The organism is Streptomyces sp. NPDC059002, from assembly GCF_042740435.1.
Lineage (GTDB): Bacteria > Actinomycetota > Actinomycetes > Streptomycetales > Streptomycetaceae > Streptomyces.
Map to the genome: position 1 here is coordinate 1 of NZ_JBHYJI010000028.1, position 56,779 is coordinate 56,779.

Annotated in this window: 49 protein-coding genes (1 of these 49 cut by a window edge); 25 read left to right on the forward strand and 24 right to left on the reverse strand. The window is 72.5% G+C overall.

Annotated elements, in window-relative coordinates:
- The first annotated feature begins 391 nt into the window (after positions 1-391).
- A complete protein-coding gene (locus ACFWZ2_RS24205; protein ID WP_384548908.1) occupies positions 392-1,183 on the forward strand; it encodes an acetoacetate decarboxylase family protein in 792 nt (263 codons plus the stop codon).
- A gap of 31 nt (positions 1,184-1,214) precedes the next feature.
- Here ACFWZ2_RS24205 and ACFWZ2_RS24210 read toward each other — a convergent pair whose 3' ends face one another.
- Complete coding sequence (locus ACFWZ2_RS24210; RefSeq protein WP_384548910.1) at positions 1,215-2,684, reverse strand: APC family permease; 1,470 nt, start codon at positions 2,682-2,684, stop codon at positions 1,215-1,217.
- 208 nt (positions 2,685-2,892) lie between these two features.
- Between ACFWZ2_RS24210 and ACFWZ2_RS24215 the strand changes: the two genes are divergently transcribed.
- Positions 2,893-3,477: a MarR family winged helix-turn-helix transcriptional regulator gene (locus tag ACFWZ2_RS24215; protein ID WP_384548912.1), complete on the forward strand. Its 585-nt coding sequence runs from the start codon at positions 2,893-2,895 to the stop codon at positions 3,475-3,477.
- Between the two features lie 181 nt (positions 3,478-3,658).
- Here the strand turns inward: ACFWZ2_RS24215 and ACFWZ2_RS24220 are convergent, their stop codons facing one another.
- Both ACFWZ2_RS24220 and ACFWZ2_RS24225 read right to left on the reverse strand, forming a co-directional pair.
- Positions 3,659-4,420 (reverse strand): gamma-glutamyl-gamma-aminobutyrate hydrolase family protein, encoded by a 762-nt coding sequence (locus tag ACFWZ2_RS24220; protein ID WP_384548914.1) that lies wholly within the window; start codon positions 4,418-4,420, stop codon positions 3,659-3,661.
- Entirely contained in the window at positions 4,405-5,919 is a 1,515-nt protein-coding gene (locus ACFWZ2_RS24225; protein ID WP_384548916.1) for an aldehyde dehydrogenase, read from the reverse strand. The genes ACFWZ2_RS24220 and ACFWZ2_RS24225 overlap by 16 nt, the downstream gene beginning before the upstream one ends.
- A gap of 132 nt (positions 5,920-6,051) precedes the next feature.
- Between ACFWZ2_RS24225 and ACFWZ2_RS24230 the strand changes: the two genes are divergently transcribed.
- The 6 genes from ACFWZ2_RS24230 (at position 6,052) to ACFWZ2_RS24255 (ending at position 11,506) form a co-directional block, all read left to right on the forward strand.
- Positions 6,052-7,602 (forward strand): aldehyde dehydrogenase, encoded by a 1,551-nt coding sequence (locus ACFWZ2_RS24230; protein ID WP_384548918.1) that lies wholly within the window; start codon positions 6,052-6,054, stop codon positions 7,600-7,602.
- Positions 7,595-8,515, forward strand: coding sequence for a 3,4-dihydroxyphenylacetate 2,3-dioxygenase (locus ACFWZ2_RS24235; RefSeq protein ID WP_384548920.1), 921 nt, complete (start codon positions 7,595-7,597; stop codon positions 8,513-8,515). The genes ACFWZ2_RS24230 and ACFWZ2_RS24235 overlap by 8 nt, the downstream gene beginning before the upstream one ends.
- Positions 8,512-9,363, forward strand: a complete 852-nt coding sequence (locus ACFWZ2_RS24240) for a fumarylacetoacetate hydrolase family protein (protein WP_384548922.1) — start codon at positions 8,512-8,514, stop codon at positions 9,361-9,363. Before ACFWZ2_RS24235 ends, ACFWZ2_RS24240 begins: the two co-directional genes overlap by 4 nt.
- Before the next feature lie 37 nt (positions 9,364-9,400).
- Positions 9,401-9,592 carry a ferredoxin gene (locus ACFWZ2_RS24245; protein WP_384548924.1) on the forward strand — a complete coding sequence of 64 codons (192 nt, stop codon included), beginning with the start codon at positions 9,401-9,403 and terminating at the stop codon, positions 9,590-9,592.
- A gap of 3 nt (positions 9,593-9,595) precedes the next feature.
- Positions 9,596-10,795, forward strand: a complete 1,200-nt coding sequence (locus ACFWZ2_RS24250; RefSeq protein WP_384548926.1) for an NAD(P)/FAD-dependent oxidoreductase — start codon at positions 9,596-9,598, stop codon at positions 10,793-10,795.
- A 312-nt stretch (positions 10,796-11,107) separates the two neighbouring features.
- Positions 11,108-11,506: a hypothetical protein gene (locus tag ACFWZ2_RS24255; RefSeq protein WP_384548928.1), complete on the forward strand. Its 399-nt coding sequence runs from the start codon at positions 11,108-11,110 to the stop codon at positions 11,504-11,506.
- A 111-nt stretch (positions 11,507-11,617) separates the two neighbouring features.
- On the opposite strand, the gene ppdK is transcribed toward ACFWZ2_RS24255, so the two are convergent.
- Positions 11,618-14,353 (reverse strand): pyruvate, phosphate dikinase, encoded by a 2,736-nt coding sequence (gene ppdK / locus ACFWZ2_RS24260; RefSeq protein WP_384548930.1) that lies wholly within the window; start codon positions 14,351-14,353, stop codon positions 11,618-11,620.
- 417 nt (positions 14,354-14,770) lie between these two features.
- Positions 14,771-16,039, reverse strand: coding sequence for an ROK family protein (locus tag ACFWZ2_RS24265; RefSeq protein WP_384548932.1), 1,269 nt, complete (start codon positions 16,037-16,039; stop codon positions 14,771-14,773).
- Positions 16,040-16,160: 121 nt separating this feature from the next.
- Here ACFWZ2_RS24265 and ACFWZ2_RS24270 point away from each other — a divergent pair, with 121 nt between their 5' ends.
- The 3 genes from ACFWZ2_RS24270 to ACFWZ2_RS24280 all read left to right on the forward strand — a co-directional run bounded on the left by ACFWZ2_RS24270 (position 16,161) and on the right by ACFWZ2_RS24280 (position 21,924).
- On the forward strand, positions 16,161-17,588 hold the full coding sequence (locus tag ACFWZ2_RS24270) for a hypothetical protein (RefSeq protein ID WP_384548934.1): 1,428 nt from the start codon (positions 16,161-16,163) through the stop codon (positions 17,586-17,588).
- Positions 17,585-19,549 (forward strand): glycogen debranching N-terminal domain-containing protein, encoded by a 1,965-nt coding sequence (locus ACFWZ2_RS24275; protein ID WP_384548936.1) that lies wholly within the window; start codon positions 17,585-17,587, stop codon positions 19,547-19,549. Before ACFWZ2_RS24270 ends, ACFWZ2_RS24275 begins: the two co-directional genes overlap by 4 nt.
- Positions 19,550-19,758: 209 nt before the next feature.
- On the forward strand, positions 19,759-21,924 hold the full coding sequence (locus tag ACFWZ2_RS24280) for a hypothetical protein (RefSeq protein WP_384548938.1): 2,166 nt from the start codon (positions 19,759-19,761) through the stop codon (positions 21,922-21,924).
- Between the two features lie 70 nt (positions 21,925-21,994).
- Here ACFWZ2_RS24280 and ACFWZ2_RS24285 read toward each other — a convergent pair whose 3' ends face one another.
- The 3 genes from ACFWZ2_RS24285 to ACFWZ2_RS24295 are packed head-to-tail and all read right to left on the reverse strand — an operon-like array spanning position 21,995 to position 25,058.
- The gene (locus ACFWZ2_RS24285) at positions 21,995-22,831 is read right to left on the reverse strand and encodes a carbohydrate ABC transporter permease (protein ID WP_384549066.1); all 837 of its coding nucleotides are present in this window, start codon (positions 22,829-22,831) and stop codon (positions 21,995-21,997) included.
- A gap of 29 nt (positions 22,832-22,860) precedes the next feature.
- On the reverse strand, positions 22,861-23,793 hold the full coding sequence (locus tag ACFWZ2_RS24290; protein WP_384549068.1) for a carbohydrate ABC transporter permease: 933 nt from the start codon (positions 23,791-23,793) through the stop codon (positions 22,861-22,863).
- Between the two features lie 8 nt (positions 23,794-23,801).
- Positions 23,802-25,058, reverse strand: a complete 1,257-nt coding sequence (locus tag ACFWZ2_RS24295) for an ABC transporter substrate-binding protein (protein ID WP_384548940.1) — start codon at positions 25,056-25,058, stop codon at positions 23,802-23,804.
- 221 nt (positions 25,059-25,279) lie between these two features.
- Here ACFWZ2_RS24295 and ACFWZ2_RS24300 point away from each other — a divergent pair, with 221 nt between their 5' ends.
- Together ACFWZ2_RS24300 and ACFWZ2_RS24305 are read left to right on the forward strand one after the other, a co-directional pair.
- On the forward strand, positions 25,280-25,897 hold the full coding sequence (locus ACFWZ2_RS24300) for a hypothetical protein (protein WP_384548942.1): 618 nt from the start codon (positions 25,280-25,282) through the stop codon (positions 25,895-25,897).
- A gap of 51 nt (positions 25,898-25,948) precedes the next feature.
- Positions 25,949-26,386, forward strand: a complete 438-nt coding sequence (locus ACFWZ2_RS24305) for a group III truncated hemoglobin (protein WP_384548944.1) — start codon at positions 25,949-25,951, stop codon at positions 26,384-26,386.
- Positions 26,387-26,405: 19 nt separating this feature from the next.
- Here ACFWZ2_RS24305 and ACFWZ2_RS24310 read toward each other — a convergent pair whose 3' ends face one another.
- From ACFWZ2_RS24310 to ACFWZ2_RS24335, 6 genes are all read right to left on the reverse strand, one after another.
- Positions 26,406-27,329, reverse strand: a complete 924-nt coding sequence (locus tag ACFWZ2_RS24310; protein ID WP_384548945.1) for an oxidoreductase — start codon at positions 27,327-27,329, stop codon at positions 26,406-26,408.
- Between the two features lie 128 nt (positions 27,330-27,457).
- On the reverse strand, positions 27,458-28,234 hold the full coding sequence (locus tag ACFWZ2_RS24315) for an SDR family NAD(P)-dependent oxidoreductase (RefSeq protein WP_384548947.1): 777 nt from the start codon (positions 28,232-28,234) through the stop codon (positions 27,458-27,460).
- Positions 28,235-28,346: 112 nt separating this feature from the next.
- On the reverse strand, positions 28,347-28,931 hold the full coding sequence (locus tag ACFWZ2_RS24320) for a TetR/AcrR family transcriptional regulator (RefSeq protein ID WP_384548949.1): 585 nt from the start codon (positions 28,929-28,931) through the stop codon (positions 28,347-28,349).
- Between the two features lie 52 nt (positions 28,932-28,983).
- Positions 28,984-29,334, reverse strand: coding sequence for a nitrite reductase small subunit NirD (gene nirD, locus ACFWZ2_RS24325; RefSeq protein WP_384548951.1), 351 nt, complete (start codon positions 29,332-29,334; stop codon positions 28,984-28,986).
- A complete protein-coding gene (gene nirB / locus ACFWZ2_RS24330; RefSeq protein ID WP_384548952.1) occupies positions 29,331-31,901 on the reverse strand; it encodes a nitrite reductase large subunit NirB in 2,571 nt (856 codons plus the stop codon). The genes nirD and nirB overlap by 4 nt, the downstream gene beginning before the upstream one ends.
- Position 31,902: 1 nt before the next feature.
- Positions 31,903-33,123 (reverse strand): NAD(P)/FAD-dependent oxidoreductase, encoded by a 1,221-nt coding sequence (locus ACFWZ2_RS24335; RefSeq protein ID WP_384548954.1) that lies wholly within the window; start codon positions 33,121-33,123, stop codon positions 31,903-31,905.
- Between the two features lie 405 nt (positions 33,124-33,528).
- Between ACFWZ2_RS24335 and ACFWZ2_RS24340 the strand changes: the two genes are divergently transcribed.
- From ACFWZ2_RS24340 to ACFWZ2_RS24350, 3 genes are all read left to right on the forward strand, one after another.
- Positions 33,529-34,833 (forward strand): ferric reductase-like transmembrane domain-containing protein, encoded by a 1,305-nt coding sequence (locus ACFWZ2_RS24340; RefSeq protein ID WP_384549070.1) that lies wholly within the window; start codon positions 33,529-33,531, stop codon positions 34,831-34,833.
- A gap of 67 nt (positions 34,834-34,900) precedes the next feature.
- Positions 34,901-35,092: a hypothetical protein gene (locus ACFWZ2_RS24345; RefSeq protein WP_384548956.1), complete on the forward strand. Its 192-nt coding sequence runs from the start codon at positions 34,901-34,903 to the stop codon at positions 35,090-35,092.
- 114 nt (positions 35,093-35,206) lie between these two features.
- On the forward strand, positions 35,207-35,989 hold the full coding sequence (locus tag ACFWZ2_RS24350) for a sulfite exporter TauE/SafE family protein (protein ID WP_384548958.1): 783 nt from the start codon (positions 35,207-35,209) through the stop codon (positions 35,987-35,989).
- A 9-nt stretch (positions 35,990-35,998) separates the two neighbouring features.
- Here the strand turns inward: ACFWZ2_RS24350 and ACFWZ2_RS24355 are convergent, their stop codons facing one another.
- The 4 genes from ACFWZ2_RS24355 to soxR all read right to left on the reverse strand — a co-directional run bounded on the left by ACFWZ2_RS24355 (position 35,999) and on the right by soxR (position 38,897).
- Entirely contained in the window at positions 35,999-36,649 is a 651-nt protein-coding gene (locus tag ACFWZ2_RS24355) for a class F sortase (RefSeq protein WP_384548960.1), read from the reverse strand.
- A 117-nt stretch (positions 36,650-36,766) separates the two neighbouring features.
- The gene (locus ACFWZ2_RS24360) at positions 36,767-37,318 is read right to left on the reverse strand and encodes a hypothetical protein (protein WP_384548962.1); all 552 of its coding nucleotides are present in this window, start codon (positions 37,316-37,318) and stop codon (positions 36,767-36,769) included.
- A gap of 259 nt (positions 37,319-37,577) precedes the next feature.
- Complete coding sequence (locus tag ACFWZ2_RS24365) at positions 37,578-38,375, reverse strand: aminotransferase class IV (RefSeq protein ID WP_384548964.1); 798 nt, start codon at positions 38,373-38,375, stop codon at positions 37,578-37,580.
- Positions 38,376-38,384: 9 nt separating this feature from the next.
- Positions 38,385-38,897: a redox-sensitive transcriptional activator SoxR gene (soxR, locus tag ACFWZ2_RS24370; RefSeq protein ID WP_384548966.1), complete on the reverse strand. Its 513-nt coding sequence runs from the start codon at positions 38,895-38,897 to the stop codon at positions 38,385-38,387.
- Positions 38,898-38,960: 63 nt separating this feature from the next.
- Between soxR and ACFWZ2_RS24375 the strand changes: the two genes are divergently transcribed.
- The gene (locus ACFWZ2_RS24375) at positions 38,961-39,593 is read left to right on the forward strand and encodes an NADPH-dependent FMN reductase (protein ID WP_384548968.1); all 633 of its coding nucleotides are present in this window, start codon (positions 38,961-38,963) and stop codon (positions 39,591-39,593) included.
- A 38-nt stretch (positions 39,594-39,631) separates the two neighbouring features.
- On the opposite strand, the gene ACFWZ2_RS24380 is transcribed toward ACFWZ2_RS24375, so the two are convergent.
- Positions 39,632-40,909, reverse strand: a complete 1,278-nt coding sequence (locus ACFWZ2_RS24380) for an ATP-binding protein (RefSeq protein ID WP_384548970.1) — start codon at positions 40,907-40,909, stop codon at positions 39,632-39,634.
- Positions 40,909-41,625, reverse strand: a complete 717-nt coding sequence (locus ACFWZ2_RS24385) for a hypothetical protein (RefSeq protein ID WP_384548971.1) — start codon at positions 41,623-41,625, stop codon at positions 40,909-40,911. The genes ACFWZ2_RS24380 and ACFWZ2_RS24385 overlap by 1 nt, the downstream gene beginning before the upstream one ends.
- Before the next feature lie 359 nt (positions 41,626-41,984).
- On the opposite strand from ACFWZ2_RS24385, the gene cutA reads away from it, so the two are divergent.
- The 3 genes from cutA to ACFWZ2_RS24400 all read left to right on the forward strand — a co-directional run bounded on the left by cutA (position 41,985) and on the right by ACFWZ2_RS24400 (position 43,268).
- On the forward strand, positions 41,985-42,311 hold the full coding sequence (gene cutA, locus ACFWZ2_RS24390; RefSeq protein WP_384548973.1) for a divalent-cation tolerance protein CutA: 327 nt from the start codon (positions 41,985-41,987) through the stop codon (positions 42,309-42,311).
- Entirely contained in the window at positions 42,308-42,751 is a 444-nt protein-coding gene (locus ACFWZ2_RS24395) for a gamma-glutamylcyclotransferase family protein (protein WP_384548975.1), read from the forward strand. Before cutA ends, ACFWZ2_RS24395 begins: the two co-directional genes overlap by 4 nt.
- A gap of 220 nt (positions 42,752-42,971) precedes the next feature.
- On the forward strand, positions 42,972-43,268 hold the full coding sequence (locus tag ACFWZ2_RS24400; protein ID WP_384548977.1) for a DUF6355 family natural product biosynthesis protein: 297 nt from the start codon (positions 42,972-42,974) through the stop codon (positions 43,266-43,268).
- A gap of 60 nt (positions 43,269-43,328) precedes the next feature.
- Here the strand turns inward: ACFWZ2_RS24400 and ACFWZ2_RS24405 are convergent, their stop codons facing one another.
- Together ACFWZ2_RS24405 and ACFWZ2_RS24410 are read right to left on the reverse strand one after the other, a co-directional pair.
- Positions 43,329-45,620 carry a molybdopterin oxidoreductase family protein gene (locus tag ACFWZ2_RS24405; protein WP_384548979.1) on the reverse strand — a complete coding sequence of 764 codons (2,292 nt, stop codon included), beginning with the start codon at positions 45,618-45,620 and terminating at the stop codon, positions 43,329-43,331.
- Positions 45,621-45,889: 269 nt separating this feature from the next.
- Complete coding sequence (locus ACFWZ2_RS24410; RefSeq protein ID WP_384548981.1) at positions 45,890-46,570, reverse strand: vancomycin high temperature exclusion protein; 681 nt, start codon at positions 46,568-46,570, stop codon at positions 45,890-45,892.
- A gap of 319 nt (positions 46,571-46,889) precedes the next feature.
- Here ACFWZ2_RS24410 and ACFWZ2_RS24415 point away from each other — a divergent pair, with 319 nt between their 5' ends.
- The 5 genes from ACFWZ2_RS24415 to ACFWZ2_RS24435 all read left to right on the forward strand — a co-directional run bounded on the left by ACFWZ2_RS24415 (position 46,890) and on the right by ACFWZ2_RS24435 (position 54,040).
- Positions 46,890-47,783: a sirohydrochlorin chelatase gene (locus ACFWZ2_RS24415; RefSeq protein ID WP_384548983.1), complete on the forward strand. Its 894-nt coding sequence runs from the start codon at positions 46,890-46,892 to the stop codon at positions 47,781-47,783.
- 47 nt (positions 47,784-47,830) lie between these two features.
- Positions 47,831-49,150 carry a deoxyguanosinetriphosphate triphosphohydrolase gene (locus ACFWZ2_RS24420; protein ID WP_384548985.1) on the forward strand — a complete coding sequence of 440 codons (1,320 nt, stop codon included), beginning with the start codon at positions 47,831-47,833 and terminating at the stop codon, positions 49,148-49,150.
- 135 nt (positions 49,151-49,285) lie between these two features.
- Positions 49,286-50,548 (forward strand): NAD(P)/FAD-dependent oxidoreductase, encoded by a 1,263-nt coding sequence (locus ACFWZ2_RS24425; RefSeq protein ID WP_384548987.1) that lies wholly within the window; start codon positions 49,286-49,288, stop codon positions 50,546-50,548.
- A gap of 43 nt (positions 50,549-50,591) precedes the next feature.
- A complete protein-coding gene (gene dnaG, locus ACFWZ2_RS24430) occupies positions 50,592-52,493 on the forward strand; it encodes a DNA primase (protein WP_384548988.1) in 1,902 nt (633 codons plus the stop codon).
- Positions 52,494-52,738: 245 nt separating this feature from the next.
- Positions 52,739-54,040 carry an RNA polymerase sigma factor gene (locus ACFWZ2_RS24435; protein ID WP_384548990.1) on the forward strand — a complete coding sequence of 434 codons (1,302 nt, stop codon included), beginning with the start codon at positions 52,739-52,741 and terminating at the stop codon, positions 54,038-54,040.
- A gap of 87 nt (positions 54,041-54,127) precedes the next feature.
- On the opposite strand, the gene ACFWZ2_RS24440 is transcribed toward ACFWZ2_RS24435, so the two are convergent.
- A complete protein-coding gene (locus ACFWZ2_RS24440; RefSeq protein WP_384548993.1) occupies positions 54,128-56,044 on the reverse strand; it encodes an ABC transporter ATP-binding protein in 1,917 nt (638 codons plus the stop codon).
- Positions 56,044-56,779: the 3' portion of an ABC transporter ATP-binding protein gene (locus ACFWZ2_RS24445; protein WP_384548995.1), read on the reverse strand. 998 nt of this gene lie beyond the right edge of the window; the window shows 736 of its 1,734 coding nt (coding positions 999-1,734); its start codon lies beyond the right edge, outside the window; the stop codon is at positions 56,044-56,046. Before ACFWZ2_RS24445 ends, ACFWZ2_RS24440 begins: the two co-directional genes overlap by 1 nt.

The window sequence follows — 56,779 nt, forward strand, 5'->3', positions numbered from 1 at the left end:
ATACCGCCGCGGCCCCGCCCCACGGAAAACGGAGCGAACCCACGAGGACGGAATCGCCGCCACGCCAGCCCCCGCCCCACGGCGAAACGGGGCGACCCCGCGAGGACGGAAACGCGGCCACGTCAGCCCCCGCCCCACGGCGAAACGGGGCGACCCCACGAGGACGGAATCGCCGCCACGCCGGCCCCCGCCCCACGGCGAAACGGGGCGACCCCACGAGGACGGAAACGCCGCCACGCCAGCCCCCGCCTCGCGACGAAACGGGGCGAACTCACGAAGGCAAGCGAGGCGCAGGCCCGCGGCACCCCCACGCCCCCGTGACAACCCACCCCCGCCGCAATATCGTACGGGTTCAAACGACCCGGCGGACGGATGCCGAAGGAGCCAGCCGATGACCGGAGTTCAAGGATTCTTTCCGCCCAAGACCGCCACCGGCAGGTCCGCCCTCGTACCCGCACCCCCCTGGCACTACTCGGGAGACCTCCTCACCATCGAGTACCGGACCGACCCGGACAGGGTCCGCGACCTGCTCCCCGAGCCCCTGGAACCAGCAGGCACCGACCCCGGAGCCGTCGCACTCATCTGGGCCGACTGGCAGTCCTGCGGACCGTCCAAGGGCGAGCTGCTCGACCCGGTGCGGGCGCAGTACAAGGAGTGCTTCGCCGTCGTACGGTGCGGATACCGAGGCCGGACGTACTCACGGTGCGTGTACATCTGGGTCGACAAGGACTTCGCCATCGCCCGCGGCATCCACCAGGGCTACCCGAAGAAGCTCGGCTCGATCCACATGACCCGCCCCCACCCCTACGGCCCCGCCCCCCGCATGGAGCCCGGCGCGGCCTTCGGCGCCACGCTCGCCGCCGCCGACCGCAGGATCGCGCAGGCCGTGGTGACCCTGCGCGAACCCTCCGAGACGAACGGCTTCGTCAACGCCCACCCCATGGCCCATCATCGCCAACTCCCCGCCATCGACGGCAAGGGCCTCGCCCTCGACGAGCTGATCGCGTCGGGCGCGGCCGCCTTCGAGGGGGGCCAGGCCTGGTCGGGCGACGCCGAACTCGACCTCTTCGACGCGCCCACGGAGGAGCTGGCCGCGCTGACGGTGGAGGAGCCGATCGGGGCGTACTACCGCCAGGTGGGGGTGACTTGGGACGGCGGGACGCTGCTGGAACGGGGTTTGTGACTACGGAGGCGCCGGAGAGTCCGGCACCCCCCTACCCCCCAGCCGCACCCCCGATCCCCGCATAAGCCGCAGGCCGCACCCTCCGCATCCAAAGCCCCCACACCACCCCCGCCGCACCGGCGATCAGAATGAGGCACGGCAGGATCCACCGCAGCGGATTGTCCGAGGAAACCCCCAGCTGGACGCTGAAGTTGGTGAGCGCGAGCCAGAAGACGACGGCGAGTGCCGCGCCCGAGAGGAGCGGTGCGACGAGCCGGTGCCAGAGCGGCTCGCGCAGCTCGGGCCGCCGGGCGAAGTAGGCGATGACCGAGGCCGACGTGGCGAACAGGAGCAGGATCACGCCGAGCGCGCCGAGGTTGGTGAGCCAGGTGAAGACGTCCGCCACCGGGTCACGGCCCGCCAGCGCGAACACCCCGATGACGACGGCGGTGACGGCGGTCTGCAGCAGCGAGCCGCGGTGCGGCGAGGTGTGCCGGGGGTGCAGCGCGCCGAGCCCGCGCGGCAGCACCCCTTCCCGGCCGAGTGAACGGACGTACCGCGCAACGGCGTTGTGGAAGGAGAGCAGCGCCGCGAGCAGGCTGGTGATGAGGAAGAACTGGGCGAAGTCGGCGAAGACGGTGCCGAGGGTCGACGAGCTGAGGGTGAACATCATCTGCGGGCCTTCCTCGGCGGCGACCCGCGTCGCCTGTGTCGTACCGGCGCCGCTCACCATGGCCCAGGCGGTGGCGGCGTAGAAGACCCCGATGAGCCCGACGGCGATGTAGGTGGCGCGCGCCACGGTCCGGCGCGGATCGCGGCATTCCTCGCTGTAGAGCGCGGCGGACTCGAACCCCATGTACGCGGCGAACACGCAGCACAGTGCGACGCCGAGGGAGCCGTCGGTGGCCGCGCCCCAGGTGAGCGGGGTGGTCGAGACGCCCTCGGGCGCGGAGGCGAACTGGCCGATGTCGAAGATGAGTACGGTGCCGAATTCCAGGACGAGCAGTACGGCGAGGACCCGCACGCCCACGTCCACCCGGCGGTAGCCGAGCGCCCCGACGACCGCGGTGCAGGCGAGCACCAGGACCCACCAGGGAATCTCCACCCCGGTGCGGGCGTCGATGAACTCCGCGGTGGTGGCGCCGAAGAGCCCCGCGATGCCGATCTGCATGGCGTTGTACGCGAGCAGCGCGACGAAGGCCGCGCCCACGCCCGGGGTGCGGCCGAGGCCCTGCGCGGTGTACGCGTAGAACGCCCCGGCGCCGGTGATGTGCCGGCTCATCGCCGCGTATCCGGCGCTGAAGAGGCCGAGGACGACGGCTATCAGGAGGTAGAGCAGGGGTATCCCGAGGATGCCCGTGACGCCGAGGGACTGGGGGACGCCACCTGCGGCGACGGTGAGCGGCGCGGACGCGGCCACGACGACGAAGACGATGCCCGCGACGCCGATGCGGCGCTCCGGGACGGTGGCGGCGGTCAGGGGTGGGGCGGGCGAGGCTGAGCCTTGACGGTCGAGAGCCATGCCGGTCTCCGGGGAGTGGAGGGGCGCATCCGCAGGGACGCATTCGCAGGGAACGCGTTATCGTTTGAGCCCGTACGAATTCGAATGGCGCTGATGGTACGGACGCCCCTGTGCCCGGGCAAGAGGTCTCAAGAGGTCTTGGGAGACTGGAAAACCACCGGAGCCACTCGGCACCACCGGAAGACCACTGGAACGAGGAGACACGGACGTGACGGGCTACCGCTCCATCCGCGAGACCGAGAAGGCGGTCAAGGCCAAGCTCGGCGGCACGCCCGTCAAGCACGAGCAGATGGCCGCCGTCTCCAACATCTACCGCGCGGCCTCCGCCGTCCGGCAGCACTTCGAGAACTCCGTGCTGCGCGGCGCCGAACTGACGTGGACGTCGTTCGTCGTGCTCTATGTCGTCTGGATCTGGGGCGAGATGGAGACCCGGTACGTCGCGGAGGAGGCCGGCATCTCCAAGGGCACGCTCACCGGCGTCGCCCGCACCCTCGCGGGCCGCGGCCTCCTGGAACGCCGCGGCCACCCCGACGACGGCAGGCTCGCCCTGCTCCGGCTCACCGACGAGGGCGAGCGGCTGATGGGCGAGGTCTTCCCCGCCTTCAACGCCGAGGAGGTCTTCGTCACGGAGGGCCTCACGGACGCGGAGTGCGAGGTGCTCGCGGATCTGCTCCGGAAGATCGTCGTCCGCACCGAGGACAAGGGGGAGGAGCGGAGGCTCCATCTCCTGGACGGGGCGGAGCCTGTGCGGCGGCGCAGCGGGCGCCGCGCCAAGCCCGCGGGGGCGCCCTAAGGGGCGCGCCCCTTGGGGGCGCGGGGAACTGCGCGAGCAAGCACAGCGCTTCCGCACCCGCGAGGAGACCGCCGGAGGCAGACGCGTCTGCGGGGTTCGCGCCGTGGGCCGCCGCGGGCCGTCGCCGACTGGTCGCGCAGTTCCCCGCGCCCCTGACGGGGCCCGCCCGCACCAGCTCCCCTTAAGAGGCAGCCCGCACCAGTTCCCGGAAGAGCCCCTGCTGCCCCGCATCCGTCGCGGCGGTGTCCTCCGGATGCCACTGGACCGCGGCGAACCACCCTGCGGCGCCCACGAGTTCAAGGGCCTCGACGGTCCCGTCGGCCGCCCACGCGGTGGGGACAAGCCCCCGACCGGCACGGTCCACGCACTGGTGGTGATAGCAGGACACGTCGACCTTCTCGGCGCGGAGGGCCAGCGCCACGGTCGAGCCGGAGGCCACCCGCACCGGATGCACCTTGTGGCGGTGCTCGGAATCGGGGCCGCCCATGTCCTGCCGCAGCGTGCCGCCGAGGGCGACGTTCACCACCTGCATGCCGCGGCAGACGGCGAGCGTCGGCAGGCCGCGGGCCAGCGCGCACCGGGCGAGCGCGAGGTCGAAGGCGTCCTGCGCGTCGTCGACGTCGTACACGGAACCGTGCACGTGGGACCCGGCCGCGTACCGCCAGGGCGCGAGGTCACCGCCGCCGGGGAGCAGCAGTCCGGCGCACCGGGACAGCCGCTCGGCGGCCTCCTCGGGCGGCCCGGGGTGCATCATGAACGGCTCGCCGCCCGCGCGGAACACGGCGTCGGCGAGGGCACGCGCGGTGACGACGGCGGTGTAGCGCAGGGCGGAGGTGGACGCGGCGTAGCGCTGGGGGAGGGCGATCAGGGGGCGGGCGCGGCGCACGGGACGGGTGCGGAAGTCCCGTCGGCCCGCGGGCCCCTGGCTCACAGCTGGATCCATGTGGTCTTGAGCTCCGTGTACTTCTCCAGGGCGTGGAGCGACTTGTCCCGCCCGTTCCCGGACTGCTTGTAGCCGCCGAACGGCACCGTCAGGTCCCCCTCCTCGTAGCAGTTGACCCACACCGTGCCCGCCCGCAGCCGCCGCGACACCGTGTGCGCGGTCGACAGGTCCGCGGTCCACAGACCGGCCGCGAGCCCGTACTCGGTGTCGTTGGCGAGCGCGACGGCCTCGTCGAGGGTGTCGAAGGTGAGCACGGAGAGGACGGGGCCGAAGATCTCCTCGCGGGCCAGTGGCATGTCGGGGGTGACCCGGTCGAGGACGGTGGGGTCGAAGTAGGCGCCGCCGGGGACGACGTGACGGGGCGAGCCGCCCGTCCGCAGCCGCGCCCCCGACTCCGCGCCCCGGCGCACGTGCTCCTGGACGGCCGCGACCCGGGCGGCCCCCGCGAGCGCCCCCATCTCGGTGGCGGGGTCGAGGGGGTCGCCGACCCGCAGCGTCCCGGCCCGTTCGACGACGGCCTGTGTCACCTCGTCGGCCACGGCGGAGTGCACGAGGAGCCGTGAGGGCGCCGTGCACATCTCGCCCTGGTTGAAGAAGATGCCCCAGGCGGCGGTGGCCGCCGCGGTGGCGAGGTCGGGGGCGTCGGGCAGCACGATGTTCGGGGACTTGCCGCCGAGTTCGAGCCAGACGCGCTTGAGGTTGGAGTCGGCGGCGTACCGCAGGAAGTGGCGGCCGACGGCCGTGGATCCGGTGAACGCGAGCACGTCCACGTCGGGGTGCAGGCCGAGCGCGCGGCCCGCCGTGGGGCCGCCGCCCGCGACGACGTTCAGGACACCGGGCGGCAGCTCCGCCTCGTCGGCGACGCGGGCGAGCAACAGCGCGGACAGGGGGGTGAGTTCGGCGGGTTTGAGGACGACGGTGCAGCCCGCGGCGAGTGCGGGCGCGATCTTCCACGCGGCGAGGGTGAGCGGGAAGTTCCACGGCACCACCGCGCCCACCACGCCGGACGGTTCCCGTGTGACGAGGGCGAGCGCGCCGGGCCCGGTGTGCGGGGACTCGTCGGTGAGCTTGTCGGCGAGCTGGCCGTACCAGCGGAACGTGGCGGCCAGGGCGCGCAGTTCGACGGCGTACGACTCCGTGATCGGCTTGCCGTTCTCCAGGGTGACGGTGAGGGCGAGTTCGGGGCGGTGCTCCTCGACGAGGTCCGCGATCCGCTGCAGGACGCGGCCGCGGTCGGCGGGGGACATGCGCGGCCAGGGCCCGTCGTCGAAGGCGCGGCGTGCGGCGGCGACCGCGAGGTCCACCTCCTTCCCGCCGCCGTCGGCGACGAGCGCGAGGACGCGGCCGTCGCGCGGCGAGACCACGGGGAACGTGCTGCCCGAGCCGTCCTCGTCGGCGCCCGCGATGCGGTGTCCGGCGGGCAGGCGGGGGAGGAGGGCGTCGGCCTCGCGGAGCCAGTCCTGGTGGCCGCGGGCGGCCGGTTGTGCGTCGTGCGGCATGGCTGCCTCCCGGGAGTTCCGGCATTTCGTTTGAATTCAAACGGTATCCCAACGGGCCGTGCCCCACGAGGGGTTGACCGTCCGTCCCGCCGCTCCTAATGTTGTTTGGGTTCAAACGATGTGGAGGTCTCGATGGCTCCCCCAGAGCTCCCGGACACGGCACTCCCGCACACCGGACTCCCGCACACCGCGACCGTCGCCGGCGTGCCCGTCGACACCCGGCACTGGATCGGCGGCGCCCGCGTCGCCTCCGCACCGGCCGCCGACGCCGTCACCCCCGCCACCTTCACCGACCACTCGCCCATCGACGGCACTCCGCTCGCCGACATCGCACGCGGCGGCCCCGGCGAGGCACGCGCCGCCGTGGCCGCCGCCCTCGACGCGTTCCCCGGCTGGGCCGCGACGCCCCCCGCCGAACGCGCCCGCCTCCTGCACGCCGTCGCCGACGGCGTCGAGGCCCGCACCGAAGAGCTCGCGCGCGTCGAGACCGCCGACAACGGAGCCCTGCTCCGCTCGCACCGCCGCGGAGTGATGCCCCGCGTCGCCCACAACCTCCGCTACTTCGCCGACCGTCTTCTCGCCCTCTCCCACGACGACTTCGTGACCCGCGGGCACACGAACCACGTCAGCTGGGACCCGGCGGGCCCCGCCGTCCTCATCACGCCGTGGAACGCCCCGCTGATGCTGGCGAGCTGGAAGATCGCCCCGGCCCTCGCCGCGGGCGACACCGTGGTGCTCAAGCCCGCCGAGTGGACACCGCTGACCGCCTCGCTCTTCGCGGACATCGCGCACGAGGCGGGACTGCCGCCCGGCGTCCTCAACGTCGTGCAGGGGTACGGCCCGGAGGCGGGGGCGCCCCTGGTCGCCGACCCGCGCGTACGCCGCATCAGCTTCACCGGATCCGTGCCCACCGCGCGCCGCATCGCCGAGGCCGCCGCCGCGCGCCTCGTGCCCTGCAGCTTCGAACTCGGCGGAAAGTCACCGCTGTTGGTCTTCGCCGACGCCGACCTGGAACGGGCGGCGGACCTCGCCGTCGAGCAGTACGACAATGCGGGACAGGTCTGCCTCGCGGCCACCCGCATCCTCGTCGAGGAGTCCGTGCGCGACGCCTTCCTCGGACATTTTCTCGACCGCGTACGGGAGTTGAGGCAGGGGGACCCGCGCGACGAGGCCACCGGCATCGGGCCCAGCATCCACCCCCGGCACATCGACCGCGTCGACGGATTCGTGCGCCGCGCCCTCGAAGCGGGCGCCAAGGCCCTCACCGGCGGCGGCCGCAACACCGAACTCGGCGGCACCTACTACCTGCCCACCCTCCTCACCGACGTCGACCAGGAATCCGAGATCGTCCAGGAAGAGGTCTTCGGCCCCGTCCTCACCCTCCAGACCTTCCCCGACGGCGACGAGGACGAGGCCGTCCGCCTCGCCAACGGCACCCGCTTCGGCCTGGCCGCCACCCTCGCCACCGGCGACCACGACCGCGCCGACCGCATCGCGGCGCGGCTCGTCGCGGGCACCGTCTGGGTCAACTGCTTCTTCGTACGCGACCTCTCCGCACCCTTCGGCGGCTCGCGCCAGTCCGGCGTCGGGCGCGAGGGCGGCGACTGGTCCTTCGACTTCTACTGCGACCTGAAGAACACCGTGACCGCTCCGGGAGGATGGGTGGAGGCCCGCCATGGGTGAGATCGTCGGGGCCGGGCTCCTCGCCCACGTGCCCACCATCGTGCTGCCCGAGGCGGACCGCAAAGAGCTCAACGAAGGCCGCGAGATCAGCCTCGTCCCCGGTCTGCGCAAGCTGCGCGCCGAGGTCTTCGAGGAACTCGACTACGACACCGTGGTCGTCCTCGACTCGCACTGGGCGACCACCGTCGAGTTCGTCGTCACCGCACAGCCCCGCCGCGCCGGGCTCTTCACCTCCGAGGAACTGCCGCGCGGCATGTGCCGCATGCCGTACGACTACCCGGGCGATCCCGAACTCGCCCACAGCATCGCCGACTTCGCCGACCGGCACGGCACCTGGATCACCCCGATCGACGATCCCTTCCTGCCCGTGTACTACGCCACCATCAACCTGTGGAAGTACCTGGGCGACGGCCTCCCCGACAAGAAGTGGATCTCGATCGGGGTATGTCAGACCGGCGACGTGGAGGACCACCTGCGGCTCGGCCGCGCGCTCGCCGACGGTGTCGCGGCCCTGCCCGGACGCAGGGTCCTCCTCGTCGCGTCCGGTGCCCTCTCGCACACGTTCTGGCCGCTGCGCGAGCTGCGCGCCCACGAGTCCAGCGACCCCTCCCACATCCGCACCCCCGAGGCCCGCGCCGCCGACGAACGCCGCATCGCGTGGTTCGAGCGCGGCGACCACGCCCAAGTCCTGCGCACCATGCCGGAGTTCCTCACATATCGGCCCGAAGCACGCTTCGGCCACTACCTGATGATGATCGGCGCGCTCGGCGAGGAGCGGTGCACCGCCCCCGGGCGCCCCTACAGCGCGTACGAGAACTCCGTCGGCACCGGACAGATGCACCTGTGGTTCGACCGCCCCGCCGACGGCTGGACCGGCACCGCCCCCGACGACCGGAGCGAGGACGCCGCATGACCACCACCGAGTACCGCCGCATCCTGCTCGACGGGGCAGCGGTCCGCGTCGTGCGCGAGGGCGACGAGCTCGCGGCCCCCGACGGCCGCCGCGTCAAGGCGGCCGAGGCGCACCACCTGCCGCCCGTCACCCCCTCCAAGGTGATCGCCGTCCACCTCAACCACCGCAGCAGGGTCGCGGAGTTCGGCGCCACGCTGCCGCCCGCACCCACCTACTTCCACAAGCCGGTCTCCGCCCTGAACAGCCACGGCGGCGCGGTCGTACGCCCCGAGGGCTGCAAGTACCTCAACTACGAGGGCGAGATCGGCATCGTCATCGGCCGCACCTGCCGCAACGTCGCACCCGCCGACGCGGGCGCGTACATCGCGGGCTACACCGTCGCCAACGACTACGGCCTGCACGACTTCCGCGACACCGACGCCGGATCGATGCTCCGCGTCAAGGGCTCCGACACGCTCTGCCCGCTCGGCCCCGGCCTCGTCACCGGCTGGGACTTCCGCGGCAAGTACCTGCGCACCTACGTCAACGGCGAGCTCGTGCAGGACGGTTCGACCGACGAGATGGAGTGGAACATGCACTACCTCGTCGCCGACATCGCCCGCACCATCACCCTGGAACCGGGCGACGTCCTGCTCTCCGGAACCCCCGCGGGCTCACGCCCGGTCCGCCCCGGCGACGTCGTCGAGGTGGCCGCCGAGGGCCTCGGCCGCCTCACCAACCACATCGTCACCGGGCCGACCGCGATCCGCACCGACGTCGGCGCCCAGCCCACCGAGTCCGAGGAGGTCCGCTCCACGGCCCTCGGCGGGGACTGGGAACTCCGCGGCGTACGCGCACCACGCCGCTAGCACCCGCACACATCCCGTACGCCTCAAGGGAGTTCAGATGGTCAAGGTCACCGTCGACATGGACGTCTGCCAGAACCACGGGCAGTGCGTCTTCGCCGCGCCGGACGTCTTCCGGCTCGACGAGGACGGCCACCTCGCGTATGTCGCGGCCCCCGACGACGCGCTGCGCGACGACGTCGAGGACGCCGCCGACGTGTGCCCGCTGCAGGCCATCCGGGTCGAGGGCTGAGACATGGAGGGGGCCGGCATCGCCGTCGTCGGGGCCTCGCTCGGCGGCCTGCGCGCGGCCGAACAGCTGCGGGCCGCGGGCTGGCACGGCACCATCACGCTCTTCGGTGACGAGCCCCATCTCCCGTACAACAGGCCCCCGCTGTCGAAAGAGGTGCTCGCGGGCGACGCGCCCGCCTCCGGCACCCGGCTGCGCCGCCGCCCCAGCGTCGAGGACGCCGAATGGCGCCTCGGCACGGCCGTCGCCGCGGCCGACCTCACGGCGCGCACGCTCACACTGACCGACGGCTCTGTCCACCAGTACGAGGGTCTGGTGGCCGCGACGGGGGTGCGGCCACGCAGACTCCCCTTGCCCGGGGGCCCGCCCCGGCACGTCGTCCGCACCCTGGAGGACTCGGCGGCCCTGGCCGCCGGTCTGGTGGCGGGCGCCCGGGTACTGGTGATCGGCTCCGGCTTCATCGGCTGCGAGGTGGCGGCCACCGCGCGCACCACGGGCTGCGCGGTCACCGTCGTCGCCCCCGAGGCCGAACCGATGATCCTCGCGATCGGCGAGGACCTCGCACGCGCACTGCGCAGACGCCACGAGGCACGGGGCGTGCGCTTCCTGATGGGCCGCCTCGCCACCGAACTCACCCCGGACGGCGCCGTCCTCGACGACGGCACCGAGCTGACGGCCGACCTGATCGTGGAGGCCGTCGGCTCGCTCCCCAACACCGAATGGCTCGCGGCGACCGCGGGACTCGACCTCACCGACGGCATCCTCTGCGACGCCCACCTGCGCATCGGCGGCCTCCCGCACGCGGTCGCCGTCGGCGACGTCGCCCGCTTCCCGAACCCGCGCTACGGCCCCGTGCCGCGCCGCGTCGAACACTGGTCGGTCCCCGGCGACACCGCACGCCACGCGGCCCGCACCCTGATCGCGGGCCTCACGGGCACCCCCCGCGACCCGGCCCCCTGCGCCCCCCTCCCCTCCTTCTGGAGCGACCAGTTCACCCTGCGCCTCCAGTCCTTCGGCCAGCCCGCACTCGCCGACCGCACCCAACTCCTCGAAGGAGACCCGGAGTCGGCGGACGGCGACCTCCTCTACGGCTACTACCAGGGCCCCCGCCTCATCGGCGTCGCCGCCCTCGGCGGCCCCTCGGCAGCAGCGTCGGCGGCCCGCCACCGGACGGAGCTCATGGCGCTGCCGGAGCCGGTGGTCTGACCCGGACCTTCATCAACTCGCCCACGGGCGACAGCGGGCGCCGTCGGCTCCGCCGTGCTCGGCACGGCTCGGCTCCGGTGACTGCCGCCAGGCCCGTCCCCGCCTGGTTCGACGAGGTCAAGCCGGGAGTTACCGCACCGGAACACCTTGGATGGAATGAGGGCCTGCGTCCCATCCCCGCATTCGAGGGATCACACGTTCCCCCTGGTCAGAGGCCGTTCCCGTGTTCCAGCGTCCCTGATCCCCTGTCTGGCATGGCGGTTGGGATGGATCACCCCGCACGCTTCAGCCAGCCAAGACAAGGAGTTGCTCATGCTCAAGAACACCATCAAGCGAGCTCTGGCCACCACGGCCACTGCCGTCACCCTTGCCGGTGGCCTGGGACTCGCCACCGCGGGCACGGCCTCGGCCGACGACCCCGGGTGCTACAGCAGCGGTGGCAAGACCGCGTGCATCGGGGAGAGCGGCGGCAACACCGTTGCCAGCGCGTACACCGACTTCGCGTCCAACGCCTGCACGGTCGACGTCGTCCTGTGGAACGAGCGGACCGGTGAGAACTGGCACCAGTGGTCCAGGTGCGGATCGGGCCACACGTACTACGGCGGTCCCAGTGTGCCCAGGGACGGTGGCGTGTACCGCCCCGAACTGCGGGTGTACTGGGACGGTGGCAGCGGCTACGAGAGCCAGACCGGCCCCGCCACCGCGGGCTGACGCACGATGGGGCAGCACCTCCGCACAAGGTGCTGCCCCTTCGTCGCGGACCGGGACCGCCGCCGCATCGGTACTGAGGGTCGGGGACACGGCGGCGGTCCCGGGGTCTGGTTACCGGTGGTCGCTGCCCACCGAGTGGGAGGCCGCGCGGCCGGCCTCCAGGCGGGCCACCGGGATCCGGAACGGCGAGCAGGAGACGTAGTCCAGGCCCACCTCGTGGAAGAAGTGCACGGACTCCGGGTCGCCGCCGTGCTCGCCGCAGACGCCGAGCTTGAGGTCGGGACGGGTCGCGCGGCCCGCCTTGACCGCGTCGCGGACCAGCTTGCCGACGCCGTCCTTGTCGATGGTCTCGAAGGGCGAGACCCCGAAGATGCCCTTCTCCAGATAGGCCGTGAAGAACGAGGCCTCCACGTCGTCGCGGGAGAAGCCCCAGACGGTCTGCGTGAGGTCGTTCGTGCCGAAGGAGAAGAACTCGGCGGCCTCCGCGATCTGGTCGGCCGTCAGCGCGGCGCGCGGCAGCTCGATCATCGTGCCGAGCGCCAGCTTCAGGTCGACGCCGGTGGCCTCGACGACCTCGGCGATGACCTGCTCGGCCTCCTCGCGGACGATCTCCAGCTCCTGGACCGTGCCGACGAGCGGAATCATGATCTCGGCGCGCGGGTCGCCCTTGGCGTTCTTGCGCTCGGCCGCGGCCTCGGCGATCGCGCGGACCTGCATGGTGAACAGGCCGGGGATGACCAGGCCGAGGCGTACGCCGCGCAGGCCCAGCATCGGGTTCTGCTCGTGCAGGCGGTGCACGGCCTGGAGCAGGCGCAGGTCGTTCTCGTTCGCGTCCTTGCGGGACTCGGCGAGGGCGACACGGACGGAGAGCTCCGTGATGTCGGGGAGGAACTCGTGCAGCGGCGGGTCCAGCAGGCGGACGGTGACGGGCAGGCCGTCCATCGCCTCGAAGAGCTCCACGAAGTCGCGCTTCTGGAGCGGCAGGAGCTCCTTGAGGGCCTCCTCGCGCTCGTCGTCCGCGTCGGCGAGGATCAGGCGCTCGACCATCTCGCGGCGCTCACCGAGGAACATGTGCTCGGTGCGGCACAGGCCGATGCCCTGCGCGCCGAAGCGGCGGGCGCGGAGAGCGTCCTCGGCGTTGTCCGCGTTGGCGCGGACCCGCAGGCGCCGCACCCGGTCCGCGTACGCCATGATCCGGTGCACGGCGGCGACCAGCTCGTCGGCGTCGTCGGCGCCCGCGTGCATGCGGCCCTCGAAGTACTCGACGACGGGGGAGGGGACCACGGGCACCTCGCCCAGGTACACCTTGCCGGTCGAGCCGTCGATGGAGACGACGTCGCCCTCCTCGATGACGGTGTCGCCCACCGTCATCCGGCGCCGCTTGGTGTCGACCTCCAGGTCCTCGGCGCCGCACACACAGGTCTTGCCCATGCCGCGCGCCACGACGGCCGCGTGCGAGGTCTTGCCGCCGCGCGAGGTCAGGATGCCCTCGGCCGCGATCATGCCGTCGAGGTCGTCGGGGTTCGTCTCGCGGCGGATCAGGATGACCTTCTCGCCCGAGCGCGACCACTTGATCGCGGTGTACGAGTCGAAGACCGCCTTGCCGACCGCGGCACCGGGTGACGCGGCGATGCCACGGCCCAGCTGCTCGACCTTGGCGCCCTCGTCGAAGCGGGGGAACATCAGCTGCGCGAGCTGGGCGCCGTTGACGCGCTGCAGCGCCTCGGCCTCGTCGATGAGCCCCTGGTCCACCAGCTGGGTCGCGATCCGGAAGGCCGCGCCCGCCGTCCGCTTGCCGACGCGGGTCTGCAGCATCCACAGCTGGCCGCGCTCGATGGTGAACTCGATGTCACAGAGGTCCTTGTAGTGCGTCTCAAGGGTCTCCATGATCTGCATGAGCTGGTCGTACGACTTCTTGTCGATCTGCTCCAGATCGGCGAGCGGCACGGTGTTGCGGATGCCCGCCACCACGTCCTCGCCCTGCGCGTTCTGCAGGTAGTCGCCGTACACGCCCTGGTGGCCCGAGGCCGGGTCGCGGGTGAACGCGACGCCGGTGCCGGAGTCGGGGCCGAGGTTGCCGAAGACCATCGAGCAGACGTTGACCGCGGTGCCGAGGTCGCCGGGGATGCGCTCCTGGCGGCGGTAGAGCTTGGCACGGTCGGTGTTCCACGACTCGAAGACCGAACGGATCGCGAGGTCCATCTGCTCGCGCGGGTCCTGCGGGAAGTCCCGCCCGGCCTCCGTCTTGACGATCTTCTTGAACTTGGTGACGAGCTTCTTGAGGTCGGCCGCCTCCAGGTCGGTGTCGACCGTGACCTTCTTGGCCTCCTTGGCCTTGTCGAGCGCGTCCTCGAAGAGGTCGCCGTCGACGCCGAGGACGGTCTTGCCGAACATCTGGATGAGCCGGCGGTAGGAGTCCCACGCGAAGCGGTCGTCGCCGGACTGCTTGGCGAGGCCCGTCACGGACTTGTCGGAGAGCCCGATGTTCAGGACGGTGTCCATCATGCCGGGCATGGAGAACTTGGCGCCCGAGCGCACGGAGACCAGCAGCGGGTCGTCGGCCTGGCCGAGCTTCTTGCCCATGGTCTTCTCGAGGGCGTCGAGGTGCGCACTCACCTCGGCACGCAGCTCGACGGGCTCCTCGCCGCTGTCGAGGTACGTCTTGCAGGCCTCGGTGGTGATGGTGAAGCCCGGAGGGACGGGCAGCCCGAGATTGGTCATCTCGGCGAGGTTCGCGCCCTTCCCGCCGAGGAGGTCCTTGAGGTCCTTGTTGCCCTCGGTGAAGTCGTAGACGAACTTCACGCCCTCGCTCGTGTGAGCTACGTGGGGATCTTTGTTTTCCGACACGGGTCTCGGCTCCTCGAGAGCTCGGTGGCTGCCCTGACGGCGAGGAACATACCCAGATCGAAGGCGTCTGGGTACGTCCACTTGTGCGTCATGGGGACGTAACCACTCGTCCGCCACTAGATCGAAAGTGACGGAGCGGTAACCCCACGAGCCGCGATGTCTTCATTTCTTGAACAATCAATCCCCGTAGACCTGCGGATTTGCTCAAATGAGCGATCCAAACTCAGATGTGAGTTCACCTCATGAATGATCGAGCAGTGGCACTCAGTGCCACCCCTTGGAGAAGTGCAGTCGCCCGCGATCCGCTCATCTGAGCGCAAGAGCTATCAGGGGTGGCGAGAATCACGCTGTTTGAAGCGGCTCGATGTCAGTATCCGGACCGCTCGCGACCACTCCGGGAGACCGCCCGCGGCGCCGCTACACACCCAGCGCGACCAGCCGCTCCTCCACCCGCTCCGGCGCGTACAGGTGCTCGACCACGAGCGTTCCCGCACCGATGAGGGCCGCGTGCTCGCCGAGGCGCGAGGTGACCACGTCCAGGTGGGCCGTGGACCGGGGCAGCGCCCGCTGGTAGAGCAGCTCGCGCACGCCGGTCAGGAAGGGAGTTCCGGCCAGATCTCCGGCGATCATCAGAACCCCGGGGTTGAGGAGCGTCACCACGGTGGCGAGGACCTCGCCGACATGCCGCCCCGCCTCGCGCGCGAACCCCACGGCGGTCGGGTGCCCCGCCTCCAGGAGCTCGCGCACATCCGACCCCGACGCCGCGGGCACGCCCGCCGCGGTCAGTCTGCGGGCCACCGCGCGCCCGCCCGCCACCGCGGCCAGGCAGCCGTAGGAGCCGCACCCGCAGAGCGCGTCCGCCCCCTCGGGCACCCGCACATGGCCGATGTCGCCCGCGCCGCCGTCGACGCCCCGGTAGACCTCGCCGCCGACGACGACCCCGGCCCCGATCCCCGTCGAGACCTTGACCAGGGCGAACGCCGAGCAGTCCGGGTAGTGGGTGCGCTGTTCCGCGTACGCCATGAGGTTGGCGTCGTTGTCGACGAGGACCGGCAGGTCGGCGGGCGCCCCCGTCTGCTCGGCGAACGCGTGCCGCAGGCGGCCCCGTATGTCGTAGCCGTCCCAGCCCGGCATGATCGGCGGCTGCACGACGCGCCCCGTCGCGCTGTCGACGGGGCCCGGCACGGCGAGGCCGATGCCGCACACCGACCCGGCCTGCCGCCCCGTGTCGCGCAGCAGCCTGCCGAAGCGCACGCCCAGTTCGCCGAGGACCGCGTCCGGCCCGTCCTCGACGGCCAGCGGGCCCGCGTGCTCGGCGATGATCCCGCCGCCGAGGGTGAGCAGGCCGGTGCGGGCGTGCCGGGTCTCCAGGGCGGCGGCGAGCACCACGGCGTGCGCCTCGTCGAACTCCAGGCGGAGCGCGGGCCGCCCGCCGAGCGGCGACCCGGCGGGGCCGCCCGAGCCCTCCCGCAGCCACCCCGCCCTGAACAGCCGGTCGAGCCGCTGCCCGACGGTGGCCCGGGACAGGCCCGTGGCCTGCTGCAGGGCGCCACGCGTGGTGGCGCGGCCGCTGCGCACCAGCTGGAGGAGGTCGCCCGCACCCTCCGCCCGCAGCTGGCCCCGCGCGTCCCGGTGCGCCTGCGTCAGGCCCGGGCCGCCCGTGCCCCTGCGCCCTGCCGTGCCCATGTGCCCCTCCTTGTGCTCCCCAACTCCGCGTCACATAGTGGGTTTTGCGTGCCGAGTAGGCGTAACTCTATGGTGGAGGGTACCGAACTGACAGGGCGTCGAGTCTTGTGGGGAGAACCGCGTGGACCGCAGCACGACCACCCGGCAGGCCGCCCACCGTGCCGCCGCGCCGGGACGGGTGCTGCGGGAGCGCGGCGCCCAGGTCCTCTGGGCCAACTGGACGGGGACGTCGACCGTGCCGTCCCGTGCGCTGTATCCGCACCAGTGGTCCTGGGACTCGGCGTTCATCGCGATCGGCCTGCGCCATCTCTCGCCGCTGCGCGCCCAGTTGGAGCTGGAGACGCTGCTGTCCGCGCAGTGGGGCGACGGCCGCGTACCGCACATCGTGTTCAACGACGCCGTGCCGCTCGACGCGTACTTCCCGAGCCCCGACTTCTGGCGCTCCACGACGGCGGGCCGTGCCGCGGGCGCGCCCGGCGCGGTCCAGACGTCCGGCATCGTGCAGCCGCCGGTGCACGCGCTCGCCGCCTGGCTGGTGCACCGCGCCGACCCCGGCCTGTCCAGGGCCCGTTCGTTCCTGGCCCGGCTGCGGCCGCGGCTCGCCGCCTGGCACCGCTATCTCCTGCACGCCAGGGACGCGGGCGGCGCCGGACTCGCCGCCGTCGTGCACCCCTGGGAGCAGGGCATGGACAACAGCCCCTGCTGGGACGGCCCGTTGAGCCGCGTCGAGCCCGCCGACCCCGCCGCCTTCCGCAGGGCCGACCTCGATCACGGGGCGCCGGAGGACCGGCCGACGGACCTGGACTACGGCAGGTATGTGCGGCTCGCAGCGGAGTACCGGGACCGGCGGTACGCGGACGACGCGGGCGCCGGGGCCTTCACGGTCGAGGACCCCGCGTTCAACGCGCTGCTGATCGCGTCGGAGTACGCGCTGGCTCTGATAGAGGAGGAACTCGCCGTCGGGGGCCGGGAGTTGACCGGCGTCCCGGACGCGCGGCGGATGCGGGCCGAGGCGCTGACCAGGACCCTGGTGGCCCGACTCTGGGACCCGGACCGCGGGCTCTTCCTCTGCCGCGACCTGCGCGCCCCGGGCCCGGACGGCGGGCTCGTCGCCGAGCGCGGGGTCGCGGGACTCGTCCCCCTCGTGCTGCCCGCGCTGCCGCCCGGCATCGCCGCGGCCCTGGTGCGCACCGCGTGCGGCCCGCACTTCGGGCTCGGAGGCCCGGCCCGGCTCGTGCCGAGCTACGACCTGACGGGACCCGCCTTCGACCCGCAGCGGTACTGGCGCGGACCCGCCTGGTTCAACACCAACTGGCTGATGGAGAAGGGCCTGCGGCTGCACGGCGACCACGCACGGGCGGACGGACTGCGCGACGCGCTGCTCGACGCGGCCGTCACCTCCGGCTTCGCCGAGTACGTGGACCCGTACACCGCCCGGGGGAGCGGCGCGCGCGGCTTCGGCTGGACCGCGGCGCTCGCGCTGGATCTGCTGCTCGACGACGGCCGGAGTGAGCGGGGCCGGCTCGTGGGAGAAGAGGTGTGGGCATGAGCGATCGGCATCGACTGCTGGTGCGCGGAAGGACCTTCGTGGCCGTCGGCACGGGCGGCGACATCAGCGGGGTCGGCCAGACGCGCGGTGCGGCGGCGGGCCCTGACGGCCTGTTCGTACGGGACGCGCGGCACCTGAGCCGCTGGCAGCTCACCGTCGACGGGGCCGTGCCGGAGATCCTCACGCCCGTGGAGACATCGGCCGCCGCGGCCGACGCGGCGCGCTGCGTCCTGGTGCCGCGCGGCGGCCGCCAGGAACCGCCCGCGTACACGCTCTTCCGTGAACAGGCCGTCGCCGACGGGGTGTTCGTGGAAACCCTGCGGGTCCTGAGCAACCGTCCGGTGCCGACGCGGGTGGTCGTCGCGCTGACTGTCGACGCCGACTTCACCGACCAGTTCGAGCTGCGCGCCGACCACCGCACCTACGCGAAGTCCGGCGCCGTCAGGTCCCGGCTGCCGCTCGACGGGGGCGAGGGCGTCGAGTTCACCTACCGGCGGGGCGAATGGTGCTCCCGCACGACGGTGACCGCCGACCCGGCGCCGGACGGCATCGAGGAGACCGGTACCGGCGCACGACGCCTCGTATGGACGCTGGAACCCGACGCGCACGGCTCGGTGGAGGTGGCACTGCGTGCCGCCGCGCAGCCGCACGGGGAGCCCGAGCCGCGGGCGCCGGAGTCCCCCGCGCAGGCCGCGCGCCAACTCGCCGCCATCGAGGAGGAGTACGCGTCCGGCGTCGCGCTGCCCGCCACCTGGCCCGAGCTCGCCGCGGCCTGCGCGCGCGGCCTCGCGGACCTCGCGGCGCTCCAGGTCCCGGCGAAGGGCCCGGACGGCGAGGAGCTGCGGGTGCCCGGCGCCGGAGTGCCGTGGTTCCTCACGCTGCTCGGCCGCGACGCCCTGCTGACCTCGCTCTTCGCGCTGCCCTACCTGCCCGGCCTGGCCGCCGCGACGCTGCCCGCCCTCGCCGCGACCCAGGCCACCGAGGCCGTCGAGGGCGCGGTCGCCCAGCCCGGCAAGATCGTGCACGAGGTGCGCCACGGCGAGCTCGCGCACTTCGGGCAGGTGCCGTTCGGGCGGTACTACGGCTCGGTCGACGCGACCCCCCTCTTCCTCGTCCTGCTCGGCGCGTACACGGAACAGACCGGGGACCCCGCTCTCGCCCGCCGCCTCCAGCCGCACGCCCGGGCCGCCGTCGGCTGGATGCTCGACCACGGCGGCCTCACCTCCCGCGGCTACCTCGTCTACCGCGCGGACGAGGGCGGCCTCGCCAACCAGAACTGGAAGGACTCGCCCGGCGCGATCTGCTCCGCCGACGGCGGCAGGGCCACCGGGCCCGTCATGGCCGCGGGCGCCCAGGGATACGCGTACGACGCGCTGCGGCGCACCGCGTGGCTGGCGCGGACCGTCTGGGACGACGAGGTGTACGCGGACCTCCTCGCGCAGACCGCCGCCGATCTGCGGGACCGCTTCCAGCGGGACTTCTGGATGCCCCGGCACGGCTTCCCCGCGCTCGCCCTCGACGGCGAGGGCCACCAGGTCGACGCGCTCGCCTCCGACGCCGGGCATCTGCTCTGGTCCGGGCTCCTCGACAAGGAGTACGGGGAGGCGGTCGGCCGGCGGCTCCTGGAACGGGACTTCTTCTCCGGCTGGGGCGTACGGACGGTCGCGGCCGGGCAGGCCGCGTTCCATCCGCTCTCCTACCACCGCGGCTCGGTGTGGCCCCACGACAACGCGCTCATCGCCCTCGGCCTCGCCCGCTACGGCCTCCACGACGAGGCCCGCGCGGTCGCCCGCGCCCTCGTCGCGGCCGCCACCACGGCCGGCGGCCGCCTCCCCGAGGTCCTCGCGGGATACGACAAGGGGGCGTATCCGGTGCCGGTGCCGTATCCGCACTCGTGCGTATGGGAATCGCGGTCGGCGGCGGCGCCGTTGGCTTTGTTGACGGCGGTGGGCGGGGCCTGAACCCTTCGTAATCCTTGGTCAACTCGCCTATTCCGTACGCCAGTTCGTAGAATTCGCACAAGAGGTCGTGACATCCCCGAGCGGGAGACGTCGCGGCCTCTTTTCTTTTTAAGCCGGTCGAAGTCATGTGCGTATCGCGAACCTGTCGTGGTGTATCCGCCATGTATTGCAGGCTGAAGTCGGAAAATCCGATGGATGCGAGGTGCCGCATGGGTGACCGTCAGGACGAGGGGCCCTTCCCGCTCCCGGTGTCCCCGGAACGCCAAGAGATCTGGATCGAGGCGGTGTTGGCGACCGAAGGGGTCAACCTGCCCCGCGGAGCGCTGGAGAACATCGCCCCCTTCATCGTGAACCCCGAGGCCACACTCGGCGAGGCCGACGCCAACGGAGTGCGCACCCTGCGCGGCGACTCCGTCCGGCGCCTGCGCACCGACGCCGGAGACATGGTCGTCGCCGTGGTCCGCATGCACGGCGTCGGCGGCGTGCAGTGGGGACACAACGAAAGGATCAGCTCGATCTGGCGCTCCATGGCCGATCCGACGGTCGGGGAGCGCACCGAGCGGACACTGGCTCCGGCGCGCCCCTGGAAGGGGATCGTCGGCGACGGCAGCGAGACCTATCTCGCCGCGCTCGAAAGCGTGGTGCCCGACCGGCAGGCGCTCATGATGAACGCGGAGGACGCGGCGAACGCCCTGACGCGGCGCGACCGGGTCCGGCCCTACGACCTGGAGGAGGACCTCGTCCTCAACGGGCAGCAGGATCCCGGCCTTTATGTGCCGCAACAGGTGCGCCTGGAGAAGGAACCCGAGCTGGACTCCGACGGCATTCCCTGCTATCCCGCCGCGTACTGGGGATGGATGGCGGTCCGCGGAAACAATCGAACCCAGAAGCGCCAATCGATTTTCCGTCTCAGTTCCGGTGAGGTCCTCGGAGGTGTCCCCGCGGAGAAGCTGGGCCGGGAGGGCGACGCCGTCATTCATGACCCCCGCGTCTGGCTCGGCGAATTCTCCGCGCTGCTCAACCGCGAATACGCCGCCACCACCGACGACTTGGACCCGACGAGCGGCTCGCGGGCCCGCAGGGCCGTCGCCATCGCGGTGGTCGACGCGCACCTCGTGATCGGCACGCCGACCCCGCAGCGGCTCTACCGCATCGTGCAGATGAACAACCGCCGCGACCATGTGCACCCGCCGCTCGAATTCGACTCCGTCAACCGCTCCAGGGCGCTCGGACGGAGCGTGCTCGGCATGTACGTGGCCCAACGGGTCATGGACGAGAAGACGGCGGAAGTGCTCTCCGGCCTCGCGCCCATCCGTGAACTCCCGGCAGCACTGCCCGACATGGGGGTGTCCGAACTCCGCGACCTGCGCTCCATGGCGCTGCTGCAGGAACTGTTCCCGACAGACCCCCGCAAACGGCATCTGCTGCGCCGTGCACTGAGCGAGAATCCGCCGTCCCTGCTCAACGCGACCGAGATCCATCAGCGCGCCCGGACCTGGTCGGCGCTCACCTCCGAAAGCTATCCGCAGCCATGGAACCCGCGCGTCGGGCAGGTCTTCGGCACCAAGGCCAGGGAAGGCGTCGTCCTCTCGGGGCGCAGGCTGCCCGACCTGCTGGCGACCGCGGAGACCGACGACGTGGCCTTCGAAGAACTGGTCGCCTACCGCGCGGTGCACTGGCTGGCCTCCTTCGGCATCATCGAGGCCGACCGCGGCTCGCTCGACGGCCAGGAAGTGATCGGCGACACGGGACAGCGGATGCGCAGGGAGCGGCGATCCGTCACGAACGCCCTCCAGGCCCTGCGTTACGAGAGGAGCCGCGTGATGGCGGTGGGCGTCCTCAAGGAGCTGGTCGCCGCCATGGACGACGGGGACCGGAAGCCGTGGCAGGTCGGTGTGTCGGGGCGGGTCATGCCCGGCCGCGAGATGACGGCCATCTGGTTCGACATGGAATTCCCGAAGGAAACCGGCAAGCGCACCAGGAAGACCACCGCGCCCCGACCCGATCCCGCCCCGGCCGCCCCCGCTCTCTGGCTGCCCACCCCCGAGGACACGGCGGCGCCCGACGGCGCGCCGACCCCCGCCGTCCCACCGGTGGACGTCCTCGTGAAGCAGGTGGAGGACCGGGTGCGCAGCCTCCATGAGGCCTCCGCGGAAGCCGGAGACCTCCTCCTCGAACTGAAAAAACAGGCCGACACAGCACCCGTCGCCCGCCCGATCGCCCGCCAGCGCGCCGACGCGACGGTACGACTCCTGAACCAGACGGTCTCCCGACTGCGCTCCCTGCCGGAAATCATGGAAGAGCTGGCCGAGGACGGGGGAAGGGGCGGCGGCGATACGGACGGGGACGAGGGGGAAGGGGCGGGCGCGGCCTGAACGGACCAGGCCCGCGCCCTGCGCGCGTGCGCGGCGGCACCCTGCCTCGTGCCCGGGCCGCGTCTCCGGCTCAGTCGTCGATGCCCGACCGCTCCACCCCCGCCACGATCCACCGCTGGAAGAGCAGGAACACCACGAGCAGCGGCACGATCGACACGGCCGCCGCGATGAACAGCACGTGCAGCCGGATGACTTGGGACGTGGTGAAGGTGGCGAGTGCCACCTGAACCGTCCATGCCTCGCGGTCCTGCCCGATGACCAGGGGCCACAGGAAGGAGTTCCAGGCGCCGATGAAGACGATCGTGCCGACGGCCGCGAAGACGGGGCGGGAGTTCGGGACGACCACCCGCCAGTACGTACGCCAGTACCCGAGCCCGTCCACGCGCGCCGCGTCCTCCAACTCCCGTGGAAATCCCAGGAAGTACTGCCGGAAGATGAAGCACGCGAAGGCCGAGAAGAGGGTGGGGACGATCAGGCCCCGCAGGGTCGACACCCAGCCGAGCGAGGAGACGAGGACGAAGCTCGGCACGAAGGTGACGGCGGCCGGGACCATCATCGTGCCGAGGATCGCGTAGAAGACCTGGTTGGCGTGGCGGTAGGGGATGCGGGCCAGGCCGTAGCCCGCGAGCGAGGCGAGGAGCAGGGTGCCGAGCGTCGTCGCGACCGCGATCAGCGACGAGTTGAGCAGGGCGCGCGCCATCGGCACCGTCGGGTCGTCGAAGAGCTCCGACAGGTTCGACCAGTGCAGGGTCGAGGGGAAGAACGTCCAGTCGGGGGACGTGATGTCGTCCTCGGACGCGAGTCCGTTGCGTACGAGGAGGTAGAAGGGGATGAGGAAGAGCAGCGCGAGGGCGACGAGCAGGACGACGCGCAGCGCGCGGCCCGCCCGGACCACGGCGTCGTCCAGGGATCTGTTCGGGGGTCCTTGCACGGTCGTCAGTCCTCCTTCCTGCCGAGGCCGAACCAGCGCGCCTGGCCGATCGTCACCACCGCGATGATCAGGGCGAGGATCACCGCGCCCGCGCTGCCGAGGCCGAGGTTCTGCTCCCGGCCGAGCGCCGTGTAGTAGAGGTAGACGAGCGGCGGGCGGGCGTGGGGCGGGTAACCGGCGGATGTCGAGAGCAGGTTGTAGAACTCGTCGAAGGCCTGGAAGGCGTTGATGACGAGCAGCAGCGTCACGGCGACCGACGTCGCGCGCAGCTGGGGGAGCGTGATGTGGCGCAGGACCTGCCAGCCGGGCCGGGCGCCGTCCACCGCGGCCGCCTCGTAGAGGGTGGGCGAGATCCGCTGCAGTCCCGCCAGGAACAGGATCATGTAGAAGCCCGCCTGCAGCCAGAGCCGGACGGTGACGATGACCAGCCAGTACCAGGGCGGGTCGGTGGTGGAGAGCCAGGCGGTCTGGTCGGCGCCGAACCAGCCGAGGACGGTGTTGGCGAGCCCGAACCGCACCCCGTTGAAGATCGACAGCTTCCAGACCAGGGCCGCCACGACGTAACTGCACGCGGCGGGCAGGAAGAAGACGGAGCGGAAGAAGGCCTGCGCGCGCCGCAGGCGGTTCACCATCAGGGCGAGCGCGAGCGAGAGCACGAAGGTCGTCGGGACGATGAACGCCGAGAAGACCGCGAAGGTGACGAGGCTGTCGGTGAACGCGTCGTTGTTCAGCATCGACGTGTAGTTGTCGAAGCCGATGAAGTCGTCGGGCGAGACCGTGTTGTGGGCGTCGAAGAAGCTGAGGTAGACGCTCCAGCCGAGCGGCACATAGGTGAAGAGGACCAGGCCGAGGAAGAAGGGGCCGACGAAGACCCAGAACCAGAGCGTGCGGTTCTGGGCGCCGAGCAGCCGGGCGCGGACCGGTCCTTCCTTCGTCAACTCCCGCTTCACGACTTCTTCTTGGCCCGGTCGAGCTCCGCACGGACCGTGCGCACGACGGACTTCAGTTCGCTCTCCGGGTTCGCGCCCGACTTGATGATCCGGCTCAGCGCGTCCTGGTAGGCGGTGCGGCTCGCGGGCGTCCACAGCAGGGGTTCCGCGTAGCCGTACTCGGTGGAGTAGCGCACGGCGTCCGCCGCCGGGCCCTCCTTCAGCTTGTCGGCCTTCTTCGCGAGGGAGGTCCGTGCCGGGATGTGGAAGCCGTAGGAGAGCGCGAAGTCCTCCTGGTACTCCGTCTTGTCGATCCACAGCCACTTCAGGAAGTCCTTCGCCTCCTTCTGGTGGTCGCTGCGGGCGCTCACCGCCGCGCCGTAGGCGCCCACGGGCAGCGACGGCTTGCCGTCCGCGCCGTCCGCGGGGAGCGCGAGGACGCCGAAGTCGTCGCCGAGCGCCTTCTTCACGGCGGGCAGCGCCCACAGGCCGCACCACTGCATGGCGGTCAGCTCCTGCGTGAACGCCGACGGGTCCGACCAGTCGGAGGGCGCGCCGAGGAGCAGCGACTTGTCGGTGTACAGCTGGCGCAGCTTGCCGAGCGTCCGGGCGGCCGCCGGGTCGTCGAAGCCGACCTTGCCGTCCGGGGTGACGGAGGACAGGCCCGCCGCGTACAGCGGGGTGATGGCGAGGGCGCCCGCGCCGCCGTCGTTGCCGAGGAAGAGGCCCTTCACCTTCTTCGTGGTGAGCGCCTTCGCCGCGTCGACCAGCTCGTCCAGGCTCTTCGGCGGCCGCACCCCCGCGTCGGCGAGCAGGCTCTTGCGGTAGTAGAGCAGGTGCATGTCGACGACCTGCGGGATCGCCCAGATCTTTCCGTCGTACGTCTTGGGGGCGAGCACCACCGGATTGAAGTCGTCCTTCACCCCCTCGAAGAGGTCGGTGAGGTCGACGACCTGGCCGCGCCTGATCTGGTCCAGGGAGGGGCCGTTGACCTCGAAGACGTCGGGTCCGGACTTGGTGAGCAGGGCGGCGGCGGTCTGCTCGTCGTAGTTGCCGGGGCGCCACTGGACGCCGACGTCCGCCTTCTTGTACGCGGCGGCATAGCGCTTCACGGCCTGCTCGGTGCCCGCCTCGCCGTACTGGTGGTACCACTGCGAGAGCGCCGGTCCTTTCCCGCCCGAACCGCCGCCGTCGCGCCCGGTGTTGGAACCGCACGCGGTGAGCAGTCCGAGTGCCGCACCCGTCCCGAGCAGTGTCCTGCGGCTGATGGTCATGCTGGTCGTCCCCCTGCGTGAGGTCGGAGCTTCGGTACGTGTCGGGCCCAACGATCAACCATGAACGGGGATTACGACAGGGGTGTTGCGGACGAGTGTCGGCCCGTCCGCGCCACCGGCGCCGGTCGCGGCGTCAGCGGCCCGTCAAGGAGTGCGTCCTGTGTGTATGCAGCACGTCAACGCCGCTGACGCGGCCGCGCGGCCGTCCTACGGTGCCGCACATGGGACACAACAGGACGACACGGAGCGCCGCCCGGCCGGGCAGGGCGCGGGGGCGGGCACGCGACGACGGCCTTCGGGGCATCCGCCCGCACATCGGCACGTACGACGACGAGAGCGACGTCGTCACCGCCGACCGGCAGTGGATCGCCGACATGCGGGCCGCCGGTCTCTGCTCGCTCGCCCTCTTCGTCCTCGTCGTCCTCGTCGACTGCGCCAACGGCACACTCGGCGCGGCCAGGCTCGGCCTGTGGGCCGGGCTCTCCGCCCTCCTCTACGCCGTCCTGCACCCCGTGCGCGTGACGGCCGGACCCGGCTGGCTCGCCGTACGGGGCCTCGGCCGCCGCCGGCACGTCTGCACCGGCCTGCTCACCGCCGTACGGCACAGCGACGGCGTCGCGGCCCGCCTGGTCCTGTGCGACTCGCTCGGCAACCGCGTCGAACTCGACCCCAAGGTCCTCGTCGACAACCCCCTGCTGCTGCACCGCCTCGACACCGGGGCCCGCGCCGCACGCGACGCGGGGCTGCTCAGGACCGGCTGCGTCGAGCTGCAGCGCCTCACCGAACGCGTCGACGGCGCCGCGGCCCGCGCCGTGTTCGAGGCCTCCGACCTGCACTGACGGGGACCTTCGGCCCTGGGAGGCGCGCGGTGCGGGGCGGACCGTTGAAGCATGGACATCGCCTCCCGCGCCGACCTCGACGTACTGCTCCGCCGCTTCTACACGGCCGCCTTCGCCGACCCGCTGATCGGCCCCTTCTTCACGGAGATCGCCGGGACCGACCTCGACGTCCATCTGCCGCGCATCACCGACTTCTGGGAGCGCGCGCTGTTCCGCAGCGCCGACTACCGGCGCAACGCCTTCGCCCCGCACGCCGCGCTGCACGCCGCGCGCCCGCTGACCGCCGAGCACTTCGGCCGCTGGGTGCAGCTGTGGCACGCCACGGTCGACGGGCTGCACCGCGGCCCCCGCGCGGACCGCGCGAAGGCGCAGGGGGAGCGGATCGCGCTCGCCATGCTGCGGCGCCTGGGCGGCAAGGACGCGTCCACGGCCGGCGAGGGCCCCGGGTTCGTCCCGCTCGCGGCGCTGGAGCTGCGGGCGGCGGCCTAGGGACCGTCCCGCCCGGGCCTCAGGACTTGAGTGCCTCGTACGTCACGCCCGTCAGGTCCTCCGACGCGGCCCAGAGCCGTTCGCCCGCCACATCGTTCAGGGTCCACTTCGCCCGCCAGGACTTCGTGGGCGCCCCGCGCACGCCCAAGGCGGGGCCGGTGAACCAGTCGGGCCGCACGCGCGGTGCCGTCGCCACGTACAGGGTGGGCAGCGCGCCGCCCTCCGCGGGCTGCGCGACGATCCGGTTGCCGAGTTCCATGACGCGTTCGACGGCCTTGCGGCCCTCCATCCTGGGGCCCGCGCCCTGCAGATTGGTCGAGGCGTACCCGGGGTGGGCGGCGGCCGCGACGACCTCGGAGCCGATGGCGGCGAGGCGGCGGGCCAGTTCGTGGATGAAGAGGAGGTTCGCCGTCTTGGAGCGGCCGTACGCGATCCAGCGGCGGTAGCGGCGCTCGCTGTTGAGGTCGCCGATGTCGATGTTGGCGAGCGCGTGCGCGAAGCTGGACACGCTGACGACCCGGGCGCCCGGCGTCTCCAGGAGGCGGGGCATGAGCAGCCCGGTGAGCGCGAAGTGTCCGAGGTGGTTGACGCCGAACTGCGTCTCGAAGCCGTCCGCCGTGCGCCGGTAGGGCAGCGCCATCACGCCCGCGTTGTTGATGAGCAGATCGAGGCGGTCGTCCGCGTACGCGTCGGCGAACTGCCGTACGGACGCCAGGTCCGCGAGGTCGAGCCGCCCGAACTCGACGTCGGCGTCCGGCACGTCGGCCCGCAGCCGGTCCACCGCGCGCACGCCCCGGTCCTCGCTGCGACAGGCGAGGACGACATGGGCCCCGCGGCGGGCGAGCTCGCGGGCCGTGACGTAGCCGATGCCGCTGTTGGCACCGGTGACGACGGCCCTGCGGCCGCTCTGGTCGGGGATGTCTCTCGCGGTCCAGGCGGGCATGACAGGGCTCCCTCGGTATCGGATTCTCGCCGCAGGGTAAGGCAGGGCGAGTCCGGGAGGGAGCCCGGGCCAGGACTGGGGGCAGTGCGGGTGGTCGGGCGGTACGGACGGTCGGGCGGTACGGGGGGTCAGGCCGCCGCGCCGCCGTCGATCACCAGGTCGGCGCCGACCACGGAGCCCGACTCGTCCGCCGCCAGGTACAGCACGGCCGCGGCGACCTCCTCGGTCGTCGAGACCCGGCCCAGCGGGTTCGTCTCCTTGATCCGGGCCGCCCGGTCGGCCTCGGTCTCGCCGGGGCGGAACGACATGGTGGTGTCGGAGGAGCCGGGGCTGACCGTGTTGATGCGGACGCCCTCCCGGATGTGCTCGGCGGCGGCCGCGCGGCTCAGCGCGGAGACGGCGGCCTTGGTCGCCCCGTAGGCGGCGGTGCCGGGCACGCTGGTGTGGGCGCCGAGCGTCGAGCCGATGTTCACGATCGAGCCGCCGCCGGACTGCGTGCGCATCTGCTTGACCTCGGCCTGCAGGGCGAGCAGTACGCCGGTGACGTTGATGTCGAGCATCGTGCGCCAGTCCTCCTCGGGCAGCTCGGTGACCGGCGTTCCGGCGCGCAGGACGCCCGCGTTGTTCACGGCGACGTCCAGGGAGCCGAAGCGCTCGACGGTGGCGGCGACGAGCGCGGCGAGGTCGGCGGAGCGGGAGACGTCGGCGGTGACGGCGACGGCGGTGCCGCCCGCGCTCTCCACGAGCCCGACGGTCTCCTTCAGCGGACCTTCGGAGCGCCCGGCGACGACGACGTTCGCGCCCTCGGCGGCGAAGGCGAGCGCGATGGCCCGGCCGAGTCCGGAGCCGCCGCCGGTGACGAGGGCGGTGCGGCCGGTGAAGCGGGAGCGGGTTGCTGCAGTCATGACGGAACTCTTTTCTTGACCGATCGGTTCAATATAAAGGCATGAAAAAGAAGAAGCGTGAGAAGGGGAGGGGGAGGGGTGTGCCCGTGCGGCGGCTCGCCCGCCCGCCCGCTCAGTCCAGCAGTGCCAGGGCCTGTTCCGCCGCGTCCCGCACCCGCGCCGGATCCTTGGACGCCTTGCCGACCACGCGCAGCCCCTGCATCAGGACGAGGAGCATCCGGGCGAGCGTCAGCGGATCGCGGTCCGCGGGCAGCTCGCCCTGCGCCTGGGCGCGGACGAGTGCGGAGTGCAGCAGGGTCTCGATCCGCTCCCAGCTCTGCTCGACGGTGCGGGCCGCCGCCTCGTCGTGCGGGGCCAGCTCGGCCGCCGTGTTGGTGATGAAACACCCGGTCAGGCGGGCTTCGCCGACCGAGGCCTCGGTGCCGAAGCGGCGCACCACCGCGCGCACGGCGGGCAGTGCGGGCCCCGCCGCGGACAGCTCGGCGAGCAGGATCGGCTTCTGGTTCTCGCCGTAGCGCTCCAGGGCCTTCAGGTACAGGTCGTGCTTGTTGCCGAAGGTCGCGTAGATGCTGGCGCGTCCGATGCCGAGCTCCTCGACGAGGTCGGCCATCGACGTCGCCTCGTAGCCGCGCCGCCAGAACAGTTCGAGGGCTGACTGGAGCGCGGCGTCGGGATCGAATTCCTTGGTCCTTGCCACGAGGAGGACGCTACGCCTTACTGGAACGGTCGGTCAAGTAAAAAGGAGGCGCTCAGGCGATCCGTGCGGGATGGGCCGCGACCGACACCTCGTCGTCGTCCAGGCACCGCCCCGTCTCCAGGTCGAACCGCTGCTTCAGGAGCGGCGACGCCACGAACGGCCGCCCCCGCTCGGAGCCGACCAGGCCCCGCGAGAGGACCGCCGCGCCCGTGAAGGGGTCGCGGTTGTCGATGGCGTACGCGCGGCCGTCGCGGTCGAGGAACAGCGCGGCCTGGCGGCCGTCGGGGAGCAGTGCGGCGACGCCGCGGCCCGGGGTCAGGCGGTCCAGGCCGCAGACCGTGAACCAGTCCTGGTCCAGGAGGAGTTGCACCTTCAGGCCGGTGGTCTCGGGGGCGAGGGTCACGGGGCGACACTTCCTTCCAGGGGGCGGTGGTCGATGGACAGCAGGGGCAGGTCCGGCTTGATCTGCCGGCGTTCGGGGACGAAGCGGACCGTCGGGTCCGGGGTGCCGGGCGCGTTCACGAAGGAGACGAAGCGCGCGAGCCGCTCCGGGTCGTCCAGGGTGTCGGCCCACTCGTCGCGGTAGTGCGTGACGTGGTCGGCCATCAGGACCTCCAACTCGGCGCCGATGCCCAGCGAGTCGTGGACGACGACGTCGCGCACGTGGTCGAGGCCCCCGTCGATCCGCTCCAGCCAGGCCGATGTGCGCTCCAGGCGGTCGGCGGTGCGGATGTAGAACATCAGGAACCGGTCGATCAGGCGCACCAGTTCGGTGTCGTCCAGGTCCTGCGCGAGCAGGTCGGCGTGGCGCGGGGCCGCGCCGCCGTTGCCGCCCACGTAGAGGTTCCAGCCGCTCGCCGTGGCGATCACGCCGAAGTCCTTGGACTGGGCCTCCGCGCACTCGCGGGCGCACCCGGAGACCGCCGACTTCAGCTTGTGGGGGGCCCGCAGGCCCCGGTAGCGCAGCTCCAGGTCGATGGCCATGCGCACCGAGTCCTGCACGCCGTACCGGCACCAGGTCTGTCCGACGCAGGACTTCACGGTGCGCAGCGCCTTGCCGTACGCGTGCCCGGACTCGAAACCCGCGTCGACCAACCGCGCCCAGATCATGGGCAGTTGCTCGACGCGCGCGCCGAGGAGGTCGATGCGCTGACCGCCGGTGATCTTCGTGTAGAGCCCGAAGTCCCGTGCCACCTCGCCGATGACGATGAGCTTCTCCGGGGTGATCTCGCCGCCGGGGATACGGGGCACCACCGAATAGGAGCCGTTCTTCTGCAGGTTGGCGAGGAAGTGGTCGTTGGTGTCCTGCAGCGCGGCCTGCTCGCCGTCCAGGACGTGGCTCTCCGCGCCGATCGTCGGGGCCAGTGAGGCGATGATCGAGCCGACCGCGGGCTTGCACACCTCGCAGCCCTCGCCGCCGCGCGCCGCGTCCCGGCCGTGTGCGTCGAGCAGGGCGCGGTAGGAGGTGATCCGCAGCGCCCGCACGATCTCGTACAGCTCCTGCCGGGTCTGCCCGAAGCAGCCGCACAGGCCCCGGTCGCCGGATGCCGGCAGGAGCCGGTTGATCACCTTCACACAACTGCCGCAGCCCGTACCGGCCTTGGTGCACTTCTTCACCTCGGGCAGGGTGGCGCAGGCCTGGACGGCGTCCTTGGTGACGTTGTGGCAGTTGCAGATCACCGCCGAGCCCGGCAGCGCCTCGGGGCCGAGCGCCGCGGGGGCGCCCGCGCCCGCGGGCAGCACCAACTGCTCGGCGGGCAGCGGCGGTACGGTCCCGGTCAGCGGCCGGAGCAGGCCGTACGCCTCCGCGTCGCCGACCAGGATGCCGCCGAGCAGCTCGCCGCCCGCGCCCATCACCAGCTTCTTGTACGTGCCCGAGCGCGAGTCGGCGTAGACCACGTCGAGGCAGCCGTCCGCCGTGCCGTGCGCGTCGCCGAAGGACGCCACGTCCACGCCGAGCAGCTTCAGCTTGGTGGACAGGTCGGCGCCGGTGAAGCCCGCGCACTCCGCGTCGGCGATGGCCGCGGCCGCCGTCTGCGCCATCTCGTAGCCGGGCGCGACGAGTCCGTAGACGCGCCCGTCCGACGCCTGGGCGCACTCGCCGATCGCGTACACGTCGGGGTCGCTGGTGCGGCACCGTTCGTCGACGGTGATGCCGCCGCGCTCGCCGACCACCAGGCCGTGCTCGCGGGCGAGTCGGTCGCGCGGGCGGACCCCGGCCGAGAACACCACCAGATCGGTGGCGAGTTCACTGCCGTCGGACAGCTTCATGGCCCGCACGGCGCCGTCGTCGTCCGTCACGATCTCCTGCGTGCCGGTGCCCGTGTGCACGGTCAGGCCCATGCCGGTGATGGTGCGCAGGAGCGCGGCGCCACCGCCCTCGTCGACCTGGACCGGCATCAGGCGGGGCGCGAACTCCACGATGTGCGTGGCGAGTCCGAGCCCGCGCAGGGCGCCCGCCGCCTCCAGGCCGAGCAGCCCGCCGCCGACCACCGCGCCGGTCGTCGCGCGCGCCTTCGCGTACTCCTCGATGGCGAGCAGGTCCTCGATGGTGCGGTAGACGAAGCAGCCCGTCGCGTCCTTGCCGGGCACGGGCGGCACGAAGGGGTACGAGCCGGTGGCGAGGACGAGCGTGTCGTAGGCGAAGACGCGGCCCGAGCGGGCGGTCACGGTCCGCGCGGCCCTGTCGAACCCCTCGGCGGCGTCGCCGACGTACAGCTCGATGCCGTGCCGTTCGATGAACTCCCGGTCGGTGAGGGAGAGTTCGTCGGGGGTGCGGCCCGCGAAGTACGAGGTGAGCCGGACCCGGTCGTAGGCGGGCCGCGGCTCCTCGCACAGCACCACGATCCGGTGCGAGGCGGTCAGACCGCGCTCGGCGGCCGCCTCCAGGAAGTGCTGGCCGACCATGCCGTGGCCCACGAGGACGAGCGTGGGGCGGTGCGGGCGCGCGGTCTGTTCGGGCTTCGGCATGTCAGCGGCCTCCGTCGTGGGTGAGCAGGTGCAGCAAAGGGGTGTCGTCGTCGGGCAGCGGCTCCTCGGCCTCCCAGGCGCGGGCCAGCGCGCCGACCGCGTCGAGATCGCCGAGCAGCACCCCGCCGACGAGCCGGTCGCCGCGGACCACGACCTTGCGGTACGTGCCGCGGGTGGCGTCGGCGAGCTGGACCACGTCGACCGTCTCGTCGGCGGGGTGCGGCTCCAGATCGCCGAAGACCGCGAGGTCCAGGGGGCCGGGGCCCGCGAGGGTGAGGCGGGTGAGGGTGCGGGTGCCGGAGTAGGGGCGGGGTGCCCGCGTCGTCGCCAGGAGGTCGTCGGCCAGGGCGTCGGCCTGTTCCACCGCGGGCGTCGCGAGGCCGTAGACGCGGCCCGCGTGCTCCGCGCAGTCGCCGACCGCCCGGATGTGCGGATCCGACGTGCGCAGCCGGTCGTCGACGACGATGCCCTTGCGTACGTCGAGTCCGGCGGCCTGCGCGAGACCCGTGCGGGGGCGTACGCCGCAGGCCAGCACCGTCACATCGGTGCCGAGCACATACCCGTCGGCGAGCTCGACGCTGCGGACGGCGCCGTCGACGACGCCGACGGCACGCACCCGGCACTCCGTGTGCACCTCCACGCCGAGGCCTGTCAGATGCTCGTGCACCAACCGGGAGGAGACCGGGTCGAGTTGGCGCTCCACGAGCCGCTCGGCCTGCTGGAGCAGGACCACCTGGGCGCCCCTGCGGGCCAGCGCGCGGGCGGCGGACACGCCGAGCAGGCCGCCGCCGATGACGACGGCGCGGACCCCGGGGCCCGTCTCCGCGGACAGGGCGAGGCAGTCGTCCATGGTGCGGAACGCGTGCACGCCGCGGGGGAGTTCGCTCGCGCCGGGGGCGAACAGGCCGCGCAGCGGCGGCAGGACGGCGTTCGAGCCCGTCGCGAGGACGAGCGTGCCGTAGCGGACGACGCTGCCGTCCGCGCAGTGCACCCGCCGCTCGGCGCGGTCGACGCGGACCGCGCGGGTGCGGAGTGCCCTGCCGGGCGGGGTCGGCAGGGCGATGACCTCGGGGGCGTAGCGGCCCGCGAGGACCTCGGCGAGCAGGACGCGGTTGTAGGGGGCGTGGTCCTCCTCGCCGATCAGGACGGTGTCGCCGCCGAGGCGCTGCGCTGTGCGGGTGCCGGCGAGACCGGCGCCGATCACCACTGCCGGTGAAGTCATGCTTCGCAGCGTGCGGGGCGGGTGTTACCCGGCCGGGGCCGGGTTGTTTCCCTCGGGGAACGGTGTTCTCAGTGGCCGGTGCCCGGCGGTGTGAGGGGCTGCGGGACGGCCCCGGGAAGCCGGTTGCTTAACCCCTCTTGAGCCGATCCTCAAGGCCGCCTTAAGGATCTCGGATACGCCACCGACCAGCGGTTTTCCGCGCGTCCCTGCGCCTAGTGTGCCGCCGTGACCACCGAGGCAGCCGACCCCCGAATCGACGCGTATCCCGCGCTGTCCGCCTACCTGAGCCGGAGGGAACAGCCACCGCGCGCGCCGATACCGCCGATACCGGCCACGCCACCGCGCCCGCCACGCGCGCGTGGCGGGCGGCCGGGGCGCCCCCGACCCGCCACCCCCGTCGCCCCGATCCGCCTCTCGCCCCGCGCCCTCCGCGCGGGAGTCCTCGTCGGCGCCCTGGCCGTCACCGCGCTCTGGGCCGTACAGGCCGAGCCGTCCGCGCGGCTCGACGTGCTGTTCGCCACCGGGGCGCACCTCACCGGGCTGCTCGCCGGGTACGGAGTCCTCGTCATGCTGTTCCTGATGGCCCGCGTGCCCGCCGTGGAGCACGGCGTCGGCGCCGACCGGCTCGCGCGGCGGCACGCCATCGGGGGGCGGTACGTGCTGAGCCTCTGCGCGGGGCACGCCCTCCTCGCCCTGTTCGGGTACGCCGCCCACGCCGACACCGACCTCCTGGACGCCACCCGCGACCTGCTCGGCTACCCGGGCCTTGCCGCGGCCGCCGCGGGCACCGCCCTGCTCGTCGCCGTCGGCGTCACCTCGGCCCGCGCCGTGCGCCGCCGCGTCCCGCACGAGACCTGGCGGGCCGTCCACCTGCTCACCTACCTCGGCGCCGCGCTCGCCTTCGTGCACCAGCTCGCCGGGCCCGATGTCGCGGGCAGCGTCCTGACCGGGTGGCTGTGGGCCCTCGCGCACGCCACCGTCGGCGTCCTGCTCTTCTGGTACCGCCTGGTCGTCCCCGTACGCCAGGCGCTGCGGCACAGCCTGCGCGTCATCGACGTACGGACGGAAGGGCCCGGTGTCGTCTCCGTGCTCGTCCAGGGCATCGGCCTCGACGAACTGCGCGCCGAACCGGGGCAGTTCTTCCGCTGGCGCTTCCTGCAGCGCAGGCTCTGGCACACCGCGCTGCCCTTCTCGCTCTCCGCACCCGTCCGCGACGACACCCTGCGCATCACCGTCAAGGCGGTCGGCGACCACACCCGGCGGATGCGGCGCCTCAAGCCCGGCACGCGCGTCCTCGCCACCGGGCCCTTCGGCGCGCTCACCGCCCACCGGCGCACCAGGCGCAAGGTGCTGCTCCTCGCGGGCGGCGTCGGCATCACACCGCTGCGGGCCCTCTTCGAGACGCTGCCGGGCGGTCCCGGCGACCTCACGCTGCTCTACCGCGCGGGCAGTTCCGAACAACTCGTCCTGCGCGAGGAACTGGAGGCCATCGCCGCGAGCCGGCGGGCCGGACTGCACTATCTGCTCGGCCGCTCCGACGCCGCCTTCGACGGGCTCGCCCCGCAGGCCCTGCGCAATCTGCTGCCCGACCTCGCCGAGCACGACGTCTATCTGTGCGGCCCGCCGGGGATGTCCGCCGCGGCCACGGCGGCGCTCGTCCGCGCGGGCGTCCCGGAGGAACGCATCCACGCCGAGTGCTTCACGCACTGAGCCCCGCCCACCCCTCTGCCCCGCCCACCCCTCTGCCCCGCCGCCCCGACCCCCGAGAGAGCTGATCATGGGACGCCACCGCAGACCCGTCGCCCCCGCCCAGGGCCCCACCCGTCAGGCCCGCCGCAGGCTCGCCGCGGGGCTCGCCGGGGCGAGCGCGCTGGTCGCCACCGCCCTCGCCCTCACCGTCGACCCGGCGGCGCCCCCGGCCCCCGACCGCGCACCGGCCACGGCCCCCGAACCCCAGGCGGCGCCCTGACCTCGCGGTACGCACGGGCCTCACGGTACGCACGGTCCGCCGCAAGCTCAGAAGTCCCTCAACTCTGCCCGGTTCCATGGACGTCGTGATCACCGCGTCCATAGGGTCGCGATCATGCCTGACATATCCCTGACCACGGTCGTCGTCCTCTGCCTGGCCGCCCTCGCGGCCGGCTGGATCGACGCCGTGGTCGGCGGCGGCGGACTGCTGCTGCTCCCCGCACTCCTGCTCGGCCTGCCGGGCTCCACCCCGGCCGCGCACGCCCTCGGCACGAACAAGGCCGTCGCGATCGTCGGGACCACGGGCGCGGCGGTGACGTACGTCAGGAAGACCCCCGTCGACGTGCGCACCGCCGTCCGCATCGGTCTCGCCGCGCTCGCCGGGTCGATGGGCGGCGCCTTCTTCGCGGCCGGGATGAGCACGGAGGTGCTCAAGCCCGTGATCATGGTGGTGCTGCTCGCCGTCGGGGCCTTCGTGATCCTGCGGCCCGCCTTCGGCACCGCGCCGCCCGCCGGGCCCGCGTCCCCGCGGCGGATCCTCGCCGCGATCGGCCTCGCGGGCCTCGGCATCGGCTTCTACGACGGCCTCATCGGACCCGGCACCGGCACGTTCCTGGTCCTCGCGCTGACCGCGGTGCTCCACCTCGACCTGGTCTCGGCCTCCGCCACCGCCAAGATCGTCAACTGCTGCACCAACGCGGGCGCCCTCGGCATGTTCGCCTGGCAGGGCGCGGTCCTGTGGCAGCTGGCCGGGCTCATGGCCGTCTTCAACCTCGCGGGCGGCATGTTCGGCGCGCGCACCGCCCTGAAGAAGGGCAGCGGATTCGTCCGGGTCGTGCTGCTGACCACCGTCTTCGGACTCGTGGTGAAGATGGCGTACGAGCAGTGGGTCGCGTAGCCCCTCGCCTCAGCGCACGGCGGTGAGGTGCGCGAAGACCACCACGTTGCCCTGGTAGCCGGTCTTCTTCGAGTACGTGCCGCCGCAGGTGATCACCCGCAGTTCGGGGCGGGGCGCGGCCCCGTAGACCTTCTCGTCGGGGAAGTCCTTCGCGTCGTACACCTCGTTCGCGTCGACCGTGAACACGGCCACGCTGCCGTCCCTGCGCTCGACCTCGATGGTGCGGCCCTTCTGCAGGGCGCCCAGCTCGTAGAAGACCGAGGGGCCCTCCTTGTTGTCGACGTGCCCCGCCACGATCGCGGTGCCCCGCTCGCCGGGCGTGGTGCCCGCCTCGTACCAGCCCGCGAGGTTCTGCCGCTCGGGCGGCGGCACGTCGAGGCTGCCCTGCCGGGTCAGGCCCAGCCCCATCAGGGGCGTGTCGACGCCGATCGCGGGGATCCGCACGCGGTCGGGCGGCGACGGCGGCAGCGGCGCGGGGCCGGGGGCGGTCCTGTGGGTGCCGGGCGCGGCCGACGCGGCCTGCGCGGCGGAGGGCTGCGGCGGCGGGTGCGACTCCGCGCCGCTGCGCAGCAGCCACGCCCCGGAGCACAGGGCGACGACGGTGACGGCTCCTATGACGGCGTTGCCGGTCTTCCTGCGTACACCGCGCGTACGGCGCATACGGCGTCCCCCTCGGGTTCGGACGGTCCTGTCCCTCGTCCCCCTCCCCGCCCGCGAGGGGACACGGGCCGGGAGGGGGCAGGGGTGGCGGTACCGGTGGACAGCGGAGGGTGTCCGTCAGATCCTGTCGCCTCTCGCCCGGCGGTGCAGGAGCCAGGTACCGCCCGCGGCGGCGACGGCCAGTGCCGCCACGCCCGCCGCGGTCTGTACGGGGTCGGGACCGAGCGCGCCGCCGACCCCCGTCTTCACATGTCCCTTCGGGTGCGGCTGCTGCCGCTCCCCGGCGTCGGCCGTGGAGGTGATCGTGACCATCAGATCGCCCGCCACCTGCTTGTTCCTGGTCGCGGAGCCGCCGGACCCGGAGCACTTGGCGACGATCTCGTAGGTGCCGGGCTGCGCGGACGGCGGGACCTTGAACTGCCCGACCGCGTCCTCGGGGTGCGTGCTCGGCGCCAGCGCGAACGTGCCCGCCCCCACCGCGCTCGCGTCGCCCGTCGCCGTACCGCCGGAGCCGCAGGCGGTGGTGTTCACGGTGACGGTGGTGCCCGGAGTGACGGTGGCCGGATAGATCTCCAGGCCCCCGCCTGCCGCGGCGTACGCGGGGGCGGCCAGCGCACCCGCCGCCGCTACGGCGAGCGCGGTACCGGTCAGCAGGCGGGCGTTGCGCATGTGCTCGTTCCTCCGAGAGCCTCCGCGGGGGCCCGGCCCGCGGCACCCCCAAGTGCCGCTGCGTCGGTCGAACCCCGCACTGCCGAGGTAAGTGGCACTCGGCACCGCACGCCTGCTGATGGAGCATCAGAAAGTCGGCGAACAGGCGGCCCCCGACGCCTCACGGGGAACGTTCCAGCAGGTCACCGGCGTATCGACGAGAAGTATCCGAAGGGGGCACGCGGCGCCTGTGAATGGGTGACCCGGCGCGGCCGCGGGCTCAGATCGTGTCCCAGGGCACGTCCTCGTAGACCCCGGCCACCTGCGCCATCAGCTTCTCGTCGATCCCGTACTCCGTGTCGTCGATGCGCCGCACCGGACTGACCCCCCACGCATTGGTGACGAAGGCCGCCTCGTACGACGGAAGGTCCGCGAGGGCGACCCGCGCGTGCCGGGTCGGCAGCCCCGCCGCGGGCAGCCGCGGCTCGACCAGCCGCATCGTGATGCCGGACAGATGCGGCGCGCTCGGCCACACGACCTCGGTGCCGTCGAAGAAGGCGATGTTCGTGACGGAGCCCTCGCTGATCTCCCCGTCGGGCCCGGTGAGCAGCGCGTCGTCGAAGCCCGCGCGCCGGGCGAGGTCGGCGTGGCGGGCCTGCGCGAAGCCGCCCAGGTGCTTGATGTGCGCGAAGGGCCGCTGGTACGGCACCGACCGCAGCGCCTGCGCGCGCTCGGCCATCGTGGCGGGCAGCTCCGTGGGCGGCCGGACCGTGACCATGAGGGACGGCGCGCCGTCGGGGGCGTGCACATGGACGCGTACGGACGCCTCGGTGATGTCGTCGCGCAGGATCTGCCGGACCAGGCCGCGCACGCGCTCCCCGTCGAGCTCCTGCCCGAAGAGTTCGCGGGTGGCCGCGTCCAGGCGGGCCAGATGGTGGCCGATGCCGCGCACCCGGCCGCCCCTGATCTGCATCGCGGTGAAGTGGCCCGTCTGCACGAGGGCGGGATGGAGGAGCCCTTCGGCGGTGGCGGGGCGTCCGTCGATCTCAATGCGCCACACCGGCGCGGTGGTTGTCATGAAGGCACGCTACGAGGCGTCGCCCCGCGCCGCCGCCCCGCCCTCCCCGGCAGCGCCCGGGTCCCGCTTCTCGACCAGGCGGCGCGCCCCGGGACCGCGCGAACCCAGCTCGTCCAACGGATTGGACAGCGCGCACCTGGCGAGCGAGAGACAGCCGCAGCCGATGCAGTCGGTGAGGCTGTCGCGCAGCCCCTGCAAGGTGCGGATGCGGTTGTCCAGGTCGGCGCGCCAGCACTCGGAGATCCGCGCCCAGTCGTCGCGGGTGGGCGTGCGGTCGTCGGGGAGCAGGGCGAGCACGTCGCGGATCGTGGCCAGCGGGATGCCGAGCCCCTGCGAGGTGCGGATGAAGGCGACCCGGCGCAGGGTGTCGCGGCTGTAGCGGCGCTGATTGCCCGGCGTACGGCGGCTCTTGATGAGCCCTTCCCGCTCGTAGAACCGCAGCGCGGAGGCGGCGACTCCGCTCCGCGCGGCGAGCTCGCCCACGGTGACTTCCTTGGTGTCCGGCGCGAGATGCGAGGTCATGCCGTCAGATTAGCCACCGGATTCGCTTGACCTGAACCGCAGTTGAGGTACGAGCCTTGGCGCATGACTGAGACCACGTCCCCCGATTCCGCCCCTGCCGTCGCGACCGCCGACGCCGACGCGCCGCTCCGCGTCGCCGTCATCATCGGCAGCAACCGCGAGGGCCGTTTCGGGTCGATCGTCGCCGAGTGGCTGCTCGCCAGGGTGCGGGAGCGGACCGACCTCGCCGTCGACGTCGTCGACCTCGCCGACGCCGACCTGCCCACGTCCCTCTCCTTCAGCCCGTCCGACGCCGTGGCCGCCGAACTCGGCAAGGTCACCCCGAAGCTGGCCGCCGCCGACGCGTTCATCGTCCTCACCCCCGAGTACAACCACTCCTACCCGGCGTCCCTGAAGAGCCTCATCGACTGGCACGACGAGGAGTGGCACGCCAAGCCCCTCGCCTTCGTCTCCTACGGCGGGCTCTCCGGCGGTCTGCGCTCCGTCGAGCACCTGCGCCCGGTCTTCGCGGAACTGAACGCCGTGACGATCCGCGAGACCGTCTCCTTCCACAACGCGGGCACCCTCTTCGACGACGCGGGCAACCACCGCGACCCGGCGGCCGCGGACGCGGCGGCCAAGGCGATGCTCGACCAGCTCGCCTGGTGGGGCTGGGCGCTGCGCAGCGCCAAGAAGGTGCGCCCGTACGGCAGTTAGGACCTGCCTCGGGTACGTCCAGGTGGGCGGCGCCGCGGTCAGACCGCCGGCAGGTGGACCGCCGCGACCGCCCCGCCGTCCGGCGCGTTGGCCAGGTCGACGCGGGCGCCGATCACCTGGGCCTGGCCGAGCGCGATGGTCAGGCCGAGACCGGTGCCCTGGCCGCGTTCGCGCGCCCCGGTCTGGAAGCGCTGCGGGCCGTCCTTGAGCAGGCACTCGGGGAAGCCGGGGCCGTGGTCCCTGACCGTGACCGAGGCGCCGGAGACCCGCACCTCGACGGGACCGCCGCCGTGCCTGCGGGCGTTGGCGACGAGGTTGGCCAGAATCCGCTCCAGGCGGCGCGCGTCGGTGCGTACGAAGGTGTCCTCGACGCCCCCGTCGCGCTCCTCGGTGAACCGCACGGCGCCATCGCAGTCCGAGCGCTGCACGATCGCCTCGACGAGCCGTCCCAGCGGATGCACGTCCAGATCCGGCTTCTCCACCTCCGCGTCGAGGCGCGCCACCTCCAGGAGGTCCTCGGTCAGGGTGCGCAGGGCAAGCACCCGGTCGCGCACGAGCTCCGTGGGACGGCTCGGCGGCAGCAGCTCCGCCGCCGTGTGCAGCCCGGTCAGGGGCGTGCGCAGCTCGTGCGCGACATCCGCGGTGAAGCGCTGCTCGGCCTCAAGGCGCTGCTGCAGGGAGGCGGCCATCGTGTCGACGGCGGTGGCCAGTTCGGCCACCTCGTCCTTGCCGTGCCGCAGGCCCGGCGGCCTCGGATGGTCGATGCGGGCGTCCAGATCGCCCTGACTGATGCGGCGCGCGGTGGCCGCGGCGGTGCGCAGCTCACGGCTGAGCCTGCTGGAAAGACCGGCGCCGCCGAGCGCCGCGAGACCCACGACGACGGCACCCGAAACCATCAGCTGCCGGTCGAACTCGGCCATCTCGTCGGCCTGTTCGTGCAGCGGCTCACGAATGGAAAGGACCTGGTCGCCGACCGGCCGCGCCGCCCACACGCACGGGTCGCCGGACGCCATGTCGAGATAGGTGGTGCGCTGCCCGTCCAGCGCGGCCCTGCGCAGCGGCTCCGGCAGATCCGGCGCGTCGAGGGCTGCGCCCGTGTCGTCCTGGTCGACCTGCCCGGTCAGCTCGTACAGCTGACGCACCCGGACGAGCTGCGCGATCGCCCCCGACCTGGCGTTGGAGGAGACCTGGTCGAGCCGGGCGTGATGGATGAGCACCCCGATGGCGACGGCGACGACAGCACAGCCCGCGGCGAGCAGCGCGGTGATCTTCCAGCGCAGACCGAGGCTGTTGAGCGCGGCCCGGGTCCCGCGCATCAGTGGCCGCCGGGGGAGTGGGAGGGCGCGGGGGGACGGGAGGGCGTCGGCTCCGCCGTCTCCGTCGGGTCCGCCGACTTCTTGTAGTTCTTGACGTCACTGATCGTGGACATCCGCATGCCGTCCCAGTGGAAGCGCACGGCCTGCTCGCCGCCGTCCGCGCACGGGGTGCGCACCAGCAGATCGGGGCCGATCGTCTCGATGCTCATGCTCCGCCCGGAGGTGAACAGGATCGGATAGACCTTGCCGCGGTGCTCGGTGTAGACGGCGAGCACATTGCGCCCGCTCTCCGTGTCCGCGGCCACGAGCAGCTCGGGCTTCTTGTCGCCGGTCAGATCGGTGAACATGGGCGGCCGCAGCCCGGCCTGCCCCGGGCGGTCGATCGTGCCCCGGTCGGCGACCGGCCTCATCCGCGGATCGGCCCGCAGGATCTCCCGTACGTCCATCGAGGCGAGCCCGCCCGAACCCACCTTCGGCAGGCCCCTGAGCGCCCGGGGCGGCGGCTGGCGCGTGGCGGCGTCGGCGCCGGGCGCCCGGGACGACGTGCTCGCCCAGGCGGGCCAGACCGACTCGGGGCGCGGCTGCACCGACACGGAGGGCGCGGCATCACCGGAGCCGAGGCCGTTCGGGCTGCCGCACCCGGAGAGCGCGAAGGTCGCGAGGGCGGCGAAGGGGGCGGCGCCCAGGAGGAGCAGGCGGCGGAGGATCGGGTTCATGGAGTGGCTGACCGTCTGGGCGTGGAGGCAGAGCATGGCGGCGGCCGGTCCAGGGGCTGAACTGGGGATTCGGCAGTGGACCGGCCACCGCCTTCGACGGTAGGAACCGTCCGTCACGGAAAACGGGAGGTTGTGTAACAGCTGCGCCTAAAAATGCCCGAACCGGTCACTCAGGGACCTTCGGATCGGGACCTAGGACCTGTTCCCGGGGCCTGCACCGGGCCTGCATGGGGCCCACCCCAGGCCCCGCCCACCGGTCCGGTGGACTTCAAGAAGGATCACCGCTACGACTTCTGGAAGAACCGATCCCATCGGCGCCGACCCGGCCGGAGCCGATACCGCGAGAACCGAGGTGCCCCGTGGCGGAAACGACCGTACTCACCGTCCTGACCACCACGGACACCGAGGACAAGGCGGACGGCCTGGCCCGCGGTGCCGTACGGGCAAGGGTGGCGGCCTGCGCCCAGATCGGCGCGCCGGTCACCTCCGTGTACCGGTGGGACGGCGGCATCGAGACCGCACGGGAATGGCAGGTGCTCTTCAAGACGACGGCCGCGCGCTACGCCGCCCTGGAGGCCTGGCTGCTCGCCGCCCACGACTACGAGACGCCGGAGATCATCGCGACCCCGGTGACCCGGGGGAGCGCGGCCTATCTGGAGTGGGTGGAGCGGGAGACCGCGGAGTGAGCCCGCGCGGGACGCGACGGCTGCCGTTCTTCGTGTACGGCACGCTGCGCCCGGGGGAGGGCAACCACGCGGCCTACCTGCGCGGCCGCGTCGCCCGCGAGGAGTCGGCACTGCTGCCGGGCGCGGTCCTCTACGAAGGGCCCGGCTATCCGTACGCCGTCGAAGACCCCGAAGGCGGCCCGGTGCACGGCGAGTTGGTGACCGCACCGCCCGCCGCCCACGACCGGCTGCTCGTCGCACTCGACCTCCTGGAGGAGTACGCGCCCGGCGACCCCCGCAACCTGTACGAACGCGTGGTGCGCGAGGTGAACCGCACCGCGGACGGGGTCGCGGTCCGCGCCTGGGTCTATGTGGCGGCACCCCGGGTGGCGGCGGAACTGCGGGCGACGGGCACGGTGATCGACGGCGGCGACTGGGCGTCCTTCCGGCTCCGGAGGTGACGGGGTGTCGCCGATCGCCTCATGAGGCGACTCCCCGAACTCCCGGCACAGAAGGCGAAAGCCGCAGCTCAAACGCCGTCGCACTCGATCTGATGGACTCCATCACTCATGCGAGCGAATCCGCGTGACCACCCAGAGTGAGCGAAGCGAAGCTCTCCGTGTGCACCGCCCGGTGCGCGCGTCGGTGCGCGAGCACCTGTCCTCAAGAAGGAGACGCCTCATGCGAGTTCGCCGTTCCCTGCCGGCCTTCATCGGAGCCGTGACCCTTGCCATTGGTATGTCCATGGCGGCCACCGCCTCCGCCGCCCCCGCCGCACCGACCGTGCAGGACCCGTGCGGGTTCTTCGAGACCTCGAGCGACGCCTACTACAACCACTGCACGAACGACGGCTCGCACATCGTGATCGAGATCGACGACTGGGGCCCCAACTCGGAGGCGTGTGTGGGCCCGGGCGTCACCTGGATCGGCTCGGCCTCGGACATCGACGGCGCCTGGTACACGGGACGCACCTGCTGATCCGCGCCTGATCCGCGCCTGATCCGCGACGCTCTCGGGTGATCGCGGGCCCGGGGAGGCTCAGCCCCGGGCCCGCTCGACCCGCACCGCGCACACCTTGAACTCCGGCATCCGCGACACCGGGTCCAGCGCCGGATGCGTCAGGGAGTTGGCCCGCCCCTCGCCCGGCCAGTGGAACGGCATGAACACGGTGTCGGCGCGGATGGCACTCGTGACCCGCGCGGGAGCGACCGCGCGGCCGCGCCGCGAGACCACGGAGACCGGCTCGCCCTCGACGATCCCGAGCCGCGCCGCGAGCCGCGGATGCAGCTCCACGAAGGGCCCCGGAGCGGCGGAGTTGAGCTCGTCGACCCTGCGCGTCTGCGCCCCCGACTGATACTGCGCAAGCACCCGCCCCGTCGTGAGCAACACCGGATACTCCGCATCCGGCTCCTCGCCGGCCGCCCGATGCACCACCGGCACAAACCGCGCCCGCCCATCCTCGGTAGCAAACCGCTCAAGGAAGAGGCGGGGGGTTCCGGGGTGGGGGACTTGAGAGGTGGTGCTGGTACTGGTGTTGGTGCCGGTGCGGGGGATGTCCTCGGTGCTGGTGCTGGTGCTGGTGCCTGGGCCCGCATCCACGCCCACGCCGGTCCCTGGGCCCGCGCCCGCATCCACGCCCGCGCCGGTGCCTGCGCCCGCATCCGCGCCCACAACCACACCCACACCCACACCCACACCCACCCCCACCTCCGGACACGGCCAGAACACCCCCTCCCCTTCCCCCTCACTCAGCCGCTCGTACGAGATCCCCGAGTAGTCCGCCGCCCCGCCCGCGCTCGCCCTGCGCAGTTCCTCGAAGACCTCCTCCGGGTCGGTGGGGAAACCCTTGCCGTGGCCGAGCCGGTCCGCGATGCCGTGCAGGACGTCCAGGTCGCTGCGGACCCCGGGGGGCGCCGGCACCGCGCGGCGCCGCAGCAGCACCCGGCCCTCCAGGTTCGTCACCGTGCCCGTCTCCTCCGCCCACTGCGTCACCGGCAGCACCACGTCCGCCAGTTCGGCCGTCTCGGACAGCACCACGTCCGCCACCGCGAGGAAGTCGAGCGCACGCAGCCGCTCCTCCACATGCGCGGCCCGCGGCGCCGACACGACCGGGTTGGAGCCCATGAGGAGCAGCGCCTTGACGTCCCCGCCGAGCGCGTCGAGCAGTTCGTACGCCGACCTGCCGGGCCCCGGCAGCGACTCCGGTGCCACGCCCCAGACCCCGGCGACATGTGCCCGGGCCGCCGGGTCCGTCAGCTTCCGGTACCCGGGCAACTGGTCGGCCTTCTGGCCGTGTTCGCGCCCGCCCTGCCCGTTGCCCTGGCCCGTCAGGCAGCCGTACCCGGACAGCGGCCGCCCGGCACGCCCCGTGGCGAGGCACAGATTGATCCACGCCCCGACGGTGTCCGTCCCCTTGGACTGCTGCTCGGGCCCGCGCGCCGTGAGCACCATCCCCGACCCGGCGTCGCAGAACAGCCTGACGGCGTCGCGCAGTCGGGGCACGGGCACGCCGGTGATCCGCTCGACGTGCTCGGGCCAGTGCGCCATCGCCGCCGCCCGTGACTCCTCCCATCCGCTGGTGCGCTCCTCGATGTACGCCTCGTCCGTGCGCCCCTCGGCCACCACCAGGTGCAGCAGGCCGAGCGCCAGGGCGAGGTCCGTCCCCGGCCGCGGTGCCAGATGCAGATCGGCCTGCTCGGCGGTGCGGGTCCGCCGGGGGTCGACGACGATCAACGTGCCGCCGTTCTCGCGGAGTTCCGTCAGATACCGCAGCGCGGGCGGCATCGTCTCGGCGAGGTTCGACCCGACGAGGATCACGCACCCGGTGCGCGGGATGTCCTCCAGCGGGAACGGCAGCCCCCGGTCGAGCCCGAACGCCCGCTGCCCCGCGGCCGCCGCCGACGACATGCAGAACCGTCCGTTGTAGTCGATCTGCGACGTGCCGAGCGCCACCCGCGCGAACTTCCCGAGCGCGTACGCCTTCTCGTTCGTCAGACCGCCGCCGCCGAACACCCCGCACGCGTCCGCGCCGTGCTCCGTACGCGTACGGGAGAGCCCGTCGGCGATCCGGTCCAGGGCCTCCTCCCAGGTGGCCGGTGTGAGCCTGCCCGTGGCGCGGGATCGGACGAGCGGCTCCGTCAGGCGCACCCGGGAGGAGAGCACGGCGGGTGCCGTGCGGCCCTTGCCGCACAGGGCTCCCTTGTTGACGGGGAACGTGGGACGCTCCACGACCTCCACGTCCCCACCGGGGCTCGCCGTCAGGCCCATCCCGCACTGCAGCGCGCAGTACGGACAGTGGGTCGGGGTCGCCGGTGTCGCGGTGGAGTGCATACGGTCCAGGCTCCGCCGCGCGTGTTACGCGCCCCCGCGCGATCGCGTTACACGCGGGGTAAGCCGACCTCAGCGGCCCGCGCGCCGCACGGTGAGGTGGTCGCGCCCTGTCAGGGGCGCGGGGAACTGCGCGAGGACGGACCACGACCCGCACCCGGCGTCCGGCGGAACGAGGCAGACGCAGCTTCGTACCCGCCTGCGGACCGGCTTCGCCTGAGCGCGCAGTTCCCCGCGCCCCTGACGGGGCGGCACCGCGGCCGGCCGCTGCCTCAGCGGGGTGCGGCCAGCGCCCGGTCCACCCCGCGCTCCCGGGCCCCGAGGAAGCGCGGATCCGGTTGAAACGCCGAGTCGAGCACCGCCTTGCCCGCCGCGAACACCTCCCGCGCGCCGCCGTAGTACCAGGTCGCGTCGTGGACGGCGTCCACCCCGACCCCGTACGAGGAGACCCCCGCCGCTTCGCACAGCGCGACCGCCCTGCGTATGTGGAAGCCCTGGCTGATCAGCACCGCCCGGTCCACGCCGAAGATCTTCTTGGCGCGGACGCAGGAGTCCCAGCTGTCGAAGCCCGCATAGTCGCTCACGATCCGGCGCCCGGGCACCCCGTGCTTCTTCAGGTAGGTGCGCATGGCGTCCGGCTCGTCGTACTCCTCGCGGCTGTTGTCACCCGTGACGAGCACGACCTCTATCCGCCCCGCGCGGTACAACTCGGCCGCCGCGTCGAGCCGGTGCGCGAGATACGGCGACGGCTCGCCCTTCCACAGACCGGCGCCGAAGACCACCGCGACCTCGGTGCGCGGCGCGTCCGCGACCGTCCCGATCTTGTCGTCCGTCGTCACGAACAGCCAGGCCGACGGCAGCAGCGCGAGCACGCACAGCGCCATCACCGTCTGCACGGCCCGCCGCTGTCCCTGCCGCGTGCGCGGTATGCGCAGCCATGCGGGCCGCCGCACGCGCGCCGCGCTCCTCCCCGCCCGTCGCCGCAGCCGCCCGGCGCCCTCCGACGGCCACAACCGCCGTGCCCACCCTGTCCGTTCCATGTGATCCGCCCCCGTGCCCACCGGATCTCCCCCGATCCGATCACTGCGACAACCGTAAGCGACCCCACCGGCACAACACATGGCCTGCGACCCCGAAACAACCCGGAGAAGGACCCGTAGAACACCCCGGGGTTCCGCCCTGACCCCGCCCGGCCCCACGCGGTGAGCCCCGCGAAAACAGCCGTCACGGACCCGCAACGCCCCGGCAATCTGCCCCGGCCATCCTCGGGTCATGACGCCGTCGAACCCTCTTCGCGACGAGTCCGGCAGCACTCACCTCGACAGTACGGCGCAACTCATGGACCGGATCACCAGCCAGCTCGGCAGCCAGCTCCGCCTCGTCTCGCTCGACGGAAGCCGCCGCCCCGAACCGCCGCGCACCCCCCTCGTCCTGGTCGCCCACGGCAGCCGCGACCCGCGCGGCCTCGCCACCGTCACGGCCCTGGCCGAGCGCGTCCGCGAGCTGCGCCCCGGGCTCACCGTCCGGCTCGGCCACATCGAACTGAACGAGCCGCTGCTCGGCGACACCCTCGCCGCGCTGCGGCCGGGCCCCGCCGTCCTCGTGCCGCTGCTGCTCGGCCGCGGCCAGCACGTCAAGCGCGACATCCCCGCGGTCGCCGCCCGCGCGCCGCACCTCGACTGCCGTGTCGCGGCCCCGCTCGGCCCGCACCCGCTGCTCGCGGACGCGCTGCAGGCGCGGCTCACCGAGGCGGGCTGGCCCGCACGGCCCGGTGCCGCCGCGCGCCGCCGCCTCGGTGTGGTCCTCGCGGCGGCCGGATCCCGCGACCCGGAGTCGGCCATCGACACCGAGACCGCCGCGGGACTGCTGGCCGAACGCCTGGGCGTGCCCGTCGTGCCCGCCTACGCGGCGCCCACCGCGGCCTGTGCCCGCACGGTGCCCGCGGCACTCGACGCCCTGGCCGCCGAAGGACGGCGGCAGGCCGCCGTCGCCGGGTACTTCACCGCGCCGGGCCGCTTCGCCGCGCAGGCCGCCGCCCACGCCCCCTGGATCGCCGCGGCCCCGCTCGGCGCGCACCCGGCGCTCGCCCGCCTCGTCCTGCACCGTTACGACCTGGCCCGCACCGCCCCCGCGGTGGCCGAACCGCGCCGCCTGACCGTGGTCTGACCGGGGCCAGATCCTCCTTTGTCACCGCTTGCGTCTACTGTCGGTGCATGGAAGGCACAGCACCGAACGCGCAGGACGACGACTTCGGCGCCTATGGCGCCTATGACCAACCCGCCGTCGAGCGATGGGCCACCGAGCCCGACAAGAGGCCGGGGCGCACGGCCTTCCAGCGCGACCGCGCGCGCGTGCTGCACTCCGCGGCGCTGCGCCGTCTCGCGGGAAAGACCCAGGTCGTCACGCCCGGCACCAGGAGCCAGGCCTGGGACGCCAGTGCGCGGACGCGCCTCACGCACTCCCTGGAGTGCGCCCAGGTCGGCCGCGAGCTGGGCGCCGCCCTCGGCTGCGACCCCGATCTGGTCGAGACCGCCTGCCTCTCCCACGACCTGGGCCACCCGCCCTTCGGGCACAACGGCGAGCAGGCGCTGAACGAAGTGGCGGCCGACTGCGGCGGTTTCGAGGGCAACGCCCAGTCGCTCAGGCTCCTCACCCGCATCGAGCCGAAGCGCTTCGTCCGCTCCGAGGCCACCGACGAGCTCGTCAGCGTCGGCCTCAACCTCACCCGTGCCGCCCTGGACGCCGCCACCAAGTACCCCTGGCCGCGCGGCGCCCACCCCACCGACCCGGCGTCCCCCAAGTTCGGGGTCTACGAGGACGACCGTCCGGTCTTCGACTGGGTCCGCAAGGAGGCCCCGGGGCAGCGCACCTGCTTCGAGGCGCAGATCATGGACTGGTCGGACGACGTCGCGTACTCGGTCCACGACTTCGAGGACGGCCTGCACGCCGGTCACATCGATCCGAACGCGCTGCACGCGGAGCCCGAGCGGCAGGACATCTACGCGGTGGCGCTCGGGCGTTACGTCCCCGACGACACCGACCCCGAAGAGCTCGCCCAGGCCCTGGACCGCCTCCTCGACCAGGACTGGTGGCCGCACGGTTACGACGGATCGGCCGTCGCCCAGGCCCGGTTGAAGGACGCCACGAGCCAGCTCATCGGGCGCTTCTGCCTGGCCGCGGAGACCGCCACGCGCGCGAGGTACGGCACGGGCCCCCTCACGCGGTACGCCGCAGAGCTGGTCGTCCCTCGCGCGGCGCGGCACGAGTGCGCGGTGCTCAAGGCCGTCGCCGACCGCTATGTGATGCAGCGCCCCGCCCAGGAGCGGCTGCGCGCGGACCAGCGCATCGTCGTCGCCGAGCTGGCCGCGGCGCTCACGGCGCGCGCGCCCGACGGCCTCGACCCGCAGTTCCGCGCGCTGTACGACGCGGCGGCCGACGACCGTGCGGCCCAGCGCGTGGTCGTGGACCAGATCGCCTCACTCACGGACGCGGCGGCCCGCGCCCTGCACACCCGGTTGATGGCGAGACGGTAGGAAGTACGGCGGTAAATGACCATGGAGTGACCACAGGGCGTGACGAAATGTGGCCAGTTGGGGCCACGCCCCCTTCCCCCATCACGCTCTGTGCGGGACGCTCCCTGTGGCGGTTCGGTTATGAGGAGGCATCAAGTGGTCGACGCGGATCAGACGTTCGTCATTGTCGGAGGAGGTCTGGCCGGTGCGAAGGCGGCCGAGACACTCCGCTCCGAGGGCTTCACCGGCCGGGTGATCCTCATCGGTGACGAGCGCGACCACCCCTATGAGCGCCCGCCCCTGTCGAAGGGCTACCTCCTGGGCAAGGAGGACCGCGACAGCGTCTTCGTCCACGAACCGGGGTGGTACGCGCAGGCGGACATCGAACTGCACCTCGGCCAGACCGTCGTCGCGATCGACCGCGCGGCGAAGGCGGTGCGCCTCGGCGAGGGCACCGTGATCCACTACGACAAGCTGCTCCTCGTCACCGGCGCCGAGCCGCGCCGCCTCGACGTCCCCGGCACGGACCTCGCGGGCGTCCACCACCTGCGCCGCCTCGCGCACGCCGACCGCCTGCGCCACGTCCTCGCCGCCCTCGGCAGGGACAACGGCCATCTGGTGATCGCGGGCGCGGGCTGGATCGGCCTGGAGATCGCGGCGGCCGCCAGGGAGTACGGCGCGGAGGTCACCGTCGTCGAGCCCGAGCAGACCCCGCTGCACGCCGTCCTCGGCCCCGAGGTCGGCCAGATGTTCGCCGACCTGCACGCCGAGCACGGCGTCCGCTTCCACTTCGGCGCGAAGCTCACCGAGATCACCGGGCAGGACGGCATGGTCCTCGCCGCCCGCACCGACGACGGCGAGGAGCACCCGGCGCACGACGTGCTCGCCGCGATCGGCGCCGCCCCCCGCACGGCCCTCGCCGAGTCCGCGGGCCTCGACATCGCCGACCGCGCGCAGGGCGGCGGCATCGCGGTCGACGCCTCGCTGCGCACCTCCGACCCGGACATCTACGCGGCCGGTGACGTGGCGGCCACCGCCCACCCCCTGTACGGCGGCAGGCTCCGCGTGGAGCACTGGGCGAACGCCCTGAACGGCGGCCCCGCCGCGGCCCGCGCGATGCTCGGCCAGGACGTGACGTACGACCGCGTGCCCTACTTCTTCTCCGACCAGTACGACGTGGGCCTGGAGTACTCGGGCTGGGCGCCCCCGGGGTCGTACGACCAGGTGGTGGTCCGCGGCGACACCGGCAAGCGCGAGTTCATCGCGTTCTGGCTGCGCGACGGGCAGGTCCTGGCGGGGATGAACGTGAATGTGTGGGACGTCACCGAATCCATTCAGGAGCTGATCCGCAGCGGTCGGCGGCCGGATCCCGACGCTCTCGCGGACCCCTCCACCCCCTTGGCGTCGCTCCTGGCGTGAAGGGCCGGGCAGGAGTGTCACAGGCGCGCCGTAGTATTCGTACGTGGCAGGCAGGATCAATGACGAGGACGTGAAGGCGGTTCGGGACGCGGTCCCGATCGACGCCGTGGTCTCCGACTACCTCCAGCTGCGGAACGCGGGCGGTGGAAACCTCAAGGGCCTGTGCCCCTTCCACGACGAGAAGTCCCCGTCCTTCCAGGTCAGCCCGAGCAAGGGTCTCTTCCACTGCTTCGGCTGCCAGGAAGGCGGCGACACGATCGCCTTCGTGATGAAGATCGACCACCTCACGTTCTCGGAGACGGTCGAGCGCCTCGCCGCCAAGGCGGGCATCACGCTGCGGTACGAAGAGGGCGGGTACAACCCCAGCCACCAGCGCGGCGAGCGCATCCGCCTGGTCGAGGCCCACAAGATCGCCGCCCAGTTCTATGTGGAGCAGCTGGAGAGCGCCGAGGCCGAGATCGGCCGGAAGTTCCTCGCCGAGCGCGGCTTCGACCAGGCGGCGGCCGCGCACTTCGGCGTGGGCTACAGCCCGGCGGGCTGGGACCACCTCACCCGCTATCTGCGCGGCAAGGGCTTCAGCGACAAGGAGCTGACCGTCTCCGGCCTCTCCCAGGAGGGCCGCCGCGGTCCCATCGACCGCTTCCGGGGCCGCCTGATGTGGCCGATCCGCGACATCGGCGGCGAGGTCGTCGGCTTCGGCGCCCGCAAGCTCCGCGACGACGACAACGGCCCGAAGTACCTGAACACCCCCGAGACCCCGATCTACAAGAAGGGCCAGGTCCTCTACGGCGTCGACCTGGCCAAGAAGGAGATCGCCAAGACCTCCCGCGCGGTCGTCGTCGAGGGCTACACCGACGTCATGGCCTGCCACCTCGCCGGTGTCCCCACCGCCATCGCGACCTGTGGCACGGCCTTCGGCGGCGACCACATCAAGATCCTGCGCCGCCTCCTGATGGACAACGGCTCGGCGCGGGTGATCTTCACCTTCGACGGCGACGCGGCAGGCCAGAAGGCCGCCCTGCGGGCCTTCGAGGACGACCAGAAGTTCGCCGCCGAGACGTACATCGCCATCGCGCCCGACGGCATGGACCCCTGCGAGCTGCGGCTGGCCAAGGGCGACGCGGCCGTCGCCGACCTGGTCGAACCCCGCACGCCGCTCTTCGAGTTCGCGCTCCGCCAGATCGTCTCGCGCTACGACCTGGAGACCCCCGCGGGCCGCGCCGCTGCCCTGGACGAGGCGGCGCCCGTGGTGGCCCGCATCAAGAACAGCGGCGCGCAGCACGAGGTGGCCGTCCAGCTCGCCGGCATGCTCGGCATCCTGGACACCCAGTTCGTGGTCAAACGGGTCGCCCAGCTGGCCCGTTGGGCCCGCGACCGCGGCGGCAGGGGCCCGGCCCCGCAGCAGAGCAGGCCCCCGCAGGCGTACGCGGAAGGCCCGCCCGCACCCAGCGGCCCCGCGCTCACCCTGCGCAGCCCCGCCCACCGCACCGAGCGCGAGCTGCTCAAACTGGCGCTGCAGCACCCGCAGTTGGTCTCCCCGGCCTTCGACGCGTACGGCGTGGACGAGTTCACCGCCCCGCCCTACGCAGCCGTGCGCCAGTGCGTGGAGGAGGCGGGCGGCGCCGAGGCGGGCATCGAGGAACCGCAGGCCTACCTCGCGCGCGTGCTGGACGCCGCGCCGGACGACACGGTGCGCCGCATGGTCACCGAGCTGGCCGTCGAGGCGATCCTGCGCAAGACCGTCGACGAGGTGTACGCGGGGCAGCAGCTGGTTGAGGTGCGCAGGCGTGCCGTGGTCCGCCGGATCACTGAGATCCAGGGCTCCCTGGCCCGCCTCGGGCAGGGTGCGGACCCGGCTCAAGTGGCCGCCGTTCAGAATGAGTTGCTGGTGCTTCAGAAGTACGACAGGGATCTGCAGGGGCGAGGGGCGGACGCGCTCTACTGAGCCGTCCGCGCCGCCGTCGGCGCGCTCTGCCGCGCAGCGGCGCATGCCGTGGTGGCCGGGCGAGACGTCTTCGCTGCTTCAGGCGCCCCGCCAGGACGCGCGCGAAAGAGGCTCCGACGCCCTCTGAGGCGTGACGCTCGGGCCAAGGGTTACCCGTCGGGTAATCGTGCGGTCACGGACCGGACTCAAAAAGTCACCGCACGCCCCTCGTGGCGGCCGTGTGTCGTGCCCCACACTGGGTTCCGGTGCCTGAGTCCTCGGAGCGCGGCCGGCCCGCAGACAGCGGGTCCGACATCCCCGCGGTTCCACACATCGTGTCCGGGACGGACAGCGGCGAGGCCGTCGTCCCTCTCCCGTTGCCGCACGCCTCAGCAGCGATCACCCTGGAGGTCGCCCCCGTGCAGACCCAGACCCTCACCCAGACCGACACCGCCGCGCGCGCGGATGCGGACGCCCTGGAGGCAGTCCCACCGCAGAGCCGGGCCACCCGGCACCCGGAGGCCGCGGAGGCCGCGGAGGTGCAGGAGGCCCCGGCCCCGGAAGCGGCCGAAGCGCAGGGTCCGCCGGACGCCCCGGAGGCCCTCGAGCCCGAGACCATCGAGCTGCCGGCCCCCCGCGGCCGTACCGACACCGGCGGTCCCTCGTCCGACCTGTTCCGCCAGTACCTGCGCGAGATCGGGCGGATACCCCTGCTCACCGCGGCGGAGGAGGTGGAGCTCGCCCGTGGCGTGGAGGCGGGCCTCTTCGCCGAGGAGAAGCTGAGCAACACCCCCGACCTGGACTCCCAACTCGCCCTGGACCTCGACAAACTGGTCGTCAGGGGCCGGATGGCCAAGCGCCGCCTCATCGAGGCGAACCTCCGCCTCGTCGTCTCCGTCGCCAAGCGCTACGTGGGCCGCGGGCTCACCATGCTCGACCTCGTCCAGGAGGGAAACCTGGGCCTGATCAGGGCGGTGGAGAAGTTCGACTACGCCCGCGGCTACAAGTTCTCGACGTACGCGACCTGGTGGATCCGCCAGGCCATGTCCCGCGCCCTCGCCGACCAGGCCCGCACCATCCGCGTGCCCGTGCACGTCGTCGAGCTCATCAACCGCGTCGTACGCGTCCAGCGCCGCATGCTCCAGGAGCGCGGGTACGAACCCACGCCCGAGGAGGTCGCGGCCCATCTGGACCTGCCGCACGAGCGCGTCAGCGAAGTCCTGCGCCTGGCCCAGGAGCCGGTCTCGCTGCACGCACCCGTCGGCGAGGAGGACGACGTCGCCCTCGGCGACCTCATCGAGGACGGCGACGCGACAAGTCCCGTGGAATCAGCGGCATTTCTGCTGCTCCGCGAACACCTGGAAGCGGTCCTCTCCACCCTCGGCGAACGCGAACGCAAGGTCGTCCAGCTCCGCTACGGCCTCGCCGACGGCAGGCCCCGCACGCTGGAGGAGATCGGCCGCATCTTCGGCGTGACCCGCGAACGCATCCGCCAGATCGAATCCAAGACCCTCAACAAACTCAGGGACCACGCGTTCGCGGACCAACTGAGGGGCTACTTGGACTGAAGGGGGAGCGCCCCGTAAGGGGCGCGGGGAACTGCGCGCTCAGCCACAAGAGCCCGGCACACGCAGCTCCCCAACACCCCCACGGCGCTAGTCGACTTCAGCCACGGCCTGCGCGAACTGCGCGGCGTACAACCGCGCATACGCCCCGTCCGCAGCCAGCAGTGCGTCATGCGTGCCCTGCTCGACAATGGCACCGTTCTCCATCACCAGGATGGTGTCCGCGTCACGAATCGTGGACAGCCGGTGCGCGATGACAAAGCTGGTACGCCCATGCGCGAGTCTCGCCATCGCCTTCTGGATCAGCACTTCCGTGCGTGTGTCGACGGAACTCGTCGCCTCGTCGAGCACCAGGATCACCGGGTCGGAGAGGAACGCCCGCGCGATGGTGATGAGCTGCTTCTCGCCCGCGCTGACCCCCGTCCCGTCGTCGTCGATCACGGTGTCGTACCCGTCGGGGAGCGTCCGTACGAAGCGGTCGGCGTGGGCGGCGCGCGCCGCCTCCTCGATCTCCTCGCGGGTGACGTCCTTCGTCGCGCCGTACGCGATGTTCTCCGCGATGGTGCCGCCGAACAGCCAGGTGTCCTGGAGCACCATGCCGATCCCGGACCGCAGTTCGTCGCGCGACATGGCGTCGACGTCGACCCCGTCCAGGGTGATGCGCCCGCCCGTCACGTCGTAGAACCGCATGAGCAGGTTCACGAGCGTGGTCTTGCCCGCGCCGGTGGGGCCGACGATGGCGACCGTGTGACCGGGCTCCACGACGAGCGAGAGGTCCTCGATGAGCGGCTTGTCCTTCTCGTAGCGGAAGGACACGTGCTCCATCTCGACCCGCCCGAGCAGCCGGTCGGGGCGCTCGCCGGGCACCGGGTCGGCGTCCTGCTCCTCGGCGTCGAGGATCTCGAAGACCCGCTCGGCGGAGGCGACGCCCGACTGCACGAGGTTCGCCATGGACGCGACCTGCGTGAGCGGCATCGAGAACTGCCGCGAGTACTGGATGAACGCCTGCACGTCACCGATCGACAGCGACCCGGAGGCCACCCGCAGACCACCCACCACGGCCACGAGGACATAGTTCAGGTTCGAGATGAAGAACATCAGCGGCTGCATGATGCCGCTGTTGAACTGGGCCTTGAACCCGGCCTCGTACAGCTGCTCGTTCTGCTCGGCGAACGCCTTCGCCGACTCCTCCTGCCGCCCGAACACCTTCACCAGGGTGTGCCCGGTGTACATCTCCTCGACGTGGGCGTTCAGCTTGCCGGTGGTCTTCCACTGCTGCACGAACTGCGGCTGCGACCGCTTGCCGACCTTCGTCGCCACGAAGAACGACAGCGGCACGGTGACCAGCGCCACCAGGGCGAGCAGCGGCGACACCCAGAACATCATCACCAGGACGCCGATGATCGTCAGCAGCGAGTTGATGAGCTGGCCCATCGTCTGCGTCAGCGTCTGGTTGATGTTGTCGAGGTCGTTCGTGGCCCGGCTCAGCACCTCGCCGCGCTGCCGCTTGTCGAAGTACGACAGCGGAAGCCGCGACAGCTTCGCCTGTACGTCGCCGCGCATGCGGAACACGGTCTTGTTGATCGCGCGGTTCGAGAGCCGGGTCGCCACGGCCATCAGCAGGCCCGCCACCAGGAAGGTGCAGAGCGCGAGCAGCAGGACCTCGCCGACCGCGCCGAAGTCGATGCCCTTGCCCGGCGTGAAGTCGACACCGGAGAGCATGTCGGCCATGCCGCCGTCGCCCCTGTCGCGCATGCCCTCGATGGCCTGCTCTTTCGAGAGGTCCTTCGGCATGTCACGGCCGACGATGCCCGCGAAGAGCAGGTCGGTCGCCCGGCCCAGGATCTTGGGGCCCACCACGGAGAGCGCGACGCTCAGGACACCGGCCGTCAGCATCCCGTACATCGTGGCGCGCTCCGGCTTGAACTGCGCGAGCAGCCGCTTGCCGGAGTTCTTGAAGTCCATCGACCGGGAATCGGGGCCCATCATCGGTCCGCCGTGAGCCATTACGCGGCCTCCGCTTCCGTCAGCTGGGAGAGCACGATCTCCCGGTAGGTCTCATTGCTCTCCATCAGCTCGTGATGGCGCCCGGTGCCCACGACCCGGCCCTCGTCGAGGACCACGATGCGGTCCGCGTCCCGGATGGTGGAGACGCGCTGGGCGACGATGACGACGGTCGCCTCGGCGGTCTCGCGGCCGAGCGCGGCGCGCAGGGCCGCGTCCGTGGCGTAGTCGAGCGCGGAGAACGAGTCGTCGAAGAGATAGATCTCGGGGCGCTGTACGAGGGTGCGCGCGATGGACAGACGCTGGCGCTGCCCGCCGGAGACATTCGTGCCGCCCTGGGCGATCGGCGCGTCGAGACCCTCTTCGAGGCCCTCCACGAAGCTCTTGGCCTGGGCGACGTCGAGCGCGTGCCAGAGCTCCTCGTCGGTGGCGTCGGGGTTGCCGTACCGCAGGTTGGTGGCGACGGTGCCGGCGAAGAGGTACGGCTTCTGCGGGACCAGGCTCACGGTCCGCGCGAGCAGCGCGGGCTCGACGGTGGCGACGTCCACGCCGCCGACCAGGACCTCGCCCTCGGTCGCGTCGATCAGCCGCGGCACGAGGCTGAGCAGCGTCGACTTGCCGCTGCCGGTCGACCCGATCACGGCGGTCGTCTCGCCGGGCCGTGCGACCAGTTCGATGGCCTTGAGCACGGGCTCCTCGGCACCGGGGTAGCGGAAGCCCGCACTCCTGATCTCCAGG

Coding starts and splice junctions, on each gene's coding strand:
- ACFWZ2_RS24400 (WP_384548977.1), top strand. CDS start 42,972: ATGCGAGTTCGCCGTTCCCTGCCGGCCTTCATCGGAGCCGTGACCCTT.
- ACFWZ2_RS24355 (WP_384548960.1), bottom strand. CDS start 36,649: ATGCGCCGTACGCGCGGTGTACGCAGGAAGACCGGCAACGCCGTCATA.
- ACFWZ2_RS24380 (WP_384548970.1), bottom strand. CDS start 40,909: ATGCGCGGGACCCGGGCCGCGCTCAACAGCCTCGGTCTGCGCTGGAAG.
- ACFWZ2_RS24255 (WP_384548928.1), top strand. CDS start 11,108: ATGCTCAAGAACACCATCAAGCGAGCTCTGGCCACCACGGCCACTGCC.
- ACFWZ2_RS24265 (WP_384548932.1), bottom strand. CDS start 16,039: ATGGGCACGGCAGGGCGCAGGGGCACGGGCGGCCCGGGCCTGACGCAG.
- ACFWZ2_RS24350 (WP_384548958.1), top strand. CDS start 35,207: ATGCCTGACATATCCCTGACCACGGTCGTCGTCCTCTGCCTGGCCGCC.
- ACFWZ2_RS24250 (WP_384548926.1), top strand. CDS start 9,596: ATGGAGGGGGCCGGCATCGCCGTCGTCGGGGCCTCGCTCGGCGGCCTG.
- ACFWZ2_RS24225 (WP_384548916.1), bottom strand. CDS start 5,919: ATGCCGCACGACGCACAACCGGCCGCCCGCGGCCACCAGGACTGGCTC.
- ACFWZ2_RS24415 (WP_384548983.1), top strand. CDS start 46,890: ATGACGCCGTCGAACCCTCTTCGCGACGAGTCCGGCAGCACTCACCTC.
- ACFWZ2_RS24205 (WP_384548908.1), top strand. CDS start 392: ATGACCGGAGTTCAAGGATTCTTTCCGCCCAAGACCGCCACCGGCAGG.
- ACFWZ2_RS24235 (WP_384548920.1), top strand. CDS start 7,595: ATGGGTGAGATCGTCGGGGCCGGGCTCCTCGCCCACGTGCCCACCATC.
- ACFWZ2_RS24335 (WP_384548954.1), bottom strand. CDS start 33,123: ATGACTTCACCGGCAGTGGTGATCGGCGCCGGTCTCGCCGGCACCCGC.
- ACFWZ2_RS24240 (WP_384548922.1), top strand. CDS start 8,512: ATGACCACCACCGAGTACCGCCGCATCCTGCTCGACGGGGCAGCGGTC.
- ACFWZ2_RS24405 (WP_384548979.1), bottom strand. CDS start 45,620: ATGCACTCCACCGCGACACCGGCGACCCCGACCCACTGTCCGTACTGC.
- ACFWZ2_RS24230 (WP_384548918.1), top strand. CDS start 6,052: ATGGCTCCCCCAGAGCTCCCGGACACGGCACTCCCGCACACCGGACTC.
- ACFWZ2_RS24280 (WP_384548938.1), top strand. CDS start 19,759: ATGGGTGACCGTCAGGACGAGGGGCCCTTCCCGCTCCCGGTGTCCCCG.
- ACFWZ2_RS24210 (WP_384548910.1), bottom strand. CDS start 2,684: ATGGCTCTCGACCGTCAAGGCTCAGCCTCGCCCGCCCCACCCCTGACC.
- ACFWZ2_RS24440 (WP_384548993.1), bottom strand. CDS start 56,044: ATGGCTCACGGCGGACCGATGATGGGCCCCGATTCCCGGTCGATGGAC.
- ACFWZ2_RS24365 (WP_384548964.1), bottom strand. CDS start 38,375: ATGACAACCACCGCGCCGGTGTGGCGCATTGAGATCGACGGACGCCCC.
- ACFWZ2_RS24220 (WP_384548914.1), bottom strand. CDS start 4,420: ATGGATCCAGCTGTGAGCCAGGGGCCCGCGGGCCGACGGGACTTCCGC.
- ACFWZ2_RS24420 (WP_384548985.1), top strand. CDS start 47,831: ATGGAAGGCACAGCACCGAACGCGCAGGACGACGACTTCGGCGCCTAT.
- ACFWZ2_RS24245 (WP_384548924.1), top strand. CDS start 9,401: ATGGTCAAGGTCACCGTCGACATGGACGTCTGCCAGAACCACGGGCAG.
- ACFWZ2_RS24275 (WP_384548936.1), top strand. CDS start 17,585: ATGAGCGATCGGCATCGACTGCTGGTGCGCGGAAGGACCTTCGTGGCC.
- ACFWZ2_RS24360 (WP_384548962.1), bottom strand. CDS start 37,318: ATGCGCAACGCCCGCCTGCTGACCGGTACCGCGCTCGCCGTAGCGGCG.
- ACFWZ2_RS24310 (WP_384548945.1), bottom strand. CDS start 27,329: ATGCCCGCCTGGACCGCGAGAGACATCCCCGACCAGAGCGGCCGCAGG.
- ACFWZ2_RS24315 (WP_384548947.1), bottom strand. CDS start 28,234: ATGACTGCAGCAACCCGCTCCCGCTTCACCGGCCGCACCGCCCTCGTC.
- ACFWZ2_RS24375 (WP_384548968.1), top strand. CDS start 38,961: ATGACTGAGACCACGTCCCCCGATTCCGCCCCTGCCGTCGCGACCGCC.
- ACFWZ2_RS24305 (WP_384548944.1), top strand. CDS start 25,949: ATGGACATCGCCTCCCGCGCCGACCTCGACGTACTGCTCCGCCGCTTC.
- ACFWZ2_RS24295 (WP_384548940.1), bottom strand. CDS start 25,058: ATGACCATCAGCCGCAGGACACTGCTCGGGACGGGTGCGGCACTCGGA.
- nirB (WP_384548952.1), bottom strand. CDS start 31,901: ATGCCGAAGCCCGAACAGACCGCGCGCCCGCACCGCCCCACGCTCGTC.
- ACFWZ2_RS24345 (WP_384548956.1), top strand. CDS start 34,901: ATGGGACGCCACCGCAGACCCGTCGCCCCCGCCCAGGGCCCCACCCGT.
- ACFWZ2_RS24300 (WP_384548942.1), top strand. CDS start 25,280: ATGGGACACAACAGGACGACACGGAGCGCCGCCCGGCCGGGCAGGGCG.
- ACFWZ2_RS24385 (WP_384548971.1), bottom strand. CDS start 41,625: ATGAACCCGATCCTCCGCCGCCTGCTCCTCCTGGGCGCCGCCCCCTTC.
- soxR (WP_384548966.1), bottom strand. CDS start 38,897: ATGACCTCGCATCTCGCGCCGGACACCAAGGAAGTCACCGTGGGCGAG.